Source organism: Aliidiomarina sp. (assembly GCF_022565475.1).
In the GTDB taxonomy this organism is placed as follows: domain Bacteria; phylum Pseudomonadota; class Gammaproteobacteria; order Enterobacterales; family Alteromonadaceae; genus Aliidiomarina.
Window position 1 is genome coordinate 1 of sequence record NZ_JAIUMR010000015.1, and the last position, 55,394, is coordinate 55,394.

Below are 55,394 nucleotides of genomic sequence, written 5' to 3' on the forward strand. Positions count from 1 at the left end.
CTGGCTTTACCACAGATGCCAATGGAGTTCCTATCCCCGGTGTTCGTATTGAAACGACGAACTCCGGGTATGGTAATGAAATCGACGGTGTTCAAGAGCATTGGTGGTTATCTCACACTGAGAATAGCGTGATTTCCGATGCAAGCGGATTTTACTCCATGTGGCTCTTCACACAGTATGACGATGGTTACAGCCCAAGCTATGTGTTAACTATACTGCCCCCAGAAAAAAGTGGTTTTTCTATCACACCGATCAGTAACTACGAGGTTATACTTGGTCAACAGCTCGGCATCATCATGCCTTTCAACGACACCACAGCACCGGTATTTATTGGCGGACCATTTGTCTCAGATATCTCATCAACTTCTGCAGTAGTCAGTTGGGAAATGGACAAACCGGTGATCGGCAGCGTCAGTTGGAATAGCTCCGTTCTCGAGAGTCCAACGCCAAGCCGGACGCACACAATGTTTCTTGAGGGTCTAACCCCAGATACAGAATACTCAGTGTGGGTAAATACAACCGATCAAGCTGGGAATCAGTCTGAGCCTCGTCTGCTTAACTTCAAGACAAGCGCTGAGTCAAACGAACGTGAACCAGTTATTATTGCTGGGCCAATCGTGACAGCGATTACTCACAACTCCGCAATTGTGCAATGGGAAACTGACAAAGCAGCAACTTCACGCTTGTCTGGTGATATCTCGGTTGCAATTAATGAGTTCACCACCTTACACCAAATAGAACTTACTGGTTTGAACAGCGATACTCTCTATCAATTATGGGTCTATTCTGAGGACAACGCTACTCGCCGTTCTGAAGAACGTAGCCTTGAATTTCGCACACGGATGGCACCGGACACGACAGCACCTGTCATCACTGAGGGTCCTTGGTTTACCGATATAACCGCAACCGGCGCAACCGTGATGTGGCGAACTGATGAACCAGCCACCAGCGGCGTCTCCTACAACGACGGCGAAGCGCATGGTGTCTTAACCGATGATACTCTGCGAATGGATCATAGTATCCGGATGTCGAACTTAACGCCTGATAGAACTTATTTTGTCACTGTGTCATCGACGGATGCTGTCGGCAATGGTCCCACATTATCGGAAACCATCGAACTCGTAACGTTGCCAGCGTTTGATTCTGACGCTCCCCCTGCCTTCACTCAAGCTCCTGATGTGTGCAATGTGAATCATCAATTGATTCAAATTTGCTTCCGCAGTGAACGTCCAGTGAGTGCCGTAATTAAGTACGGTGTTGCTCCGGAGCAGCTTGAACACCAGGTCGTGCGCTCACAGTCGATTCGTAATCACACCATTCCGATTACTGGGCTGAACGCCGACACCACTTACTATTTCAGTGTCACTGTGCAAGATCACCAAGGGCAGCAAACTGAAAGTGACCTAATTAGTGCGACAACGTCGGCAAATGCGACAAGCTCACCTTTGCTATTCGTTCGCCAACCTGAAATCAGTTATCAAGGTCATGACCGTGCCGTCGTCTCTTTCATGACCAACCTACCGACTGACATCATTGTTGAGTATGGGATTAACGATTATGCCGAACGCGTCGTGATGACGGAACGCAAGCGCAACCAATCCTTGGTGTTAAGTAACCTCGAGCGCGGACAAAGCTATCAATTCCGTTTAGTCGCGAGCGATATCAACGGCAACACCATCGAGTTTGGTTTCGACAGTCGTGACGAAAGCAATGGCATACTAGCACTATCCAGTTCTGCATTGACCTCCGGCACACGTTTTACAACTCGTCCAGAAGCCGACGAGCAAGCACCACTGTTCATTGCAACACCATCCATCAATCTCGATTTGGATCGTGCTGTTATTCATTGGCAAACCAATAAAATTGCCGACTCCCGTGTACGACTGGGGCGCAATGCTAATGAACTTCGCCGTGCATTCGGAGACATAAGCCACACAGCCGAGCATACCGTGGTTCTAACCAATATCGAGCCAGACCAAACCTATTACTTTCAAGTTATCTCGCGTGATCCTGTAGGTAATGAATTGGTTGGCGAAATACAAAGCTTCAGTACTGCTAACATAGTGACACATACAGTCTCACTCGTTAAACAAGGTGGCGGCGCCGGTTTAGTTCGCGGTTCTGGCTTTGATTGTGGTGAAATCTGCACGCTTGATGTTGCCTCTGGGAGCTCGATCACCTTAAGCGGATTTGCAAACTCCGACTCCAAATTCACTGGTTGGGGAAATCCAGCCTGTGACGATGAGTCAACGAGCTGTACATTGAGTATTGATACCCATACAACACTTTCACCAGAGTTTTCGCTGCTCGAAAATGAACCAACAACTTATACCGTGACCTTCTATGACTGGGATAATCGGATATTATCAACCCAATCCGTAATCGCTGGTGAAAGTGCAATAGCGCCAGAAAACCCAAATCGTGAGGGGCACACTTTCGTAGGTTGGGATGTTCATTTTGAGACGGTATCTGCCCATTTAGATGTAACCGCACAGTACGAGATCAATACTTTCACGGTTCGATTTTTGGATTGGGATAGCACCGTCATTACAACTCAATCCGTGAATTGGAACGAATCAGCAACTGCACCAGCGGATCCTGAACGTGAAGGCTATACGTTCAGTGGTTGGGACGTTAACTTTGATGGCATTACCAGAGATCTAGATGTTAATGCACAATATGAAATCCAAACATTTGTGGTTTCTGCCATAGTTATCCAAGCCAACGACTCAGGCACAGTTACACCGATAGCTCAACACGTTGTATATGGTGGTAACGCGACCTTTGCAGCCATAACGACTACTCGATTAGGGCTTAAGCCTGTGACGACCAACTGTGGTAGCGAGGTGTTCCAAGAGGGTAATTTGTACCGGGTGGAAAACATTACCGCCGACTGTCAGGTACTCTTTGAGTTTACCCAACAACGACGTCGTAAAAGTATAATTCTGCTCTTGATCAATGTATTAGAAGAGTTAGAGCAACCGTAATTGACCCACCATCAAAGAGGCCTTCGGGCCTCTTTACCTATTTCAAATTGATAGAAATCCGCAATCAACCGTGAATTTCCTCACTTAATCTCATAACACTAGCCAAAGTCACCAGATTCAGGTTTGATGGGGGTTTGTATCACACCTCAGGGAGACCTTAACATGGCACGACTGATCAGTGCAGTTGCACTTTTGTGCTTGCTCGTGAGCAGTGTCGCTGTTGCCAATCCGGTGCATACCGGCTATCAACAGCCTGCTCAAGAAATTATTGATATCGTTGACGCAGCACCAGCGCCGGGCGCAAGCATTAGCCCGAATGGCGATGTGTTATTAATTCTCGATTATCCAGCCCTACCAACTTTGGTAGACCTCGCCGCCAATGAATACCGCCTTGCCGGCATGCGGATTAATCCAGACAACCAAACCATGAGCCAAAGCCGCTATGTTTCCAGCTTCCGCTTATTGAACATTGCCGACGGTAGCAGTCGCGACATTCGTGGTTTACCCACCAATATGCGTGCAACCGGGATGAGCTGGTCACCTGACGGTAAAACCATTGCGTTCCTCAACATGGAAGAAAACGGCACCTATCTATGGCGTATCGATGTTGAACGTGGGCGCGCGAGTCAGTGGACTAAATCAGCCGTCAATGCGGTTTGGGGTTCTCAGCTCGAATGGAGCCACGATTCTCAGTCGCTTTACACTCTCCTTGTCGACAGTAAGCGTGGCGCCGCGCCGCAACGCTCGCGCGTGCCTGCAGCACCGGTCGTGACTGAGTCACGTGGTCGCTCAGCACCAGCACGGACCTACCAAGATCTTTTGGCCGACAGTCATGACGTCGCTTTGTTTGACTACTACTTTGCTAGCCAAGTTGCGCGCATTGATCAGCGTGGCCGTGTCCATAATCTTGGCAACGTTGGCGTCATCAACAACATCAGTTTGTCACCAAACAGCGAATATTTGTTAGTGACCGAACTGCAAAAGCCGTATTCGTATGCAGTTCCACACTTCCGCTTTGCCCGCAACACCGTTGTTTGGGATAAAGCCGGTAAACCGGTCTATACCGTTGTTGAACAAGATGTTGCCGACAACTTACCGATTGGTTTCGACGTCGTCGTCCCCGATCGCCGCAGCATTAGCTGGCGCAATGACGCCGACGCAACCCTAGTTTGGGCGGTTGCCGGTGACGGTGGTAATTCACGTGCACCTGCGGACGTGCGTGACCGCGTGTACCAATTGCCTGCACCATTCAGCGCTGAACCAAAGTTGCTGGTCGAGCTGGAAACCCGTTATGCGCGTCTATTAGCAGCCGATGGCGAGACCGCGCTCGTGTGGGAACGTTGGTGGGCTGAACGCCAAGAGCGTTTATGGCGGATTAGTCCAGACGGCGACGCAGAACCTGTTCTGGTATGGGAGCGTGCCTATGACGACAGCTACAACGATCCGGGTCAACCCTTAACGACCACCTTAGAAAACGGTCGCCGGGTTCTTTTGGTCGATGACGGCCATTTATTACTCACTGGCACAGGTGCTTCTGACGAAGGCGATCGTCCGTTTATCGACCGTCGCAATCTTATCAGTGGTGAAACAGAACGCCTATGGCGCTCTGAGGCGCCTTATTATGAGCGTCCATGGTCATTAGTTGATTTAGAAAATAAAGTCTTCTTGACCCAACGTGAAGGTGTCGACACGCCGCCTGACTTCTACCTTCGCAACTTAAGCGATGATAGTCTCACCGCGCTGACGCAAACGCCGCACCCAATGCCGCACACGCTCGAGATTACCCGTGAACTGGTGAACTATGAACGTGCCGATGGGTTGGCAATGTCAGCCAACTTGTTCTTGCCCGCCGGTTACGATCAAGAGCGCGACGGACCACTGCCAACGATTGTTTGGGCCTACCCACGTGAATATCGCAGCGCTGCAGCTGCGGCACAGGTGAGTGGATCACCCTATCGCTTTATCCGCATTAGCTATTGGAATCCGCAGTTCTTAGCAACACAAGGCTACGCGGTATTCGATGCGGCCACTATGCCGATTGTCGGTGAAGGCGACGAGTTGCCCAACGATACCTTTATTGAACAGCTCATCATGAACTCAGAAGCAGTGATCAACTATGGTGTTGAGCGTGGTGTCAGTGATCGTAACCGGTTTGCCCTTGGTGGCCACTCGTACGGCGCATTCATGACCGCCAACGTACTTGCCCATTCAGATTTGTTCCGTGCCGGTATCGCACGCAGTGGCGCCTATAACCGCTCGTTAACACCATTTGGTTTCCAACGCGAAGAACGCACGATTTGGGATGACCCAGCCCTGTATCAGCGGATGTCTCCTTTCTTTGCTGCGCATCAGTTGAAAACACCTTTGTTGTTAATTCATGGTACCGATGACAACAACTCGGGTACCTTCCCGATGCAAAGTGAGCGTTTGTATCAAGCAGTAAAAGGCAATGGTGGTACGGTTCGCTTAGTCATGTTGCCACTTGAATCACACGGCTATCGTGCCCGTGAATCTGTGCTGCACATGCTGTGGGAAACGGTTGAGTGGCTTGACGAGTTTGTCAAAAACGCTGAATAACGACAGTGCCGTTTCAGTTCTACAACAACCAGCGCTTCGGCGCTGGTTTTTTTATTGTCGATCCAAACGTTGGCGCATGAGATACAAATAGACGTCGGGCAGCACACCAATCTCATGTTGTTGCCAAAGCGTTACGTAGCCGACCGGTCGCCAAGCATAGAAATCCGTGCCTTCGCAGGTGGCCACCGGATGTAAGCCAATTTGCAAGGGGTCGCGAGAGCCTAAACGCCAACGATCGTCCGCAAGCTTTTCAGCGATCGGCTGTTGTAACCTGTGCTGCCAAGGTAATGACTGCGTTAGCTCCACAAGCGTCTTCGAATCAACAATCGTCGATTCAGTGATAACCAAGTTCAGGGCTGAAAAGTTAAATTCACCGGCACAGAATCGTGACGCCAAATCCTCACTCATTGCGTATTCATCAGCGATACCTAACGTATGTCCCAATTCATGAGCCAGCACGCGTGGGCGTGCATTACGATCGACAAACACTAAGCCGTTGCGGGTATTGGCAATACCATCGTCGGTGAGCACAACATCGACTTGCTGGGCGGCATTCCACGGTGGCTGCTGCCAAACCAAATCATAAGCGCTCGGATCCGCTAATTGACAGGACGACCGCCCTTGGTTTGATTCACATTCGTCTTGCCACACCGAGGTAATCAGACGACCACAAAATTGAATCGTGTCGTGCTGCGATTGATAAAGACTTTGGGTTTGTTCAAGCCATTCTTGGCTGCGTTGTAGATCCGACAAACGACCATAAACATTCAGTAAAACATCACAGCCCGCGTCAACCGGTAATGCAAGAGGCGCTTGTTTAATCGCTGCTATCGTCAGCTCTGTTGGCGGACTAGCCAGGGACTCTGCCTCTGAGTAGCCCCCCCACCAAGCAGCAAAGGCTGCCGTTCCAAGCGCAGCCCCAAGTAGCGGCCAGCCGATACTAATCCTCGAGTCGTTGGCGGAGCTTTTGAATTTCGGTGCGGGCATAGCGATGCTCTAAATAGCTATAAGCATTCGTAGCTAATGAAAGTTTAAAATAATTAATCGCGCTGTATGATTGACCGCGGGCAGCCGCGACTTTCCCCATGTAGAAATAGGCCTCACACAAGTTATGGTTAAGCCCTTCTTGATCATAGCTGCGCTCGAACGCACTGCGAATCAATTCGTCTTCCGTTAATTCGCCAAGAATATAAGCAATAATGTCCTGTCCCCACTCGTTTCCTGTCGCATTTGGCCACTGTGAGCGCAATAATTCCTCAGCCCGCCCACTGTCGAGTTGACGGCCGGCAAAGTAATACCAAATTGAGCGAAAGGGGTCTGCTGTATCTTGAAAATAAAAGTCGGCAAAGTCAGTATGGGCTAAATGATATTGCCCATTGTAATAAGCCGCAAGACCTCGATTTAAATACACATAATCATGATCAGGTGCGAGTTCAATGGTGCTGTCAAAGGCTTCAAACGCAGCTTGATACTCACCCATGGCCGTGAGGTAGATTCCCATCACATGATAGGCATCGACGAGATCTGGCTTTAATTCGAGTGCTTGATTAATATCCACCATCGCCAATGTACGCAAGCCGACACGATCATAAGTGACCGCCCGACGGTGCAAAATCTGCGCCCGCTGATCGTCGGTCATGTCAATCGTTTGCAACACTTCATTGAGTTGCAACAACTCAATTTCTAAGCTTTGATTAATGGGTAATGGCTCGACCAAATAGAGATTCGGCTCATAATATTCAGCATCAACTGTCGCGGGCGCAGAGGATTCCTCAGCACTACTTAACCCATTGCTGCTAGCACATCCTGAGAGCATTACAACCAGCGCTATTGCACCCAAATCACGCAGTTTTTTCACGTTCTTCTCCAGTTCTCGAACACTTCACTCATTAAATCACATCCGACCGACAGCGACTAGCGAGTACTGATAAATTAATCGAAAGCCGTCACCCGAACTTGATCAAAGTAGGCGCAATCAAGTTTATACTCACCCGCTTCATCGCGCGGAGCCCACTCTGGTGAACTACCGCCATGAAACGTGCTAAATAGAAATTGCTGAATTTGACTCGCATCACTCATCTGACTACGAAAACGAAGAGCTTGATGGTCAATCAGTTGTTGATCATCCACAAAAACCTGCATTGAACCATCGGCCAAGTCAGCGGCCGAGTTTAAAGTCACCCGGATTTTGACCTGATAATACTCCCCCGGTTGGAATTGAAAGTCAGGCGCTGTTTTAGTGTCGCCGTAGCGCCCAGGCTGATCCTGGTGATAAACATAAGTCTGAAGTGTACCATTCGCACGCCACATTAAGCGCGCACTCCAGCGCTCAGGCTCGACCGGATTACCGCCAGCAACGGGCTGTCGCGGGCCTAAACCATGCAACTTACCACCGCGCGCGAAATCAAAACCATCACAAAACTGCACGGCAAACTCGAGCTCGGCTTGTTCACTGGCACCTGCAAGCGCTACGTTTCTAACCACGCGCGCACTCCCGCGTTCATTGCCTTGATAAGAAACTCGAATACCACCACTTCCATCAACACCTTGCTCAGGTACAAAATCGACATAGCGATGGGCGATTAATCGTGCTGCTGCAGGCTGACCCGGTTGCTCAAACTCTTCTTCCAAAAGCAGACGCGAGGCTGGCAACCCGGATGGTTGGGCATCAGCGTGAAAAACGTCGACATCGCTGGCTGGGAGCGCAACTAGCTCACTTACATCGTAATCGCTATAGCGAATTTGCAGGGTGATACCGAGTATGGGAAACACCACTCCGAGCAGAATAAACTTACGCATTTACGTCCTCATTTCTTCGTTAGCAAAAGAAAAACGCCATGAACAAGACTGCTCATGGCGTTTTATCTTAACAAGTTTTAACGCAAACTGTTACTCAGCGTCTTGCTCAGCTGGAGCTTCAGAAGACTCTTGCGCTTCTTTCATGCTCAAACGAACACGGCCTTGGCGATCGATTTCAAGAACCTTCACCTTCACCACTTCGCCGACTTTCAAGTAGTCATTCACGTCTTCAACGCGCTTGTCGCTAATTTGTGAAATGTGTACTAAGCCGTCTTTGCCTGGCAATACTGTTACAAACGCACCGAAATCAACGATACGTGCCACTTTACCTTCGTAAATGCGGCCGACTTCAACTTCTGCGGTCAAGGCTTCGATACGTTTAACGGCGGCTTGTGCTGAAGCATCGTCAGTCGCTGCAATTTTGATCGTACCGTCGTCATCAATTTCAATGGTCGTGCCGGTCGACTCAGTCAACTCACGAATAACCGCGCCACCTTTACCAATCACATCACGGATCTTCTCAGGGTTGATCTTCATGATGTGGAAGCGTGGTGCGAAGTCAGAGACGTCTTCACGAGCAGAGCTAATGGCTTGGTCCATGACTGACAAAATGTGCAAACGGGCCGCTTTCGCTTGTGCCAACGCTTTTTCCATAATGTCTTTGGTAATGCCTTCGATTTTGATGTCCATCTGCAATGCAGTCACACCATCAACACTACCCGCTACTTTAAAGTCCATGTCACCTAAGTGATCTTCATCACCTAAGATGTCAGATAGAACAACGAAATCGTCGCCTTCCTTAACGAGACCCATTGCGATACCAGCCACTGACGCTTTAATCGGTACACCAGCGTCCATCAACGCCAAAGACGTACCACACACAGAAGCCATTGAACTCGAACCGTTAGATTCAGTGATTTCCGAAACTACACGAATGGTGTACGGGAATTCTTCTGGGCTTGGCATAACGGCTAAGACACCGCGCTTCGCTAAACGACCGTGACCGATCTCGCGACGCTTCGGTGAACCAACCATACCCGTCTCACCCACACAGTACGGAGGGAAGTTATAATGCAGCATGAAGCGATCGGTGCGTGCGCCCATAATCTCGTCAATGTTCTGCGCATCACGCTCAGTACCCAGTGTTGCAGCAACGATAGCTTGGGTTTCACCGCGAGTGAACACAGCAGAACCGTGAACGCGTGGCAATACGCCAGTTGCAACGTCAAGTGCGCGAACCATATCCGGTTCACGACCATCGATACGCGGCTCACCAGCGATAACACGACGACGAACCACTTGTGATTCGAACTCGTGGAAAATATCACCGACTTCTTTTTCGTTGAGCTCGGCTTCGTCCGCTTTCAGGGCTTCGATCACTTCTTTCAGTGCCACGCCTAATGCGTTTTTACGCTCAACTTTATCGGTAATGCGATACGCTTCACCGATTTTGCTTTCCGCTAGTTCTTTGATCTTAGCAATCAGTGGTTCGTTTTTCGCAGCCGGTGCCCAATCCCATTTCGGGGTGTTCACTTCAGCGGCAAATTCATTGATTGCAGAAACAACCGCTTGCATTTGCTCGTGGCCGTAGACCACCGCACCAAGCATCACTTCTTCGCTCAACAAGTTGGCTTCTGACTCAACCATCAAGACTGCAGCTTCAGTACCTGCGACAACTAAGTCGAGGCTTGAATTTTCAAGTTCTGATTTGGTTGGGTTTAACGCGTACTCGTTGTTGATGACACCAACACGTGCTGCACCGATTGGACCATTGAAAGGAATGCCAGAAATAGTCAATGCCGCAGAAGCACCAATTAAGGCAACAATGTCAGGATTCACTTCAGGGTTCAACGACATGACTGTCGCAACGACCTGCACTTCATTAAAGAAACCTTCAGGGAAAAGAGGACGAATTGGACGGTCGATGAGACGACAGGTCAACGTTTCATTCTCTGATGGGCGGCCTTCACGTTTGAAGAAGCCACCTGGAATTTTACCCGCAGCGTAAGTACGCTCTTGGTAGTTTACGGTCAACGGAAAGAAATCTGCGTCTGGACGCGCTTCTTTTTTGCCAACCACAGTCACTAAAACTGTAGTGTCGTCCATACTTACCATCACTGCTGCTGTCGCTTGACGCGCAATCGCACCAGTTTCTAAAGTGACAGTGTGCTGACCATATTGGAATTGCTTAATAATCGGATTCACGTTTGTTTTTCCTTTACCTACTTAATTTCGCCCATTCTTGTCCCGGGCCCTGTGCTTTTTTCTACTTTCACGCTGCATTATAGCGGAATAAGCAAACCTAAAGAAAGCAAGTGTGCAATCTTTCAGCAAAAACCTATTCACAAACCTAAAATAACAAAGGGGCCCTGAGGCCCCTTTGCATGTATTCTGTTAGCGACGTAATTCAAGACGCTTAATCAGGTCTACATAACGCTCTTCATTTTTGCGCTTTAAGTAGTCCAACAACTTACGACGTTGGCTTACCATGCGCAGCAGACCACGACGTGAGTGGTGATCGTGCTTGTGCTCTTTGAAGTGACCTTGCAAGTGGTTGATTTGCGCAGTTAACAGAGCGACCTGAACTTCAGGTGAACCTGTATCGCCTTCGCCACGCGCGTAGTCGGCTACGATTTGAGCTTTTTGAGCAGCTGTTAGTGACATAATGTTACTCCAGTTTTGATGATGCCCGAGCCGATCACTAATTCAGCCCAAGCGGGAGCGCGAATTATACGCACCTTACGGCGCAATTACAACACCACCACGCGCTTCGGCCAATATAAACCATCGCTTTCGCGACGCTCGCCAACGCCCAAAAATACCGCGTCACTGTCACGCCGGATGCGTAAAAAAGAATCCGTCGAATCCGCTGCGACCGGTTGGCCATGTAAGAAACCACCGGCGGCCTTATCACTTACCCGCACTTCAGCCAGCTGCTGTACCGGTGCATCGACCGGCAAGAGCAACGCATCCATCGCGCGATAATCAAATTCAGCAGGGTCTTCACGGTCCGCAACCATCGCCTGTAATTCAGCCAAGGAATGCATCGCGTCCGCCGGATAGTCGCCAACTCGAGTACGGTGCAAGCTTTTCACATAGGCACCACAGCCAAGTGCTTGGCCGAGATCATCCACCAAAGAACGAATATACGTACCTTTACTACAATGCACATCAAGGGTGACAAATGGCAACTCGATAGCAACGACATCGATCGAATAAATCGTAATCGGACGCGCTTTGCGTTCTATCTCAATGCCGCGGCGCGCATAATCATACAGCGGAGTACCTTCATGCTTCAGCGCCGAAAACATCGACGGCACCTGCAAAATGTCGCCCACAAAAGGCTCAATTGCCGCGCGCACATCGTCAGCGGTTACATCGACAGCACGTTGTTCAACAATTTCACCGTCAGCGTCGCTGGTATTCGTGCGAATACCCAATTCAGCCACCACACGATAGCCTTTGTCGGCATCCAACAAAAACTGAGCAAACTTCGTCGACTCACCCAAACACACCGGCAGCATTCCCGTTGCGAGCGGATCCAACGCGCCCGTGTGTCCAGCTTTTTGCGCATAGAAAGCGCGTTTCACTTGTTGCAGTATTCGATTCGACGACTCACCCGACGGCTTATCCACCAAGATCACACCATCGATCAGTCGCCCTCGCGTCCGTCTTGCCACAGCTTATTCCTGTTCGTCGTCTGGATTCTCTTGCGCGCGCTTTTCGTCACTTTCACGCGCTTCACGTACTAAAGTCGCCATCCGGATACCTTCCATCAAGCTTACATCGTGAACAAAACGCAACTCCGGCGTAACCCGAGCTTTAATACGCTTACCCAACAACGAACGAATATAACCCGCCGCTTCATTGAGTACATCCAGCGCCGCCTTGACCTGCTCCTGATCGTCTTGCAAAAAGGTCACAAAAACCTTGGCATAACCCAAGTCCTTCGACACTTCAACATCATTCACCGTCGGCATCACAACCCGCGGGTCCTTGATCTCCCGCTGCAAGATCATCGCAATCTCACGCTGCATCTGCTGCGAAAACCGATCCGTACGACTAAATTGCTTCTTCATAAATACTCCTCAATCCTGTCTGGTGCCTCGCAGTCGGGCTCTGGGGCGACTTACTTGCGCAATAGCCTGCCTGCGCAGTTGTCGCCCTAGTAGCGCGGTTGTCGCCCTATCAGCCTCTAAGCTCCCGCATTGCTAGGCTACCTGATACTCAACACCGTGCAAATATTAAAAGCCATCAACGCTGAGCGGAGACCGACTCAATAACTAAAAGTGGCATGCGTATAATCAGTCGAACTATAAAGGCTACCGAGCACAGAGAGAGAAGCAGTTTGGCAAAGTGTCCGAGCCATGGATGGCGAGGCCAAGCCCCCATGGATGGGTTTACGGCGTCTTTGCCAAACTGTTTCTCTTGTCGTGCGTAAGTAGCCTAATCCTCGATCTAATTATACGCATGCCACTTTTAAAACGAGAAGCTACGCTCACAGCGTAAGCGTAGCTTCCGTGCTTTACAGTGTGCGCTCGACTTGGATGGTTTCGAAGACCTCGATTTGGTCGCCGACTCGAACGTCGTTGTAGTTCTTGACGCCGATACCACATTCCATGCCGTTACGAACTTCTTGCACGTCGTCTTTGAAGCGACGTAACGATTCAAGCTCACCTTCGTAGATCACCACGTTGTCGCGGAGAACACGGATTGGCGCTGAACGTTTAACGATACCTTCGGTGACCATACAACCAGCAATCGCGCCGATTTTTGGTGATTTGAAGACATCGCGAACTTCTGCAAGACCGATAATCTGCTGTTTGAACTCAGGCGCTAACATACCGGTCATCGCCTGCTTGATCTCATCAATCAAGTCATAGATGACACTGTAGTAGCGAAGCTCAATGCTTTCGTTCTCAGCAGTACGACGTGCAGTTGCGTCAGCACGAACGTTAAAGCCGATGACGATTGCATTCGAAGCGCCTGCCAAGCTCATATCCGTGTCGGTGATACCACCTACGCCGTTACCGATAATATTCACTTTTACTTCATCGGTAGAGAGTTTGGTCAACGACTCGATAATCGCTTCGAGTGAGCCTTGAACGTCTGCTTTGACAACTAAGTTCAGTTCTGACACGTCGCCTTCTTGCATGTTGCTAAACATGTTTTCTAGCTTAGCTTTCTGCTGACGTGCCAATTTCACTTCACGGTACTTGCCTTGACGATAGTTCGAAACTTCGCGTGCTTTGCGCTCGTCTTTAACCACGTTGACTTCATCACCCGCAGCAGGAACACCGGACAAACCGAGAATTTCTACTGGAATTGATGGGCCAGCGGTTTCAACTTCTTGGCCAAGCTCGTTGCGCATCGCACGAATACGACCGTACTCAAGACCACAGAGAACGATATCACCACGATTCAAGGTACCGCTTTGAACCAAGATGGTTGCGACCGGTCCACGACCTTTGTCCAAGCGTGATTCAATCACGAGACCTTTCGCCATGCCTTCAAACGATGCTTTCAAATCGAGCATTTCTGATTGCAGTAGTAAGGCCTCAAGCAATCCATCGATATTCTCACCGCTTTTCGCCGAAACGTGAACGAACTGAACGTCACCGCCCCACTCTTCAGACAATACGTCGTGCTGAGCAAGCTCAGATTTAACGCGATCTGGATCCGCTTCAGGCTTATCGATCTTATTGACGGCAACAACCAATGGAACGCCTGCCGCTTTCGCGTGCTGAATGGCTTCCACGGTTTGTGGCATCACGCCATCATCCGCAGCGACAACCAAGATAACGATATCCGTCGCACTGGCACCACGAGCACGCATTGACGTAAACGCCGCGTGACCCGGAGTATCCAAGAAGGTAATCATGCCGTGACCGGTGTCAACGTGATAAGCACCAATGTGCTGGGTAATACCACCGGCTTCACCCGCTGCAACTTTCGCCTTTCGGATGTAATCGAGTAACGACGTTTTACCGTGGTCAACGTGACCCATAACAGTAACAACCGGTGCGCGTGACTTCAGTTCACCTTCATCACTGCGGTCGAGAAGAACAGACTGCTCAAGCTCATTGTCGTTGACGAGAACAAACTTGTGACCTAACTCTTCAACCACCAGCGATGCGGTTTCTTGATCGAGCACCTGATTAATCGTGACCATCTCGCCCATTTTCATCATGGCTTTGATGACTTCAGTGGCTTTAATCGCCAACCGGTTCGCTAAATCAGCGACGGTAATGGTTTCCGGGATGCGAACTTCACGTTCCACCGGTGCTGCTGGCTTGTTAAAGCCGTGCTGCATGCTGCTCGGTGAACGCTTACTGCCTTTACGGCGACGCTCACGACGAGGACTATCGTCTTTCTCGTCATCCTTTCCACGACGCTTGGTCTTCTTCGCAGTGCGGCGGCCACGACGTTCTTCTTCGGTGTCCTGTTGCTCTTCAGCAAATTTAGCGGTCACCGAAGTGGTAAAGTGAACGTCTTCTTCTTCCATCTTCTTCCGACGAGCTTCTTCTTCTTCCCATCGTGCTTGGTTTTCTTCAGCTAAACGACGAGCTTCTTCGGCTTGACGCTTCGCTTCTTCTTCCGCTTTTTTCGCAGCTTCTGCTTCTTGCACTTGACGAATACGCTCAGCTTCAGCACGCGCAGCTTCGGCTTTCGCCTTTTCTTCTGGTGACTTCTCTGGCTGAGGTTTAGCTTTTTCTTTTGCTTTCGCGGCTTCCGCTTTCGCAGCGGCTTCTGCTTTTGCCTTCGCTTCCGCTTTCGCAGCAGCCTCTGCCTTCGCTTTGGCCTCAGCTTCAGCTTTCGCTTTTGCTTCAGCAGCAGCTTTCGCTTCCGCTTCCGCTTGTTCAGCGGCTAAACGCTCTTCTTCTAAACGCTGTTCTTCTTCTGCAGAGCGTTTCACATAAGTGCGTTTTTTCCGCACCTCAACTTGTACGGCCTTGGCTTTACCCGGACCGGCGTTGATGCTTAACGTGCTGCGAGTCTTCCGCTTCAGTGTCATCCGACTCGGAGCAGCGTTACCATCGCCACCATGAGCCTTGTTCAAATGCGCCAGTAACTGCGCCTTTTCATCTTCAGAAACTGTATCGCTTGCGCCAGATTTTTTAATTCCAGCTTCACTTAATTGCGTGAGCAAGCGATCAACGGAGGTTCCGATATCACTGGCAAGTTTTTCGACTTTGACTTCTGCCATCTAATTCATCCCTCACTTGTACCGATTATTCTTCGTTGCTGAACCAGCAAATATTACGAGCTTTCATGATCAGCTCACCAGCCATTTCTGGCGTTAATGACTCGATTTCTTCGAGATCATCAATGCCCTGCTCGGCTAAGTCTTCTAAGGTTCGTACACCTTTGGCGGCTAGTTCGTACGCCAGGTGACGATCTAAACCTTCAAGCTCTAACAAGGTTGAATCTGGCTCTGCGCCTTCAAGCGATTCTTCCGTTGCTAACGCTTTGGTTGTTAAATAGTCGCGTGCGCGGTTGCGCAATTCTTCGACGATATCCTCGTCCATGCCTTCAACTGACAACAGCTCAGAAACAGGAACATAGGCAATTTCTTCCAGCGATGAAAACCCTTCATCAATCAGAACGGCAGCGAAATCTTCGTCGATTTCGAGGCCTTCCATGAACAATGAGGTCAAACGCTCAGACTCAGCTTCGTTGCGCGCATTAAAGTCATCAACGGTCATCACGTTTAGTTCCCAGCCCGTTAACTGGCTCGCCAAACGAACGTTCTGGCCATTACGACCAATCGCTTGTGCTAAGTTTGCTGCATCGACAGCGATATCCATAGTGTGTGTTTCTTCGTCCATGACGATCGAAACAACTTCCGCCGGTGCCATCGCATTAATCACATATTGTGCCGGATTATCATCCCACAACACGATATCGACACGCTCGCCACCGAGTTCACCAGAAACCGCTTGAACACGCGCACCACGCATGCCCACACAAGCACCCACTGGATCAATACGGCGGTCATTGCTTTTCACGGCAATTTTCGCGCGTGAACCCGGATCCCGTGCAGCACCTTTAACTTCAATCATTTCTTCGCCAATTTCCGGCACTTCAATGCGGAATAGCTCAATCAGGAAGTCTGGGTGAGAACGACTGACAAACAATTGGGCACCGCGCGCTTCTGGGCGCACTGCAAATAACAAGCCACGAACGCGGTCACCTGGACGAACGCTTTCACGCGGTAACATATCGTCACGGAAAATAACCGCTTCAGCATTATTACCTAGGTCAAGAATGACATTGTCGCGTGTCGCCTTTTTGACAATCCCGCTAATTAAAGTGCCTACTTGGTCTTCATACTGCTCAACCACTTGTGCCCGCTCAGCTTCGCGAACCTTTTGCACAATGACTTGCTTTGCAGTTTGGGTGGTAATACGGTCAAAGACAATCGAATCGATTTGTTCTTCAATGTATTCACCGACCTGAATTTCCGGATCATCGATCTGTGCTGCTGATAACGAAATTTCCGCGTACGGATTCTCTAATACCGTGTCAGGATCAGCCACGACTTGCCAGCGACGGAACGTCTCAAATTCACCTGTCTGGCGATCGATAGCGACACGCACTTCAATATCACCGTCATATTTTTTCCGAGTTGCTGTTGCAATGGCTGATTCTAACGCTTCGAAAATTTTCTCGCGTGGTACCGCTTTTTCGTTCGATACTGCCTCTGCAACCAGCAAAATTTCTTTATTCATGCTCTTGCCTCGTCAACGCTAAATTTAGTCAAACTTAGGTACCAGATTCGCTTTCTTAATTGCGTTGACTGGTACAGTTAAGGATTCATCGCCAATCGCGAATGTCACTTTTTCGCCATCGACTGCGGCTATCTGTGCTTTAAAGTTACGGCGATTCATCACCGCAGCTGTTAACTGCACAGATACTTCTTCACCTAAGAAGCGCTCGTAATGCGCGGCATTAAACAGGGGCCGCTCGAGTCCGGGTGAAGATACTTCTAGGTTATATTCAGTATTGATCGGATCTTCGACATCTAGAACAGCGCTGACTTGATAACTCACGTCCGCACAGTCATCGACTGAGATGCCTTCTTCATGATCAATAAAAACGCGCAAGGTCGAATGCTTACCTGCACGCACAAATTCAATGCCAACCAACTCAAAACCGGCAGCAGCAACTGCGGGTTCAAGCATATTTGTCAGTCGTTCAACCAAAGTTGCCAACTCAACCTCCAGAAACAAAAAAAGGGCATAACGCCCAGTTCTTCGGTGTCAAAACTAATGTCAGTCAGGCTAGATAGCAAAAAGCCCCGGACTAAGTCGGGGCTTATAAACCTGGCGCGCCTTTCGACCTGAGTCTAACGGCTCACTACAATCTGAATACCATTAAACTCGAACTGGTTGCGGGGGCAGGATTTGAACCTACGACCTTCGGGTTATGAGCCCGACGAGCTACCAGACTGCTCCACCCCGCGTCCGAATGGATATCATTATACTCTGTTCTCACTTGTTTTCAACCGAAAAGCTCACTTTATATTGCTTCTGGTGTTTTCGAAAACAATTGAATTAACAAGAAGATAACAATAATTTGGTGCCGAAGACGAGACTCGAACTCGTACGCTCAGAAGAGCACCACCCCCTCAAGATGGCGTGTCTACCAATTCCACCACTTCGGCAAATCTATTCCCAAAAAATTAAGCTAAAACTCAGTTTCCTGGCGGTAAATCATTTTGTGGCAACTGCTGCGTTGTTGGCACGCTTAAGTCTAGGAAGTCGTCTTCTGCTGGTGAACGTTCACTGGCAACGATACCACCTAAAATCAAGCTCAACAAAAAGAAGCTTACGGCCACAATTGCAGTCATTCGTGTCAAGAAGTTGCCCGCACCTGCAGAACCGAAAACGGTATTTGAGGCACCTGAACCAAATGACGCGCCCATGTCTGCGCCTTTACCTTGCTGAATCATAATCAAAGCAATCAAAGCGATTGCGACTAATAAATACAGCACTAATAATGTTTCGTACATAAAATTATTTGTCCTTTGCTGCCTGGCAAATGGCATCAAATTGCTGCGTATCCAGACTTGCCCCACCAATTAGGCCACCATCAATATCGGCCTGTGAAAACAACTCTGCGGCATTTTCTGCTTTTACGCTGCCACCATACAAAATTTGTATTTTCTGCGCTGTTTCGGGTGCTTGTTTAGCAACCCAATCACGAATCATCCGATGCACCTCTTGTGCTTGTTCGGGACTCGCTGTTTTCCCGGTGCCGATCGCCCATACAGGCTCGTATGCGATCACCAAGTTTTCAAAATCAATTTCTTTACAAGCACTACTAAGCTGTTGCGCGATGACGTGCTCAAGCTCGCCCGCTTCCCGTTGTTCCAGCGTTTCTCCGATACACAATACCGGGGTTAAACCAGCAGCCTGTGCTTGTTGGACCTTGCCGGCCATCACTGCATCGCTTTCTGCGAATAACGAGCGCCGTTCCGAGTGCCCTATTAAAACATAGTTGCAGCCACAATCAGCAAGCATTTTCGCGCTTATCTCGCCGGTGTAGGCTCCATGCTCAAACTCACTGCAGTTTTGTCCGCCGATGGCAATACCGATGGCATTGAGTAACACATCTGCGGTCTTTAAATACACTGCCGGAGGACAGACAACAACGCTCACATGCTGCTGAATTTCACTCTGGTGAAAATGCTCTGCCATCTGCTTCAGCAGCTCGGCATCACCATTTAACTTCCAGTTTGCGATGACTAGTGATGTTCTCACAAGACGCTCCTGTCCAGTTCGTTGAGCGGCGCAGATAGTACCCGACATCGACGTCTGATACAAGCACCGCAGGAGAAAAATTTGTTAACTGCTCATGCTTTAAGCAATTATATGAAGTCTTAGCTAACCGCCTCAACTTCACTGGCGATTTGTTGAGCAAATGCTCTGACCTTTTGCTCATTTTTGCCTTCTACCATGACCCGAATCAACGGTTCTGTCCCTGATTTACGCAGCAAGACTCGCCCTTTACCGGCCAATGCTGATTCCACCTCAGCAATCGCCGAAACGACATTCTCTGCGGTCAGCGGATCGGTTCCAGTGGCATAACGCACGTTGATCAGTACTTGCGGCAGCTTTTGCATACCGGCAATCATCTCTCGCGCCGAAACGCCTTCTCGCACCATACCCGACAAAAACTGAATCGCGGCAAGAATACCGTCGCCGGTGCTGTGATATTTTAAGTTAATCACATGTCCCGAACCTTCACCGCCGAGGCACCAGCGATTTTCCCGCAATGCTTCCATCACGAAGCGGTCGCCCACTTTGGCACGCACGAACGGGACATTCAAGTCTGCGAGCGCTAATTCCATGCCCATATTGCTCATCAGGGTGCCGACCACGCCACCTTCTAAATTACCGTCTTTAATCGCTTGACGGACAAGCGCATAAACAATCTCATCACCGTCAATGGTCTGACCGTCAGCGTCAACCATCATAATGCGATCACCGTCACCATCCAATGCCAAACCAATATCTGCCTTTTCTTGTTGCACACGCGCTTGCAACGCAGCAAGGTCGGTCGCCCCACAACCCGCATTGATGTTCAAACCATCCGGTGTGGTACCCATTTCGACAACTTTAGCGCCGAGCTCACGGAAAACATTTGGGGCGATATGATAGGTTGCACCATGTGCGCAATCGACCACAATTTTCATCCCGACCAATGACAAGGACGACGGGAACGCGCTTTTACAAAACTCAATATAGCGCCCTGCCGCATCTTCAATGCGGTAAGCACGACCAAGTTGCTCGGACTCAACACAATCCATGTCTTGCTCTAGATACCCTTCAATGCGTGCCTCGACCTCATCCGACAGTTTGTGACCCGTGTCAGAAAAAAACTTAATACCATTGTCATAATACGGATTATGGGACGCACTGATCACAACACCGGCAGCAGCTCTGAATGTGCGTGTCAGGTAAGCAACCGCCGGTGTTGGCATTGGCCCCAAAAACTCAACACTAACGCCCGCAGCAGAAAAACCTGCTTCGAGCGCAGACTCCAGCATATAGCCCGAAACACGGGTATCTTTACCAATTAAGACTTTGGTGTTGCCTTGCGCTGCCAATGCTTTACCAGCTGCCCAGCCCAACTTCAAAACAAAATCTGGTGTAATCGGGCAAACACCCACACGTCCACGAATACCGTCCGTTCCAAAATATTTAGCCATCCTAGTTAAACTCTCCTGCTCGTGTTGCCTGCACAACTTTCATCGCGTCAACGGTTGCAGCAACATCGTGTACTCGAATAATTTGACCACCGTGCAGCATTGCTATCGTTGCTGCACTAATACTTGCTGCTAAACGCTCATTGGTTTCGCGACCTGTGGCTGCGCCTAACATGGATTTACGTGAGACACCGATTAATAATGGTGCGCCTAAACTGTGGAATTGGTTAAGATTCGCCAACAACTGATAATTATGTTCAACTGTCTTGCCAAAACCAAACCCCGGATCTAACCACAGGCGATTTGCCGCAATTCCAGCGTCGAGACAAGCCTGCATACGCTGCTGCAAAAACATTTTCACGTCGCTGACGACGTTCTCATAGCTTGGCGCTGCTTGCATGGTTCGCGGTTGTCCAGCCATATGCATTAAGCAAACGTCTGCCGACGTTGCCGCCGCAGCAGCCAACGCGCCAGGCTCACGTAATGCACGCACGTCATTAATCATGTCGGCGCCGGCCGCGACCGCCGCGCTCATGACGGCTGCTTTACTGGTATCGACCGAAACGTTAACATCAAATCGTTGTTTTAGCGCGGCAATGACCGGTACAACGCGATCTAATTCTTCCGAAACAGTCACGTCCTCAGCACCCGGACGAGTCGATTCACCACCGACATCAATCCATGTAGCACCTTCACCGAGCATTTGCTCTGCTCGAGATAAAGCCGCATCGAGTGCACGGAATTGCCCACCATCAGAAAAAGAATCTGGCGTTACATTCAAAATGCCCATAACGGCAATTGAGTTATTTGGCGTGCCCAAAGCAACCCTCACTTCATCCTTCATCAATGCGCGCTATCATAACAAAAATGATTCTAGCGTGGGAAAAAATAAACCCCACGAAGCAAGGCTTTGTGGGGTTTCGTTCGATCTGTTAACGACTATTTAGCGGGTGGGCTATCTGGCGCGTCAATATCCAAACGCTCATTACCGTCGTCTTTTTTCTTCTTGGTCTTTGGAGCTTTTGCCTCAACGGCTTGACCTGAAGACTTGTCGCCATCATTCTTGTCATGCCAATTCGACGGTTCGCGTACATCGCGACGCTCCATCAAATCTTCAATCTGGCCTGCGTCCAAGGTTTCGTACTTCATCAACGCATCTTTCATGGCGTGCAGAATATCAACATTCTCTTCGAGAATTTTCTTCGCACGGTCGTAGTTGCGATCGATAACTTCACGGATTTCCGCGTCAATGGCACGCATGGTGTCATCGGACATTTGCTTGTTCTGGGCAACTGAACGGCCGAGGAATACCTGACCTTCGTCTTCAGCATACAATAGCGGCCCCATTTTGCTCGACAAGCCCCACTGCGTCACCATTTTGCGCGCGATAGCCGTCGCTCGTTCGATGTCATTTGACGCACCTGTGGTCACATGCTCATCGCCGTAAATGATTTGTTCCGCAATTCGACCACCATACAAGCTCGACAACATGCTTTCCAAATGTTGCTTACTGTGGCTAACACGGTCTTGCTCTGGCAAATACATCGTCACACCGAGGGCGCGACCACGCGGAATAATCGACACTTTGTAGACTGGGTCGTGATCGGGCACCAAGCGGCCAACAATCGCATGGCCGGCTTCGTGATAAGCGGTCATAGCCTTTTCTTCTTCGGTCATGACCATCGACTTGCGCTCACTACCCATCAGGATCTTGTCTTTGGCTTTTTCAAATTCAGCCATCGACACCATGCGACGGTTTTCGCGCGCCGCAAATAGTGCTGCCTCGTTAACCAAGTTGGCTAAATCTGCACCAGAGAAACCTGGGGTACCACGAGCAATCACTGCTGGCTCAACATCGTCAGCAATCGGTACTTTGCGCATGTGCACTTTCAGAATTTGTTCACGGCCACGGACATCCGGCAAGCCAACGGTCACTTGACGGTCGAAACGACCAGGACGCAATAACGCAGGGTCTAACACGTCAGGACGGTTCGTCGCAGCAATCACGATAATGCCTTCATTGCCTTCAAAACCATCCATTTCAACCAACATCTGGTTCAGTGTTTGCTCACGCTCATCGTGACCACCACCTAAACCGGCGCCACGTTGGCGACCCACGGCATCGATTTCGTCAATGAAAATAATACATGGCGCAGCTTTTTTCGCTTGTTCAAACATGTCACGAACGCGTGAAGCACCAACACCAACGAACATTTCAACGAAGTCTGAACCAGAAATCGTAAAGAACGGTACTTTCGCTTCACCAGCAACCGCCTTAGCGAGCAAGGTTTTACCGGTACCCGGAGGGCCAACCATCAGCACACCTTTCGGAATGCGGCCACCAAGGCGTTGGAATTTACTTGGGTCACGAAGAAAGTCGACCAATTCGGCAACTTCTTCTTTCGCTTCTTCACAGCCAGCGACGTCAGCCAATGTAGTTTTAACTTGATCTTCACCCATTAGGCGCGCTTTGCTTTTGCCAAAGGACATGGCTCCACGACCACCACCGCCTTGCATCTGGCGCATAAAGAAAATCCAGACCGCAATCAGCAGTAACATGGGGAACCAAGAAATAAAGATCGTCCCCAACAAACTGCGCGACTCTGGCTCTTCGTAACGAATCGTGACATTGCTCTGATTTAATAATTCATTGAGCAAGTCTGGGTCTTGCGCAGGCATGACCGTACGGAACTGCTCCCCTCCGGAACGAACACCCGTAATCGAGCGCTTTGATTCATTAATCGTAACTTCACGGATCGATCCACGGTTAACATCTCGAACAAACTCCGAGTATGCGTACGTGCGCTGGTCGCTTGTGCCTGGATTCATGCCTTGGAAGACACTCATCAATACTACGGCAATAACGAGCCAGAGAATGAGATTTTTTGCCATGTCGCTCAACGCTATTTCCTCTCAACTGCTGTGCAGAAACTTGTTTGTCGAAAATTGCTGGCTGTAAAGCCGCTTCAATTCTTTCGACCTATTCAAAACAGGGTACTATATTTTGTAACCGGTCGCCACCAGATAGACCTCGCGCGACCTTGCCCGAGATGAGTCAGGCTTGCGTACTTTAACGCTCGTAAAGGCTTGGCGAACGTCTTTTAAAAACACGTCTGAACCTTCGCCTTGAAATACTTTGACGACAAAAGCGCCGCCGGGTTTCAAAACCGACCGACACATTTCTAAGGCCAACTCGACTAAATACATTGATCGCGGCTGGTCTACTGCATCTGTACCACTAAAATTTGGTGCCATGTCCGACAACAGCACATCGACATTCGCGCCGCCAATGCGCTCTAACAAAGCATTCAAGACTGCTTCTTCGCGAAAATCTCCTTGCAAAAAGTCAACACCAGCGATCGGATCCATGTCCAAAATATCACAGGCGATGATTTCGCCCTGACCATCTTGAAGGTCAGCCACGTATTGAGACCAACCTCCCGGTGCTGCACCTAAATCTACTACGACTTGACCGGGCCGAAGGATCTTATCGCGCTTTTGAATTTCGTCGAGTTTAAACACGGCCCGCGAACGTAAACCTTGTTTTTGCGCTTTTTGTACGTAATGATCGTCAAAATGTTCTTTAAGCCATCGGCTGCTGCTGGCTGAACGCTTCTTTTTCGCCATGTTTCCTCTTCTTTTGCTAACTCGGGCTGGCTCCATATATCAGATGGCGTTAGAATACAGCAAATTCAAGTCTTTCGCTCGCCAACTGCGGCAGAAATCGTTCGATTGCGCTGTTCGGCAGAATCGAAACACAATTTTATAATCGAATTAACCACAGGCAAAGCTTATGCAACTCAGTAATAAACAGAAACAATTCTTGAAAGGCCTCGCGCATCCGCTTAAGCCTGTTGTGCTTTTAGGCGCAAACGGTTTAACCGAAGGCGTGGTTGCTGAAATTGACGGTGCTTTAGAGCATCATGAATTGATTAAAGTGAAAGTACCGGAAGAAGATCGTGAGCTTCGCGTCGCCATTTATGAAGCCATCGTCCGTGAAACCGCGGCAACTCAAGTGCAAGTGATCGGCAAAACTTTAGTGCTTTACCGTCCGGCAAGAGAACCCAAGCTGCGTTTACCAAAGGGTTAATACGAACCGATGTAATCGTAAAAACGCTGCAAGTGCAGCGTTTTTTTAGTGTTGCCGACTTGCCAAACTCGCCGCTAAAGCTTCCATCACTTGGGTACGTAATTCACTCGCCACCGGAAACGCCTGATAGACAGCCCACATTAAATCAATATGCTCTTCGCTAGCTAAGGCTTGATGGCGAGCAAGCAGCGCATGGAAATAACTCACCACTTTCGCCAAACTTTCTCGATCATGGGCAGACTGACCCACACCATAGCGCGCGGTTTCAGCAAATTGCAGCGCGTTTTCGTCAGTATTTCCGTTGTCACGATAAACCGGTATCCCGAGCCCACCTTGCGGCCGAAAAAACCAATCGAGTGATAAGTTGCGTCCGAGTAATGCCGGAACTAAGGTCGTCAATGGTACGTGCCCACGTTGTCGACAGTTATTGATTGTCGAGCGGCTAAAGCCAAACCATTTTAAAATCTCGATCGTGTCGTCGAGTCCCGATGCTTGGCGTCCCTTATCGACGAAATCGTCGAGACTAACAACCACAGCTTGATCCTTTTCCTTGCTATTCATTATGGCCTGTGTTTTATTTATTGAATATAAATCAAATGAGTGCATATTGAACTCATTTGAGTTCAAACGGAATTCATAACCACAGGTATGTAAAACCAATTATGGATAAAAATCAAATTAAAAAGGCGCTCGCCGAAAAAGGTTACGACTTTTCTATTGTTGCCCATGCAATAGAACGCAGTCCGTCGTTGATTTCAAAAGTGGTTGCACGTCAAGCGCGCTCGCGCATTGTGGCAATCGCTGTCGCGAAGGCCATCGGCAAACCGATACAAGAAGTTTTCCCAGACATTGAGGACTACCACAGCCCAATGCCAACCAATAGCACCGGACGCGAACGCAAAGCCGCTGAACTTGCTAAGCTTCTGAGCGAGTAAGTAATTCCTATTCCCGAGCACAATGGCTGCTAAACAAGACAACAAAAAGCCCTAGTTCACTTTGCAGCAAACTAGGGCTGAACTTTACTCAGGGAACCTTTCAGGAAACCCTTCGGGAAATCCTAAACATATTCCACGCTAACGATTTCGTATTCCACTTCTCCGCTAGGTGTTGTCACCACCGCAACGTCATCAACTTCCTTTCCAATCAGTGCCCGGGCCAGTGGTGAATTCACAGAAATTAAGTTCTGCTTAATATCTGACTCGTCATCACCAACAATCCGATAGGTCACTTCTTCGTCAGTTTTCGTGTTAAAAACGGTGACCGTTGCGCCAAATACGACTTTGCCGTTGTTTTGCAACTTGGTCACGTCAATGATCTGCGCATTAGACAGCTTCGCTTCAATTTCTTGAATACGGCCTTCGCAAAAGCTCTGTTGTTCGCGTGCGGCATGATACTCAGCGTTTTCTTTTAGGTCACCGTGCTCGCGAGCGTCGGCAATGGCTTGGATAATCCGCGGCCGATCTTCACTTTTTAAACGCTTCAACTCGTTGCGCAGTGCCTCCGCACCTGCAACTGTCATGGGAATGTTTGTCATTGATTCAAAATCCTCTTGTGCAGTTCTTGCACCGAGCTTACCCGCGCTCGGTCATTCACCGTATGTGCTTTGACAGCAGCAAAACCTGCGTTCAATGTGGTGGTATAGCTGACGTTATTCAATAGCGCCTCGCGACGAATATAGACTGAGTCTTCAATCGCCTGGCGTCCTTCCACCGTATTAATGATGTAGCTGTACTCACCGTTTTTCACAGCATCGACAATGTTCGGTCGACCTTCTTGCAACTTATTCACTACGCTACATTGAATTCCTTGCGCCTGCAAGGCTGCAGCGGTACCACGCGTTGCTTCAACACTAAAACCAAGCGCCGTGAGGCCACGAGCGAGGTCAATCACGCGCTTTTTATCACCTTCACGCACGGACAGCAAGGCTTTGCCTTTTAATGGCAGAGCTTGACCCGCCCCCAAGTTGGCCTTGGCATAAGCTTCTTCAAAGCTTTCACCGACGCCCATGACTTCACCCGTTGAGCGCATTTCTGGGCCACGAATTGGGTCAACGCCTTGAAACTTCGCAAACGGCACTACGACTTCTTTCACCGAATAGTAAGGTGGAATCACTTCGTCCAAACAATTCTGTTCTTTCAAAGACTTGCCGGCCATTACTCGCGCAGCAACCTTGGCTAATTGGATTCCAGTCGCTTTCGACACAAAAGGCACCGTGCGTGCCGCCCGTGGATTAACTTCAATCAGGTATATTTCGTTGTTCTGAATGGCGAACTGGGTATTCATTAAACCACGTACGTTCAATTCGAACGCAAGCTTACGCACTTGTTCACGCAGCTCCGCTTGGGTGATGTCGCTCAACGAGTACGGTGGCAATGAACAAGCCGAGTCACCTGAATGCACGCCCGCTTGCTCGATATGCTGCATAATTCCGCCAATGAACACGTCTTCACCGTCACAAATTGCATCAATATCAACTTCAATCGCGTTGTCGAGGAAACGATCCAACAACACCGGTGCCGAGTTCGATACTTTCACCGCTTCATTCAAATATCGACGCAAATCCGCTTGGTCATAAACGATTTCCATTGCCCGTCCGCCTAACACATACGATGGACGTACAACTAACGGGAAACCAATCCGCTCTGACTCAATCATCGCTTGCTCGACCGTCGTTACCGTTGAGTTTTCCGGCTGTTTCAGACCTAATCGAGTCACTGCAGTCTGGAAGCGCTCACGATCTTCAGCGCGGTCGATGGCGTCAGGCGACGTACCAATAATCGGCACACCGTTGGCTTCGAGGTCGCGCGCAAGTTTCAATGGCGTTTGACCGCCGTACTGGACGATGACACCTTTTGGTTTTTCAATACGGACAATTTCGAGCACGTCTTCCAGTGTAATCGGTTCGAAATACAAGCGGTCAGACGTGTCATAGTCGGTCGAAACCGTTTCTGGGTTACAGTTGACCATAATCGTCTCGTAACCATCTTCCCGCATGGCCAGTGCAGCGTGAACACAGCAGTAATCAAACTCGATACCTTGACCAATGCGGTTTGGACCACCACCGATGACCATGATCTTCTCACGGTCGCTTGGGCGCGCTTCGCACTCTTCGTCGTAGGTCGAATACATATACGCTGTTTCGGAAGCGAATTCAGCAGCACAGGTATCAACGCGCTTATAGACTGGGAAAATACCGAACTCTTCACGACGTTTGCGGACTTCGCTTTCATGCACGTCGAGAATTGCGGCTAAACGAGCATCCGCGAAACCTTTACGTTTCAGGTAGCGCAAGCTATCGGCGTCCATACCTGCTAAGCCGAGTTGCTCAACTTCGCGCTCTAAGGCGATAATTTCTTCGAGCTGAATCAGAAACCAGCGGTCGATTTTGGTCAAGTTAAAGACCTCGTCCAAACTCATCCCCATGCGGAATGCATCACCGATATACCAAATACGCTCGGCACCCGGTTCTTTTAGTTCGCGAATAATCTTCGTCCGTGCTTCATCTGGCTCACTGAGATCAACAATTGGGTCTAACCCGTTCATACCAAGCTCAAGGCCACGTAAAGCCTTCTGCATGGATTCTTGTTGGTTACGACCAATCGCCATCACCTCACCCACCGACTTCATTTGCGTGGTTAAGCGATCGTTCGCGCCAGCGAATTTTTCAAAGTTAAAGCGTGGAATCTTAGTCACCACGTAGTCGATCGCTGGCTCAAAGGATGCTGGCGTAACACCGCCGGTAATGTCGTTAGCCAGTTCGTCAAGGGTGTAGCCGACGGCAAGTTTCGCCGCAACTTTGGCGATCGGGAAACCGGTCGCTTTTGACGCCAACGCGGAGGAGCGGCTCACTCGCGGGTTCATTTCAATAATGACCATACGGCCAGTGTCTGGACAAATACCAAATTGAACGTTCGAACCACCGGTTTCAACACCAATCTCACGCAGAACTGCCATCGAGGCATCACGCATAATCTGGTATTCTTTGTCGCTCAACGTTTGCGCTGGCGCGACCGTAATTGAATCGCCAGTGTGCACGCCCATGGGGTCAAAATTTTCAATCGCGCAGACAATAATGCAGTTGTCGTTCTTGTCGCGGACGACTTCCATCTCATACTCTTTCCAGCCGATCAACGACTCGTCAATGAGAAGCTCTTTCGTTCGTGACAATGCTAGACCACGTTTACAAATCTCTTCGAATTCGTCGCGGTTATAGGCGATACCGCCGCCGCTGCCACCCATAGTGAATGACGGACGAATGATACAAGGGAAACCGATGCGCTCCAGGATATCGAAGGCTTCGTCCATACCGTGGGCGATTTCCGCACGCGGCGTTTCCAAACCAATCTTTTTCATGGCTTTGTCGAAACGATCGCGATCTTCGGCTTTGTCGATGGCATCAGCCGTCGCACCAATCATTTCAACGTTGTATTTTTCCAACACGCCTTGAGCGTCGAGCTCAAGTGCACAGTTCAGTGCGGTTTGCCCGCCCATGGTCGGTAAAATCGCGTCTGGACGTTCACGCTCAATGATTTTTTCCACCACTTCCCAGTGAATCGGCTCAATATAGGTTGCATCGGCCATTTCTGGGTCAGTCATAATCGTGGCGGGGTTCGAGTTCACCAAAATAACCCGGTAACCTTCTTCACGCAGCGCTTTACACGCTTGCGCACCAGAGTAGTCGAACTCACACGCTTGGCCGATAACAATTGGACCCGCGCCGATAATTAAAATACTTTTTATGTCTGTACGTTTTGGCATCGTGGCATCCCGTCTTTATTGCTTCGCAGCTTCAAGCAGTTCAATGAAATGATCGAACAGTGGCGCAGCATCATGCGGCCCTGGACTCGCTTCTGGGTGACCTTGAAAACTAAATGCTGGTAGTTCAGTATGGTGAATGCCTTGCAGCGTGCCATCAAACAGAGACTTGTGAGTCGCTTTTAAGTGCGCTGGCAAGGACGCTTCTTCCACAGCGAAACCATGGTTCTGGCTGGTAATCATTACCCGACCTGTTGCAATGTCTTGCACCGGGTGGTTGGCGCCATGATGGCCATGTTTCATTTTTACGGTCGTCGCACCTGTGGCCAACGCCAAAAGTTGGTGGCCTAAACAAATACCGAAAACAGGCAATTGCTTTTCAAGGAATACTTTAATCGCTGCAATGGCGTAATCACAGGGTGCTGGATCACCTGGCCCATTGGAGAGAAAAACACCATCTGGGTTTAAGGCCAACACTTCGTCTGCGGACGTTTGTGCTGGCACCACAGTAATGCGGCAACCTCGATCGGCAAGCATGCGGAGGATATTTAACTTTGCTCCGAAGTCATAAGCAACGACATGAAACTTGGTTTCGCCTTGTTGCTGATGTCCTTGGCCAAGCTTCCACGTACCTTCAGTCCACGGATAAGCAGCATCACAGCTCGCGACTTTCGCTAAGTCCATACCGGCTAAGCCGGGGAATGCTTTGGCAGCTTCGAGAGCGGCGCTAACCGGTGCTTCTTCACCAGCATTATAGGTCATGATACAGCCATCTTGTGCGCCCGTTTCACGCAAACGATTCGTCAAGCGACGCGTGTCAATATCGGCAATACCGAGAATATTTTGAGATTTCAAATAATCACTCAGCGACTGAGTGCTGCGGAAATTACTGGCGATGGGCGACAAGTCGCGGATGACTAACCCTTTGGCCCAAATGCGATCAGACTCAGTGTCTTCAGGGTTGGTGCCGTAATTACCAATATGTGGGTAAGTGAGGGTAACTATTTGTTCTGCGTATGAGGGGTCGGTTAAAATTTCTTGATAGCCGGTCATCGCCGTATTGAAAACAACTTCACCAACAGCCTGCCCTTCCGCACCAATTGCTGTGCCGTAGAAAACAGAGCCGTCAGCAAGAACCAAAATGGCCCTACGCGTGGACTTACTCGCCGAAATACTCAAGGGTACCTCCGAACATAAAAAAACGGGCAAGTTTGCTTTCACTTCCCCGCTTTACACCGAATCATGCACAGCCAGACCCACTTCAGTTTCGCTATTTTTTCACTCTAATTCCGTCCTAAACACAGCTTGTGCTGAGTCGAAAGAAGCGCGTTAAGCGTTCCTTTGCACATTCCTGTGGCACGAATAAAGTGAAAAAGTAAGCGGCGAACGGATGGCTGCACCTGTGCTTGCCGGCGTTCGGCAAATTGTTCGTATTCTACGAAAAATCGGCTTTCTAGTCTAGTCCGAGGACGTCTTTCATCGCATAAATCTGCGCTTTTTTTTCTGACTGCAACCATGCAGCAGCACGCAGAGCGCCGTCAGCAAAGGTACTGCGGTTGGCTACGCGGTGAGTTAATTCGATACGTTCGCCACCCACCACCAAATAGACGGTGTGTTCACCGACAATGTCGCCAGCCCGTATGGTTGCAAAACCAATGCTGCCCTTTTGGTAGGTGTGATCATCCGCATTCCGGTTCAGCTCGGCAACGTCGTCAAGCACTTGGCCACGGCCACGGGCTGCCGCCTCACCTAAGAATAAAGCGGTGCCAGAAGGTGCATCGACCTTACGCGTATGGTGAGCTTCGAGTACTTCAATATCAGCGTCACAGCCAAACACGGCACTCGCCTGTTCCGTCAATGCAGCTAGTAAATTCACACCAACACTGGTATTTGCAGCATACACAATTGGCACTGACGTAGCTGCAAGCGCCAAAGCATCGCGACCTGCCCCACTGAGCCCAGTCACACAAATCACGGCAGGTTTGGACAACTCAGCATAAACCTCAGCACGTCCTTCGAGGCCATCGGGCAAGGCAAAGTCGATAACCACATCGGCATCAGCAATAGCGTAGAGATCGTCTGTGAGCGCAACGCCATTGGCTTGACCAGAGGCTAACACGCCACTATCAACGCCGATACTATCAGACCCCACGCGTCCAATTGCTGCAGCAAGTGTGAAGCCATCATGGTTGCCCACCGCACGAATTACTTCACGTCCCATACGGCCGCTGGCTCCAACGACTGCTAACTTAATTTGTGTGGTTGTTTGTGCAGACATGCGTTCCCTTGTTTTACTTGTGTTTAACCCTGCTTCTGACTTGATGCCGATGACGAATGCAGGCTCTCATCGTTGCCACCACGTTGGCGTGCCAACTCTGCATTCAGTATGTCTTCATCGATCATCTGCTCTGAACGTGCCACGGTCGCCGACACCGCCATATCACCGGTGACATTGGTTGCTGTGCGCATCATATCAATAATTCGGTCAATTGCAGCAATAAATGCAATACCTTCAAGTGGTAAACCGACTGCAGACAAGGTGACCGTTAACATCACCATGGCCGAACCAGGAACACCCGCGGTGCCAATCGATGCCAAGGTTGCTGTGACCATAATAATGGCATATTCGGTGAAACCGAGCGGTATGCCGTACAAATGGGCGATAAAAATAGCAGCAATCGCTGGATAAATGCCGCCACAACCATCCATATTTATGGTTGCGCCAAGCGGCAGCGAGAAACTGGCGTATTCTTTTTTAACGCCCAAGCGTTCGGTTGTGGTTTTCAACGTTGACGGCAAGGTACCAAAACTACTGGACGTCGAATAGGCAATGACTTGCGTTGGAAAAATAGCACGGAAAAATTGCATCGGTTTAATTTTTGCGCCCCAACGTACCAAGCTACCATAGACAAAAATAATGTGAATTAAGCAGGCAAGATAAATCGCGACAATGAATTTACCCAGCGGTAGAAGCATTTCTAAGCCATAGGTACCGACCACCCAAGCCATTAAACCAAAAACACCGATGGGGGTCAGTTCCAACACATAGCGAGTGATTTGATACATGACTTCTGCGCCAGCATTAAAGAAATCACGCACCGGTGCGGCTTTCTCTTTCAAAGCATTCAGTGCAATCGCTAACAACACGGCAAAGAAAATAATTTGCAGCACGCGTCCTTCCGCTAACGCCGCAAATGGGTTAGTTGGAATCACACTCAACAAGACTTGCGAAACGGGCGGAATGTCACGCTCAACCACCTCACCTGCCGTTAGTTCAACCGTTGGCGTGAGATCCATGAAGGTACCCACCGCTAATCCAATGGCACTGGCAATGAACGCGGTAAGTAGAAATAAACCAACGGTTTTCGACGCTAAGCGACCGAGGTTGTTGTGACTTTGCATGCTCGTAATGCTGCTCACAATCGCAAACAGAATGAGTGGCGCAACCAACATTTGAATCGAGCGCACAAACAATTGCCCAAGTGGCTGCATCGCAGCCCCAATCTCAGGGAGACCAAAACCAAGTAAGGCGCCAAGCACAAACGCGCCGAGCACCCGCTGCCAAAATGGAATCGCAAACCAAGCTTTAAACATACTTATCCCGTTGAATTGGACTGTTCTCACCGACGGTTCAGCGCCGACAAAGAAGCAGACAAGAGGAAGCAGACTCTCACCACCGCAACCTCAAGCCTAAAACAAAAAACCGTTCTGATCAGAGACTGTACTGTTCAGAACGGTTTTTCGGAAAGAATAGATTCATCTTACTTAGATCAATTTTTTATGCTTCCTCTTCGTGCATTTGATCTAATTTGGCCGGGCGTGGACAGCGGGTTAATCGTCCCTGGCGCGCTCGCTCTTCATAATAGGGCATGACTTGCGGAATTTGGTTGGTTAAATCACGAATCCGACTATCCGGTGAAGGGTGCGTCGACAGTAATTCTGGCGTACCACCGCCCCCAGCTTGAGCCATAAGCTCCCAGAGGCGCGGTGCTTGATCTGGTTGAAAACCGGCGCGCGCCATTAAATCCAAGCCGATCTCGTCTGCTTCTGATTCATGACGACGACTGTAGGGTAATGCCACTGCCAATTGGCTGGTGATACCAAGACCTGCCATAATCATCGCGCGTTGGCCGGCAGAACGATCCGACGTGGCGATGTCCGCCGCTAACAAGCCCGCACTGATGAGTAAATTCGTCGATAAACGTTCACTACTATGATCAGCCATGACGTGACCGATTTCATGCCCCATCACGGCCGCTACCTGATGCTCGTTCTCCGCCAGCTTCAAAATGCCGGTATAAAAGCCGATAAATCCACCTGGCAAAGCAAAAGCGTTAATCGTCGCCGACTCAAACACGACAACTTCCCATTCAATATGGCTATATTCTTGCGGTAATACCTCAATAATTGCGTCAGCAATACACTGGGCATATTGATTTAACTCAGGATCACTGGAAACCTTTTCTTCTTGCTTAATTTGTGCAAACGCCTCAGCCCCCATGGAGTTTAGCGCGCTACCAGAAAAGAAATTCAACTGCTTACGTCCAGTGGGAGACGTCGTACAGGCAGCAATCACAATGACGGTCACCATAACGGTCAGTAACTTCATGAATGGCTTCATCAGGCTCTCCTTATTGAGTGATATCAAATCACTAGTCAGCTCAAAGTATAGAGTTGACCCCGTTAGAATACAAAACCTTATCGCTCATATTAAACAAACTCTTACAAACAGCGCCTTACCAATTCTTGTAGAACACAATGCGCAAAAACCAAAAAAATGCCAACCCATCGCTGGATTGGCATTTCTATTTCATCAAGCCTTGACCGAGTACTTAGTTGCCAGTGAGGTCGTCGAAGAACTTCTTCACACCGTCGAAGAAGCCTCGTTCTTTCGGCCGGTAGCGCGCAGCTTCGTCGCCCACTCCCATCGAATCTTCTAACTCTTTCAGCATAGCCTTCTGTTTCGCCGATAAGTTCACTGGCGTTTCAATCACAGCTTTACACACCAAGTCGCCGACGGCGCCGGAGCGCACTGACTTCACGCCTTTGCCACGTAAACGGAACATTTTACCAGTCTGTGTTTCTGCTGGAATTTTTAACTTCACGCGGCCATCTAAGGTTGGCACTTCGACTTCGCCACCGAGCGCTGCGTGGGTAAAGCTAATCGGCACTTCACAATAGAGATTATTGCCATCACGTTTGAAGATTTTGTGTTCGCGCACATGCACTTGCACGTACAAATCACCGCTCGGAGCGCCGTGCTCACCTGCTTCACCTTCACCACTCAAGCGAACGCGATCACCGGTGTCTACGCCACCCGGAATCTTCACATTCAGGGTCTTTGTTTTTTCCACACGACCATGACCATGGCAGCTACGGCATGGGTTCTTCACAATCGTGCCGCGACCATGACACTGTGGACAGGTCTGTTGCACCGCAAAGAAGCCCTGACGCACTTGAATCTGGCCAGCGCCATGACAGTAATCACAGGTTGCTGGTGTGCCACCGTCAGCGGAACCAGTTCCGTCACAGTCATCACAGTGGCTCATGCGCGGAATACGAATTTCCACTTCTTTGCCGCGTACCGCTTCTTCAAGCGTTAATTCAATGTCATAGCGTAAATCTGCGCCACGTTGCGCGCGACGACCGCCACCACGGCGACCACCGCCGAAAATATCGCCAAACACGTCACCGAAAATGTCCGAGAAGTCAGCACCACCGCCACCAAAGCCACCAGGGCCTCCGCGCGATTGATCAAACGCGTCATGACCATACTGATCGTACATCCGACGCTTTTCCGGATCGTTCAGAATTTCGTACGCTTCTTTGACGTCCTTAAACTTAGCTTCAAGTTCTTTATCGCCCTTTGTACGGTCTGGGTGATATTTCATAGCCAGCTTTTTGTACGCTTTTTTGATTTCGCGTTCGCCGGCATCTTTTGCCACGCCAAGGACTTGGTAATAATCAGGTTTAGCCATAAATTCTCGCCACAATTTACTTGGGTTTTAAGCGCCTGTTACAGACACACACACGGGCGTCTCCGAAGGAAACGCCCGTGCTACTTAGTCATGAATCACGCGAGCGTCTTACTTTTTCTCGTCGTCTTTCACTTCTTCAAACTCAGCGTCGACCACATCGTCGGCTGCATCGCTCGCCGCGCTGCTATCCGCACCGCTTGCTTGCTGTTGCTGAGCTTTCTGCTGGGCAATTTCCATCAACTTCGCAGACTTCTCCATCAGCGCTTGTGACTTCGCCTCAATCGCTTCTTTGTCACTTGCTTTAATCGCGTCTTCTAGCTCGCTGATGGCGCCTTCAATTGCAGATTTGTCATCTGCAGGTAGATCGTCGCCAGCTTCTTCAACTTGCTTCTTGGTAGCGTGGACCAAAGCATCTGCTTGGTTCCGCGCTTGCACCATTTCTTCAAATTTCTTGTCTTCTTCAGCGTGCGCTTCCGCGTCACGAACCATTTTCTCGACTTCGTCATCGCTCAGACCAGAAGACGCTTTAATAGTGATCTTCTGCTCTTTGCCGGTGTCTTTGTCTTTCGCCGACACATGCAAGATACCGTCTGCGTCAATATCGAAGGTGACTTCGATTTGCGGCACACCGCGCGCCGCTGGACGAATACCTTCAAGGTTAAACTGACCTAATGACTTGTTGTCACTTGAACGCTTACGCTCACCCTGCAACACATGAATCGTTACTGCAGACTGGTTGTCATCCGCTGTTGAGAAGGTTTGCGATTTCTTCGTTGGAATCGTCGTATTCTTCTCAATCAAGGTGGTCATGACACCACCCATGGTTTCAATACCAAGTGATAACGGACACACGTCAAGCAAGAGTACGTCTTTCACGTCACCTTGAAGTACACCAGCTTGCACTGCTGCACCCACGGCAACTGCTTCGTCTGGGTTCACGTCTTTACGTGCTTCTTTACCAAAGAAGTCGGCAACAACTTGCTGGACTTTCGGCATCCGCGTCTGACCACCAACCAAAATAATATCGTTGATGTCACCCACTTTCAGACCTGCATCGGCAAGTGCTTGCTTCACTGGTTCCAGGGTTTTCTGCACCATGTCTTCAACTAACGACTCAAGCTTCGAGCGCGTTAATTTGATTGCCATGTGCTTCGGACCAGTTGCATCGGCAGTAATATAAGGCAAGTTCACTTCAGTTTGTTGCGCTGAAGACAACTCGATCTTGGCCTTCTCACCAGCTTCTTTCAGACGCTGCATCGCTAACGGATCTTTCCGTAAGTCGATACCTTGGTCCTTCTGGAACTGTTCAACTAGGTAGTTGATGACACGGTTATCAAAGTCTTCACCACCTAAGTGTGTATCACCATTGGTCGCGAGTACTTCAAAGGTATGTTCGCCATCAACTTCGTCAATTTCGATGATAGAGATATCAAACGTACCGCCACCTAAGTCATACACAGCAACCGTGCGGTCACCTGACTTTTTGTCCATACCGTAGGCTAATGCAGCAGCAGTTGGCTCGTTAATAATCCGCTTCACTTCAAGACCGGCAATGCGGCCTGCGTCTTTGGTGGCTTGACGTTGAGCGTCGTTAAAGTAAGCCGGAACGGTGATGACCGCTTCGGTAACTTTCTCGCCAAGGTAGTCTTCCGCTGTTTTCTTCATTTTCTTCAGAACTTCAGCAGAAATTTGTGGTGGCGCTTTTTTCTCGCCTTTCACTTCGACCCACGCGTCGCCATTATCGGCTTTGGCGATACCAAACGGCATAATGCCGATGTCGCGCTGTACTTCTTCGTCTTCGAAGCGACGACCGATTAAACGCTTAATCGCAAATAAAGTATTTTTCGGGTTGGTGACTGCTTGGCGTTTTGCCGGCGCACCGACTAACACTTCACCGTCATCGGCAAAAGCGACCACTGACGGAGTTGTACGATCGCCTTCCGCGTTTTCAATAACGCGAGCTTTGTCACCATCCATAATGGCCACACACGAGTTGGTGGTGCCTAAATCGATACCAATGATTTTACCCATAACTATCTCCACACTTTCAAATTGATTCCGGGATGTCTTCTATTTGGGGACGACCCGTAAAGATTTCAATACATTTACTAAGGTTTTTTACGACCAGTTACTCTGGCGCTTTCGAAACCATCACCATGGCTGGGCGCAACAAGCGGCCATTCAGGGTGTAACCTTTTTGCATCACATACAGCACAGTGTTGGCTGGTAGCTCTGCGTGTTCTTGCATGCCCATTGCTTCGTGCATTTGCGGGTTAAATGGTTGACCTTGCGGGTCGACCACTTCCATGCCAAATTTTTCAATGGTGTGCACAAAGCCTTTGTGCGTCATGTCGATACCTTCAGCAACCTGTGCTTGGGCCTCGTCTTCACGGTCAATGCTCTGCAATGCCCGCTCTAAATTATCAATCACGGTTAATAACTCACCGGCAAATTTTTCTAGGGCAAAGTTACGCGCCTTTTCGACTTCGAGTGATGCCCGGCGACGAACGTTTTCGGCTTCGGCGGCAACGCGCAACGCCTTATCCCGCTCGTTTTGTAACTCTTGACGCAAGTTCTGCACCTGTTGCTCAAGCTCCGCTTCGCGCTCGCTTAAAACTTCGGCCTGCTCATTTGCTTCCTCAGTCGATACGGTCTCCGCCGCGTCGCTAACTTGTTCAGCACCTTCTTCCACCTGAGTGGCGTCATTGTGCTTCTGATCTTCTGGTTGGCCCTGCGTACTCATGCCATTCTCCGTCACTGAAACTTAAACCCATGCGGCGCCTTATTAACCGCACCAAAACTCTAGCTTGCATCGGATATGGGGTCAGGGAATTTTATTTCAAGCATTTATTTTTCATTTCTGCGGGAAATTTAACGTCAATTCTGCCGGCCTTGGATATTGATCTGCGCAAACAAAGTCCGTAGCTTATGGAAGATTGATTGAATGAGGAGTTCGAATGGCCGTGAACCGCACTGACAGCGACATTCACCCACCGTTTCAGGTAGTGGGGTTATTGAGCAAAAATGAATCAACAACAGCGCAAGAAACCTTGCTACAAGTTGCTGCTCTGTTAATTGCTGAAGGTTATACCGTACTCGCCGATGAAGATGGCCCGGTGCATATTCTGCCAAAAGAAATTGAACGTTGCTCGATTGCTGATATCGGTCAGCGCGCTGAATTAGCCATTGTTATTGGCGGCGACGGCAAAATGCTCGGTGCCGCACGAGCGCTGAGTTTGTACGATATTGCGGTCATTGGTGTGAACCGCGGTAACTTAGGTTTTCTTACCGACTTATCGCCTGATGAAGCGGCAGCACAACTGCGCGAGGTTCTCAAAGGAAAATACCACACCGAACATCGTTTTTTGCTCGATGCCCGAGTGGAGTTAAACGGTGTCGTGAGCCAGCGCAATAACGCCATGAATGAGGTCGTATTACACTCCGACCAGGTCGCTCACATGGTTGAATTCGAAGTGCAAGTCGACGGCCAATTTGTTTTTAGCCAGCGTTCTGACGGTTTGATTGTCGCAACCCCGACCGGTTCAACCGCCTATTCCCTCTCCGCCGGTGGCCCGATTTTAACGCCAGGGTTAAACGCCATGACCCTAGTACCGATGTTCCCGCATACGCTGAGCAGTCGGCCGATTGTCGTCAGCGGCGACAGCGTGGTTAAAATTCTAGTCGCACCCGACGACCAGCCTTTGCACATCAGCTGCGACGGGCACATGAAGTTACCTGTTAGCGCTGGTGCGGAAATTATTATTCAACGTCAGCAGAAACCATTAAGGCTAATCCATCCGCTGAACTACAACTATTACCACGTGCTGCGTAATAAATTGAACTGGGGCAGTCGCCTATTCTGAATATTTTTTCAACAGCCTCTTGCACTACTGGATAACTACTGTATATTTACTGTATATAACAACAGTATCCGTAAATGCTATCGCGAGGCCCAGCCATGCTCACTCATTTGCATATTCGACAATTTGCTATCGTTGATGAACTCACCATTGACTTTCAATCCGGTATGACCGCAATTACCGGCGAAACCGGCGCCGGCAAATCCATTGCTTTGGATGCGTTAAGTCTATGTTTAGGCGCACGAGCAGAATCAGGTATGGTTCGGAATGGCAGTGACAAAGCCGAAATCACCGCGTGTTTTCAAATTCAAGGCCTGCCCCACGTGCAAGCTTGGCTCGACGAACATGAGCTGGGCATCGACGTAGATGAAGAGTGCATTGTTCGCCGCGTGATCACTAGTGAAGGTCGCTCTAAAGGATTTATTAACGGCGCCCCAGTACCGATGAATCTGCTCAAGGATCTCGGCAGTCATTTGGTCAGTATTCACGGTCAACATGACCATCACCTGCTCATGAAGCCAGAGTATCAATTACAGTTGCTTGATCAGTATGCAGGCCATGCATCGCTGTTAAATTCAACCAGCACCGCCTACCGCGAATGGCGTCGACTAGTGCGCGAGAAACAGCGTCTACAAAGTCAGCAGGATGCGCAAGAAGCGCGCCAGCAACTCCTTGATTATCAGGTTAAAGAATTACAAGAAGCAGCACTTAGCGCTGACGCCTACGCAGAGCTTGAAAGCGATCACAAACGCCTCGCTAATGCTTCGGAGTTACTTGCTGACAGTCAGTTTGCCCTTAACTCCTTGTACGACGGTGAACACAATAATGTTTACAACCTCATTCAAGGGGTCATCGAGCGCCTACAAAATAGTGTGGCACTCGATGCACAGCTACAACCGGTCGTGGCCTTGTTAAGCGAAGCGAGTGTTCAGGTAGAAGAAGCAGCACGCGAACTCCGCCATTATCAAGATCACGTTGAACTTGATCCGGAGTCACTTGCCGATTGCGAAAAGCGCATGAGTGCTGCCTTACAACTTGCACGGAAGCATCAGGTAGCGCCAGAACAGCTCGGCGATTTGCTCGCCAATATCAGTGCTGAGCTTGCTGAATTGAATGCGGCTGAAACACGTCTGGCGGATTTGGACCCTGAAATTAAAACGGCGCAAGTGCAGTTCATTGATCATGCCAAACAATTAACCCTAAGCCGCCAAAAAGCAGCTGACGATCTCGCCGTCAAAGTGACGGATAGCATGCACAAGCTGAATATCCCTGACGGCGAGTTTAAAGTAAAAATCACGAGCCATGCTGACGATTTCGCCTCGGCTCAAGGTATTGACCAAGTGATCTTTACCGTCAGCGCTAATGCTGGCCAGCCACTGCAACCGATTGCGAAAGTCGCCTCCGGTGGTGAGCTGTCACGAATTAGCCTCGCCATTCAGGTTCTGACTGCAGGCCAAGGCGCGCTGCCGACACTCATTTTTGACGAAGTTGATGTTGGTGTAAGCGGCCCGACGGCAACAACCGTTGGCAAGTTGTTGCAAGCGTTAGGGGCAAATAATCAAGTCATCTGCGTTACCCATTTGCCACAAGTTGCCGCGCGTGCCCATCAGCACTTATTTGTCAGTAAAGAAGCACATAACGGCCAAACCCTAACGTCAATGCAATCCTTACAACAGGATGATCGTGTGCATGCGCTCGCACGCCTCCTTGCTGGCGACGTTGTCACCGATCATTCACTCGCCAATGCGCGCGAGTTATTAGCCAGTTAAACCGATAAATTTCCCGTCAGCCCTTTGGTTGACGGGAACTTCTGCGCAAAACAACAGACCAATACACGCACGAAAAAAATTAACCGTGGTTTGCCTCTGGTACAACGGGCGGTTTTTGCGATAAGATTTGTTCCTACATTAGAGAAATCGGAAGAATTATGAGATTACCACTTGCTATTGCAGCAACGCTGCTGCTGACTCACTGCGCAGTGATCGACCCTTTGGTCTACAAAATTGACATTCCTCAGGGCAACTATATCGAGCAACGTGATGTTGATAACTTGCGAGTCGGTATGACCCAAGAGCAAGTGCGCTTCGTATTAGGAGCACCCGTTGCTGACAATGCTTTTGCCAGCGATGAATGGCATTACATCTTCCGTCTCAAGCCAGGTCGCGGCGACGTTCAGTTGCGGCAAATGACGCTCAGCTTTGAAGACGGTCGCTTAACCTCAGTTACCGGTGACTACGAGCCTCACGCCGACTTTTACACACCGCTCGAACAATAGTTTTTGCTGTGCTGAAGCGGTATTGCAGCACCTCCGAGATCCGAAGCACTGGAAAGGAAATACCGCATGCACATGACGCACAACGCGTTTATACCAGAGTCCAGCCCTCATGATCCGCACGCTTATCGGTGGATATGGCTGGACAATGGATTGCCGGTATTACTTGCCCACAATTCGGACTTGACTCAATCAGCAGCATCTTTTGCGGTCAATGCCGGACACTTTCAAGATCCTGAAGACGCAACTGGCGTTGCACACTTTCTTGAGCATATGCTGTTCTTGGGCTGTCGCTCGTTTCCCGCCCCCGAATCCTTTGCCGAGGCCGTACAGGCCGCTAACGGCCACTATAATGCATGGACGGCCACCGAACATACCAACTATTACTTAACGGTCCGTCCAGACGCATTTAGTGCGATTCTCGAGCATTTTCGCTGCCTGTTTACCGAACCTCTATTCGCCGAAGAATGGGTTGACAAGGAACGGCTGTCGATTGAGGCGGAGTACCAACTCAAGCGTCAGGACGAACTACGTCGATTATATGAAGTTCACAAGCTAACCGCGAATCCGCATCATCCTTTTGCTAAATTTTCGGTCGGCAATGCACAGACTTTGGCTGATCATCCGAATTTACCGATGCATCAGCGCCTGCGCGAGTACTGGCAAACCTATTACACAGCCGCAAACGCTGCGTTGGTACTTATCGGCCCGCAGTCGATGGACGAGCTCGAGGCACTCGCCGAGCAATTCAACGCCTTGCCCAGCAGTCGGTTACCGGAAGCCTTGCCGGAAACACCAATCTATTTGCCGGAACAACTGGGTAGCATGATCTACGTGCGGCCGCTGAAAGAATCGAGCCGCTTGATCGTGACCTTCTCGTTTCCAGAAATTAACAGTGATTATTTGCACAAAACCACCTCATTTATTGCCCACCTTCTCGGTGATGAAGGCCCAGGGAGCTTATGTAGTGAATTACGTGCCAAACATTGGATTAGTGAGCTCTCTGCTGGCGGCGGTATGAGTGGCTACAACTTCAAAGACTTTAATCTGAATATATTGCTCACAGACGACGGGCTCGAGCACATCGACGAGATTTTGCAGGCTTGCTATTACGCCATTCGGGAAATCGCTGCCCACGGTTTACGCGATGACCTTTATGCTGAACGCCAGCAAATGCAAGAATTGAATTACCGTTTCCCCGAATCACAACGGCCTATCGATCTCGCCGCTCAGCTGTCAATTAATATGCTGCATTATCAGCCCCAACATGTGATCAGTGGTGATTATCGCATGGATGGTTTGCGCCATCAGTTCGCACAGCGCTTACTGGCAGAAATGACCCCTGAACGAAGTCGAATCACGCTCATTCACCGGGATGTCGAGACCGACCAAGTTGGACATTATTATGGTGCAGAATATCGTATTGAAGCGCTAAGCGAAGTGCAAAAGCAGCGCTTCAAGCAAACGCCCAAAGGCTTTGCAGCGCTGCAGTCACCCAGCGCGAACCCGTATATTCCCAAACGAATTGAAGCGTTACCGCTTGCCGAGAACATGCCGGCGAGCGCCACCGACGAGCGCAATGGTTACTGGCCGCAAGTGGTGCAAGCCCCCGCTGGCATCACGCTTTGGCATTTACAGGATGCAACCTTTCGAGAGCCCCAAGCACACATTTATTTGTCACTGCGACTGCCCATGACCACGGCCAACGCGCGCAATAATTCGATTAGCCGAATTTGGTGCGAGCTCGCTCTCGAAGATCTCAATGAACAGTTTTATGCAGCCGAAGTGGCGGGCATGCACTTTAACTTATTTCCGCAGCAGTCCGGTGTCACATTGCACATCGCTGGTTTTTCCGATCGACAACCTGAGCTATTCAAAGCGCTCATGCGCAGCCTTGCTGAGCATCGTAGTAGTGAGCAACAATTCCAAACCGTACGCAAACAGCTGCAACGTGAATGGCAGGCGATGAATCAAAACAAACCGATTAATCATCTGTTTGCGCTGCTCCATCACCAGCTCCAATACGGCGCTTACACCGCGCAAGAATTGGCCGCGAGCATTGATGATTTGGACTTTGAACTCTACTGTAATCTGCTGCCAGGAATGCTCCGTGACGCACAAGTCATCCTCTTGACCCACGGTGACATCGACACCGCCACCGCGCAAGACTTGGCCAGCTGGGTAAAACAATCATTGCCCATTGTCAGCCAGCCGCAGTTACAGGTTCAACGCACCGTGAAACGACTGTCCAGCGGCATGAGTGAAACGCGTTTTCACAGTGAGCATTCTGATCACGCCTGCGCACTGTTTGTGCAAGGCCACACGACCGAATTGCATGAGAAAGCAGGGTTCTTGGTGATCAACCAGCTACTCGGCCCACGCTTCTTTAATCAGCTACGCACCCAGCAGCAGCTCGGCTATTTAGTCGGCAGTAGTTATTTACCCATGCACGGCCTGCCCGGTTTGTTGTGCTACATTCAATCGCCGCATACGTCACCACAAGCATTACAACAGGCCATGGAAGCTTTCTTGGCGGACTTCGCCAGTGAACTCAAAACCCTCGACCCGAATGAGTTTGCCAATGCCCAACAGAGTGTCATTCGACAAATGCAAGAAGCAGCCCCCAGCTTGCGAGTGCGCGCCCAACGCTATTGGGGTGCGATTATCAATAACTTTGCTAATTTTGGCTTGGCCAGCCAGATTTGTGGAGAAGTCGAGGAACTCTCACTCAGCGAGCTGCAAGCGTTTTTTGCCAGTCGCTTTAACACCGATCGGTGTGCAATGAGCTTGCAGTCCTGCAGCGACAACGAAACAAAATGACACCATTCATTTTAATTAATCATTTTTAATCAGTTAAATGTTATCTAATTAAATATGATAGATAACGAGTATACTCACCCAGCAACGCCAATAAAAAACCCGCGCAGTGCGCGGGTTTTAGCCTAAAGATAAATCAATTATTTTGTGTAGAAGGACTCACCTGCTGCGGCCATATCAAGCAACAGTTGGCACGGTTGAAAACGCTCGCCTTCCGTTTCAGCATAATGCTGCAAGCGCTCGACGACATGCTTCACGCCTAAACTGTCCATATAACGGAACGGGCCACCACGGAATGGCGGGAAGCCAATACCGAAGATGGCGCCGATATCACCGTCACGTGGTGAGCGGATAATCTCTTCTTGCAGACACCAAGCAGCCTCGTTCAACATCGGCAGCACACAACGCTCAATCATGATCTCTTTATCAAGCTTGGCCGCTGGCGTGATACCAAATAAGCGATACACCGAGCTGTCGACTTCTTTGCCTTTCTTCTTGCTGCCATAGACATAGAAACCTTTGTTGCTCTTGCGACCCTTGCGGCCATCGTCCAGCAACTTACTGAAGGCATCTGGCGCCTTGAAGCGGTCACCCAATTCATCCGACAGAATCGGTGCGACTTTACCCGCAACATCAATCCCAACTTCATCCAATAAAGTAATTGGCCCTACTGGGAAACCAAACTTAACCAAAGTTTGGTCGAGCACTTCAATGGGCTCACCGGCCAACAGCAGCCGTGCCGCTTCGTTCATATAGGGCGCAAGAATACGGTTGACATAAAAGCCCGCGCCGTCACGCACCACGATCGGTGTTTTCCCTTGGCGCTTGGCAAACTCCACCGTGGTGGCAATGGTCTGCTGCGACGTCCCTGCATGGGTAATAATTTCCGCGAGCGGCATTTTCTCGACCGGAGAAAAGTAATGCAAACCAATCACTTGCTCTGGACGCTCAGCTTTAGCTGCAATTTTCGTAATCGGCAGCGACGACGTGTTGGTCGCAAAAATCGTATGCTTGGCGGCATTCGCCTCGATATCTGCAACCATTTGCTGTTTCAGGCCAAGATCTTCAAACACAGCTTCAACGACGATATCGGTGTCTTTAAAACCTGAGTAGTCGACTGTGCCCGTCAACATCAACAACTCTTGTTGCAGTTGTGACTGACGCATGATTTTGCGCGTCACTTTCGGCAGCAATAGCTTGTGATGATAGGCTAAAGCATTCTTGATACCTTCTTGATTAATATCCTTCAAGCGCACCGGCACTTTCGCTTTGTTAATACTCACATGAGCAATACCGCCGCCCATCAAACCACCACCAAGAACACCGGCTTTCTTCACCTTGTCCGGTTGCACGCCTTCAGCACCGGTTTCTTTCTTGATTTCGGTAGTCGCAAAAAAGATATTGCGTAACTGGTACGACACTTCGGTCATTGCGAGTTCACCGAATTGCTTCGCTTCATATTCTAAACCAGCCTGCATGCCCTTACTCATGCCATGCATGACCGTGTCGATGATCTTGTCAATCGCTGGATAGTTGCCGAGTGCTTTTTTCTGCGCTTGTTCACGCGCTTTTTTATACAGCACAGAGCTCATCGGGCCCTCTAATACTTTACCCATAAGGTTCAGTTGCGGCTTTTTCTTCTTCGGTTTACCTTTCAGCGCCAGCTTAATGGCAGCTTCAAGTAGGATGCTTTGCGGCACAATTTCGTCCACCAAGCCCATTTTCAGGGCTTGTTTCGGTCGTAATTGTTTACCGGTTAGCATTAAGGTCAGTGCATTCTGCACCCCGACCAAACGTGGTAAGCGCTGTGTCCCGCCCGAGCCGGGCAATAGACCAAGCTGGACTTCCGGCACACCCAGCACCGTTTTCGGCGAATCACTGACGACACGTGCATGACAGGCGAGCGCAAGCTCTAAGCCACCGCCTAACGCTGGACCGTGAATCGCGGCAATCACTGGAATCTTCATTGCCTCTAAGCGATCAAACAACGCTTGTCCTTGCCGCGCCAAGCTCTCTGCATCTGCTGCAGTTTCGCATTCGTTAATCATGCGAATATCCGCACCAGCGACAAACGAACTCGGCTTGCCACTGATAAAGACCAAACCTTTCAAACCGCTCTCGCGCTCGATCCGTGCCATTAAATCCGCAACTTCATCGGCGAACGTTGCTTTCAGCGTATTCATACTTTCGCCGGGTACATCGATGGTGATTACACCAATACCGTTGTCACGAATATCCAGTTGGAAGGCGCTTTTTGTCTCTGCATTAGCCATTATTCTGTCTCCAAGATTACTGCTGCACCTAAGCCGCCTGCCGCACACGCAGTCGTTAATGCCGTTCCACCACCGCGTCGATGCAGTTCATTCAAGGCTTGCGTCATCATCCGCGCACCGGTTGCGGCAAACGGGTGACCATAGGCAAGTGAACTACCCATGACATTAAACTTCGCTTCGTCAATCTCACCAATCGCAGTGCTGCGACCGAGTTTCTCGGCAGCGAATTTTTGACTCGCGAACGCTTTTACGTTGGCCAAGGTTTGTGCCGCAAAAGCCTCATGCATATCAATCAAGGTTAAATCATTCAGCGTCATGCCAGCGCGATCTAATGCAATCGGGGTCGCATACGACGGCCCCATCAACATATCTTCCCAGACGTCGATAGCACTAAATGCATAGCTACGAATGTATCCCAGTGGCGTATAGCCAAGCTCTTTGGCACGACTTTCAGTCATCATCAGCACCGCCGATGCGCCATCGGTGAGCGGCGTTGAGTTCGCTGCAGTGACCGTACCGTGTTTTTTATCAAAAACCGGGCGCAATTTTGCGTAGCCGGCTAAATCCGAGTTCGCACGAATATTATTATCGCGGCTCATGTAGTCCTTATACGGCGGCACATGTGCAGTCATCACCTCATCGGCCAATTTCCCAGCCTCCCAGGCTTCATGAGCGAGTTGATGCGAGCGGTGGGCAAGTTTGTCTTGATCTTCACGGCTAATGCCATGACTCTTGGCCATTTGCTCAGCGGTCTGCCCCATGCTCAAACCGGTTGAATACTCAGCCACAGCCGGTGGTACCGGCATTAAATCTTTAAGGCCTAAGCTCTTCAAAATACTGAGGCGTTGACCAAGGCTTCGTGCCTTGTTTAAATCCACCAAAGCGCGCGCCAATTTTTTCGAAACGCCAATCGGCAGAACGGACGACGAATCAGCTCCACCGGCAATCGCCACGCTAATGGTGCCCGCCGCCATGGCTTCAGCAACACTGACCGCGGACTGGAAACTTGTCGCGCAGGCGCGGCTAACGCTAAACGCGTCGCAGGTGACCGGTAAGCTTGTCGCCAAAACGATTTCTCGCGCAATATTTGGCGCTTCAGGCATTTGCACGACCTGACCAAAGACTAATTGTTCTACCAATGCTGGGTCTAAATTGGTACGCTGAATCAGTTCCTGTACCACCATCGATCCCATATCGACTGCTGGTACACCGTGAAAGTAAGTGGCTTGCTTGGCAAACGGCGTCCGTAAACCAGCGACAATCGCAATGCGGTCGCCCTTAGCCGTGCGCAAGCGCTGTCCTGAGACAGACGGTTCTGAAGCTGACATAAATTACCCCTGTTGTATTAGTGGTCAGACCACAATTTATCTTTCGATTCTATACACAATTGTAGAAAATTAAAACCATAGCCGTAAGATGTGCAATTTGAACGACAAAAATGAAGAGGACGCTATGAGCGCAGTCAACGCTTTTCACCAGTTACACGCCTATCTCGACAGTCAGGTGCTCGGCCAACCGAGTCTGACTGAGCATCTTTTGATTGCAATTTTAGCGGATGGCCATCTCTTGGTGGAAGGCCCCCCTGGCTTAGCAAAAACCCGTGCAGTGCAAGCGTTAGCTAGCGGCATCGAGGGTGACTTTCAACGCATTCAGTTCACACCCGATTTATTACCCGCCGATCTAACTGGCACCGATATTTATCGTCCGGAAACTGGCGAATTTCTGTTTCAACAAGGGCCTCTCTTTCATAATTTGATTCTCGCTGACGAAATAAACCGGGCGCCAGCGAAAGTGCAGTCGGCATTGCTGGAAGCGATGTCAGAACGACAAATCAGCGTGGGTCGTAACACCTACAAATTACCCGCGCTGTACACCGTGATGGCGACCCAGAATCCGCTCGAACAAGAAGGCACCTATCCACTTCCTGAAGCACAGCTTGACCGTTTTCTCATGCACCTAAGCTTAGACTATCCTGACGCGTCCACCGAACATAAAATTTTGCAGTTGACCCGTAGTGAAACGATTCAGGGCCATGTAACCATGGCCGAGCCTTTATCGCAGAGTACAATTTTCGAAGCCCGCAAGGCACTCATTGACTTGCACATGGCGAACGAGGTTGAAGCGTATCTCGTCGCTTTGATTATGGCGTCACGGCAGCCGGCAGCGTATTGCGAAACCTTAGCCAGTTGGTTAGCAATTGGTGCGAGCCCGCGAGCGACCATCGCCCTTGACCGTTGTGCTCGTGCCAAAGCTTGGTTGGCTGGTCGCGACTTTGTTACGCCAGACGACATTGCCAGCTTGTTACACAATATCTTGCGCCACCGAATTATTTTAAGTTACGGTGCCGAAGCAGACGGTATTAGTGCGGATCAAGTCATTGATCGAATTCTCGAACTCGTCCCTGCACCCTAATTGAAGTCGCCTATAATAAGAGTTGTATCGTCATTATGAAGTCGTCGGCTTTTACATCTGCTAGCGCAGCGCAGTGGTTACAGGATGCGCATAGTAACGGCAGCGAATTGAATCTGACCGAGTTGTTGGCCTATCGCCAGCAGCCATTGCGTATGCCCGTTCCTCGTCGTGCCGGTATCACGGTTCAAAGTGGCCAGCGCCTGAGTAAAACGCGTGGGCGTGGGATGGAGTTTGACGAAGTGCGCCATTATCAGGCGGGCGATGACATTCGCGCCATTGACTGGCGCGTCACCGCGCGTACGGGTAAAACCCACACCAAGCTGTATCGTGAGGAAAAAGAGCGGCCGGTCTACCTCTGTGTCGATATCGGTGCAAGCATGAACTTCGGTTCCACCTTGTTGTTAAAGTCAGTTCAAGCTGCCCATATCGCCGCTGGTTTGACGTGGCACACGGTCCAACGAGGCGACCGCATTGGCGGACTCATTTACAACGATAGTCAGCATCATGAAATTAAACCACAAGGCCGTCAGCATGGTGCGTTGTTGCTCCTCAAACAACTGGTTGCGCTGCAAACCCAAGCCGTAACAGCCGCGCCGCCAACGCAAAATTTAGCCAGCCAACTGCAACGTTTACAGCAAATCTGCCGTCCGGGTACCGACATTGTCTTGATCAGTGACTTTTACCAATGTGGCGACGACGAATTGCATTTAATGCGCGGACTTCGCCGCCACCACAACGTCACCGCGGTGCAAGTGTTTGACCCCCTTGAGCGACAACTACCGGCCAACTTTCGTCAAGACATCGACGTCATGAGCCCATCGAGCTTAGGTGAAAATACTCGCGGTCAACTGCCAGCAAGCCAAAACATTACGCACAAAAACTGGCAGCAACACGCAAGTAAGCGCCAGCAGAAATTAACAGACCAGCTCCGACGCCATGGCATTGCCCACATTGCCATTTCAGCAGCTCTACCGGTACAGCAACAATGGTTTATCGGGAGGCCGCAATAATGGCCGTGAAATGGATTGCCCTCGTCGCCTCGCCGCTTGATCAACTGCATGATATTCAAGTCACCGAGCCGGTGACGTTTTTGCCGATGAACTGGGGCTGGTGGGTAGTCCTGATCGTCCTCGTTGTTATCCTGATGCAAGTCTTAAAAATACGGCGAAAACGACGTCAACGCCAACAGCTGATCAAGCTCGCGGAGGCCGAGATCACTGCAGCATCAAGTCTACTTGAAGTGCATACTGCGATCCGGCGCGCCTGCTTTATTGTTTGGCCGCGCGAACGCATTGCTCAGTTACACGGGCAAGCATGGTTAGATTTTTGGACAGCGACATGGCCAACCGCAATGCAAGAAGACGTCGCCAAGGACATGGCTGAAATTCAGGCGCAACTCTACATCGCCGCACCAGCGCCCGAATTGACCCAACGCTATCGGGCACTCGCCATGCAATGGTTGCAGAACAGCTGGGCCACTCGCATTCATGGCCGGGGGATGCGCTCATGATCACATTTGCTGCGCCTTGGTTTCTATTGCTACTGCCGTTGCCTTTACTCGTTCGCTGGCTACTACCGAAACGATTGCGACAAACACCCGCACTGTGGTTGCCACAGCAGCAATATGTCTTACCCGAAAAAGTCAGTCGGCGCGCGCGACGTGGGCGTTGGATTCTGCCTTTGTGTATTTGGACCACTCTAGTGGCCACCGTCGCCCAGCCACGTTGGCTTGACGAACCCATCCCGATTAATCCTGAAGCGCGCGAAATCATGATTGCGCTGGATTTATCCGGCAGTATGGAAATGGACGACATGGTTCTGAACGGCCGCCGAGCCTCACGGTTAGAGGCCGCGCACAAAATTCTTGCCGACTTTATTCGCCGCCGCAGTGGCGATCGCATCGGTCTTATTGTCTATGCAGATCATGCCTATGTTTATGTACCGATCACCAGCGACTTGACCACTGTTGCAACCATGGCCGAAGAAGCCACCATAGGTCTAGCCGGCCAGCGCACCGCGCTCGGTGATGCAATTGGACTTGCAATCAAATACTTTGAAGAGCGCCCGAGCGACAATCAAGTGGTTTTGATGCTGACCGATGGCATGATCAACACCGGCGTCATTAATGCTGAACAAGCGATACAATTAGCCGCTAATCATGATGTAAAGATTCACACCATCGGTATTGGATCTGACGAAATGACCGTGCAAGGCCTGTTTGGCGAACGCCGTATCAATCCGAGCGCTGATCTCGACGAACGCTTTTTAACGACCATTGCGGAAGTCTCCGGAGGGCGCTACTTTCGTGGCCGCAGTACGGAAGAAATGGAAGAGATTTACCAAATTATTGATGAGCTCGAGCCGATTGCGGCTGCCGAACAGTATTTCCGTCCGTTCATTAGTTTAGCCGCTTATCCGCTTGCACTGGCATTTATTCTCAGCCTCTTGCTGTTATTGTCCGGTCTGCACCTGCCGCGACGTCAAGCCACTGAGACATCAGAAAGTCAGGAGGCTAGCCAATGATCGAGTTTATCTGGCTGCGTCCGCAAGCTTTGTGGTTATTGCTGATTTGGCTCGTCGGGATAGTTCCGATTATCATCTGGCGTTCGCGTCAGCAGCAAGGTCCAGAGCAGGTGATTGCACCCCACTTGCGTGCACGTATGATTATTGGCAAAAGTGCACGCCAAACACGCTGGACAAGCATTGGCACAGCAATATTTTTTCTCATTGCAATCCTCGCGTTAGCCGGCCCCGCATGGCAAAAAGTCGAGTTGCCCGTGTTTAATCAAGATCGCGGCGCGGTGCTCCTGTTGGATACCAGTGTGCAAACCCGTGCCCAAGACATCGCCCCAGATCGGTTTAGCCAACTGCGCTTTAAAGCGATTGATTTGGTCGAACAATTCCGTGAAGGCCAACTTGGTTTTGTGGCCTATGCCGGTGATGCGTTCGTCGTCAATCCGCTGACCCGTGACGGCGCAACGATTCTCCAAAATCTGCGCGTGATCACCCCGGAAATCATGCCCATTCGCGGCCATGATCCCGTTTTGGCAATGCGCGCCGCTATTGATTTGTTGATCGATGGCGGCTATCGCGAAGGTGATATTTATTGGCTGACCAGTGGTATTGACCAACGCGATATGCAAGAGCTACGAACCTTGCTACAACCGCACAGTTTCCGTGTTTCGGTTCTCGCCGTTGGCACCAGTGAAGGCGCGCCGGTGCGCGATGCGCAAGGCGATTTCGTTCGCGACGGCCAAGGGCGCGTACTACTTCCGCGCTTAGTACCGGATTACTTGCAGCGTATCACTCGAGAAACCGGCGGTCTTTATGTCGCCGCGCAAACGGATGATAGTGACATTACCCTACTCTACGAACAAAGTTTGCGTGTTGGTGATTTTAGCGAAAGTGAAATCACCGGTGAACTCTGGCTCGATGGCGCCCCTTGGCTCGCTCTGCTGCTCTTGCCATGGTTATTACCACTCGCCCGTCGCGGTCAGCTCTGGTTGATACCATTAACCACAGTTGCGCTCGTCAGCTTTTTGCCAAGCGCCCCGGTCTCGGCCGCAACCGATGGTGTTAGCGAAAACGCCGCTCGACCGCAGCAAGTCGCATGGTGGCAACGCCCTTTCTTGACTCGAGACCAACAAGCACAGCAACTATTTAACCAAGGTGCCTACGATGCTGCAGCGAGCAAATTCACGCAGCCCGAGCACCAGGGTGACGCTTGGTATCGAGCGGGCGACTACGCCAATGCCGTGGCAGCCTACAGCCAAGCGGAAAGTCCCGAAGCCGCTTACAATCGCGGCAACGCCCTTGCCCACCTTGGCGAGTTAGACGCTGCCATTGCCGCTTACGACGAAGCCTTAGCACAGCGTCCCAATTGGACTGAAGCTGCGGAAAATAGGGCGCTATTAGAACAATTGCGCGACCAACAGCAGCAAGACAGCGAAGGCGATGGCGAACAAGAGCAAGACAGCAGCGAAAGTGACACGACCGACGAAGGTCAGCAAGATCCACAGCAACAAGACCAGGATCAACAACAAGAAAGCGAGCAAGACAGTTCACCCGAGCAGCAAGATGAAGGCGGGCAGGAAGATGACGCCGAGACTGCCCAACAAGAACAAGAGCCCGAACCTACGCCAGCCGAAGGTGAGGAAGCAGAAGCTCGCCCAGAAGCGCTTGATGTCGATGATCTCAGTGCTGAAGAGCGTGAGGAGTTAGAACAAATCTTACGTCGCTTGCAAGACGATCCGACCTTGCTTTTACAAAACCGCTTGCGTCGAGAAGCTGAGCGTCGACGCCAACAATTACCACCACGGGGATTTTAGAATGCGCACGGTGAAGTTCATATTCATCTCTTGGTTGATTTTCCTTTGCTCGATGTCGTCGACTGCGTTCATCAATAACGCCCTTGCTGAATCGCTCAGTGTTAGCGCGAACGTGGACAAAAACCCCGTCATTGCTGGCGAATCACTCACGTTAGTTATTCGTGCCAACGAGCGGCTGCCGCGCAATGCCTTGACGATACCCAGCGACCTTGGCCGCCTAGTCCTGCGTAATACCGGCTATCAGCAGTCATCTAGTACCATCAATGGTCAGACGCAAAACACCACCGAGTGGCGGTTAACGCTACTTGCTCGCGAGCCAGGAAGTACGGAGATTCCCGCATTTGACGTCGCTGGTATGCGCACTCAGCCAATCCGTCTGGAGGTGCTGACGCCGGTCGACACCGGCGAAGCACCGGACTATTTCATGACCTTCGAGCTCGATACCCAGAGCCCTTATGTCCAACAGCAAGTTCGCGCGCAGGTGAAATTGCATTTTGCGATGAACCCAGAAGGCGGCAGCGTCAACTTCCCTGCCGTCGAGCACTTACAGATCGAACAGATTGGCCAAGACCAGCAAACCCAAGAATTAATCGATGGTAAACGCTACCTTGTGATTACCCGTAATTACGCGATTACACCGCGACGTAGTGGTGAATTGACCATCCCCGCCATCTATTTTGATGGCCAAATCCGGCGCATGCCAACCACAGGTTTCAGCGCGCTTGGGCGAATCGAGCCGGTAAGTATGGGGACCACCGCACAAACGCTGAATGTTCGCCCCCGTCCGGCGGAGTTCACTGGCACCTGGCTGCCCACCCCGAGATTAAGCTTAGAAGAAGCGTGGGAGCCTGATACGCAGCGTTTTACGGTTGGTGAACCCATTACCCGTCGGATCACCGTAACTGCTGCTGGCGTGCGTCCTGAGCAGCTTCCTGAACTTGAAATTGACTATCCGCAAGGCCTCCGCGTCTACCCGGATCGCGGCCAAAGCGAACAGATTACTGCCCGTGGCACAAATCTAGCCCGTACGGTCTTTGCCACAGCCATTGTCCCTGCTAGTGCCGGCACCTATGAATTACCGGAAGTTCGTATCCCATGGTGGAACACAGACACTGATCAAGCCGAAGTCGCTGTTTTACCAGCGCGAACCATCGAAGTGATCAATCCTCCCGGGGGATTACAAATTCCGGGGAGCATCCAGGCAGAGCCCGCAGCTTTACCAACCGCTGATCCTGCTGTCAGTACATTGCCGACCACAATGGAAACCGTCATTGTCTATCGTTACGGCGTATGGCCATGGGTGAGCCTTGTCTTCGCACTTTTATGGGTTTCGACACTTGTATTTTTCTTTCTAAAACGGCAGCAACAACCATCAACGCCAAACAAAATTCCGCCTGCCGCGCGGAAACCACTGCAAGCACTTAAAACCGCCTGCATGAAAAACGATCCGCGTGCTGCGCGCTTAGCCTTATTAAGTTGGCATAAGGCACGTACCGGTCAGGTTGCGCGTGGCGTCCATGATGTTGCGCAGCAACTTCACTCCGACGCACTGCAAGCCTCGGTAGAAGACCTTGAACGCGCACTCTATCGCGCCGACCAGAGCCCATGGCAAGGCGGCAAATCACTCTGGCAGATCATCCAGTCGATGCACAAAAACCAAGCCCACAACGGTCAGGATGATGTAACACTACCACCACTGTATCACACCTAATTACGACCTCTTTGAATGCCGAAGGTAGCTAGTAGAAATAAAAAAACCGCTCTTTCAAGGAGCGGTTTTTTATTCGGTTGCGATGAAACACTTAGTGATTAACCACCAAATGTTACGGTGACCGTTGACGTTGTCGTTCCAGTTATCGTTGGAACTGTAACTGTGGTCGTTGGTGGAGGCGTAGTAACTGTAACAGTACCGCCATCATCATCGTCGTCATCATCGACGTCATCATCCTCCTCAACATCGACATAATCATCCAGCAAACAAGCACAGAACCACCCAATCAAGTCAGCAACAGCAACTAGAGCACCCGCTCGA

At 50.2% G+C, this 55,394-nt stretch carries 43 protein-coding genes and 2 tRNA genes; 14 read left to right on the forward strand and 31 right to left on the reverse strand.

All coding sequences use genetic code 11. The features are described from left to right. Together LAT77_RS11320 and LAT77_RS11325 are read left to right on the forward strand one after the other, a co-directional pair. Positions 1 to 2,987: InlB B-repeat-containing protein (locus LAT77_RS11320; RefSeq protein WP_290564677.1), on the forward strand; the 2,987-nt coding region annotated here is incomplete at its 5' end. Positions 2,988 to 3,149: 162 nt separating this feature from the next. After that, entirely contained in the window at positions 3,150 to 5,564 is a 2,415-nt protein-coding gene (locus LAT77_RS11325) for a prolyl oligopeptidase family serine peptidase (RefSeq protein ID WP_290564678.1), read from the forward strand. 51 nt (positions 5,565 to 5,615) lie between these two features. Here the strand turns inward: LAT77_RS11325 and LAT77_RS11330 are convergent, their stop codons facing one another. The 18 genes from LAT77_RS11330 to rlmE all read right to left on the reverse strand — a co-directional run bounded on the left by LAT77_RS11330 (position 5,616) and on the right by rlmE (position 24,204). After that, complete coding sequence (locus LAT77_RS11330) at positions 5,616 to 6,551, reverse strand: hypothetical protein (protein ID WP_290564679.1); 936 nt, start codon at positions 6,549 to 6,551, stop codon at positions 5,616 to 5,618. Further along, entirely contained in the window at positions 6,505 to 7,422 is a 918-nt protein-coding gene (nlpI, locus tag LAT77_RS11335) for a lipoprotein NlpI (RefSeq protein WP_290564680.1), read from the reverse strand. Before nlpI ends, LAT77_RS11330 begins: the two co-directional genes overlap by 47 nt. Positions 7,423 to 7,496: 74 nt before the next feature. Beyond that, positions 7,497 to 8,363 (reverse strand): polysaccharide lyase, encoded by an 867-nt coding sequence (locus tag LAT77_RS11340; RefSeq protein WP_290564681.1) that lies wholly within the window; start codon positions 8,361 to 8,363, stop codon positions 7,497 to 7,499. Positions 8,364 to 8,453: 90 nt separating this feature from the next. Beyond that, positions 8,454 to 10,568, reverse strand: coding sequence for a polyribonucleotide nucleotidyltransferase (gene pnp / locus LAT77_RS11345; RefSeq protein WP_290564682.1), 2,115 nt, complete (start codon positions 10,566 to 10,568; stop codon positions 8,454 to 8,456). Positions 10,569 to 10,757: 189 nt separating this feature from the next. Next, positions 10,758 to 11,027, reverse strand: coding sequence for a 30S ribosomal protein S15 (rpsO, locus tag LAT77_RS11350; RefSeq protein ID WP_126791365.1), 270 nt, complete (start codon positions 11,025 to 11,027; stop codon positions 10,758 to 10,760). 86 nt (positions 11,028 to 11,113) lie between these two features. Further along, positions 11,114 to 12,043: a tRNA pseudouridine(55) synthase TruB gene (gene truB / locus LAT77_RS11355; protein ID WP_290564683.1), complete on the reverse strand. Its 930-nt coding sequence runs from the start codon at positions 12,041 to 12,043 to the stop codon at positions 11,114 to 11,116. Positions 12,044 to 12,046: 3 nt separating this feature from the next. Next, entirely contained in the window at positions 12,047 to 12,442 is a 396-nt protein-coding gene (gene rbfA, locus LAT77_RS11360; protein ID WP_290564684.1) for a 30S ribosome-binding factor RbfA, read from the reverse strand. 446 nt (positions 12,443 to 12,888) lie between these two features. Further along, positions 12,889 to 15,570: a translation initiation factor IF-2 gene (infB, locus tag LAT77_RS11365; RefSeq protein WP_290564685.1), complete on the reverse strand. Its 2,682-nt coding sequence runs from the start codon at positions 15,568 to 15,570 to the stop codon at positions 12,889 to 12,891. Between the two features lie 25 nt (positions 15,571 to 15,595). Then, positions 15,596 to 17,095, reverse strand: a complete 1,500-nt coding sequence (gene nusA, locus LAT77_RS11370) for a transcription termination factor NusA (RefSeq protein ID WP_290564686.1) — start codon at positions 17,093 to 17,095, stop codon at positions 15,596 to 15,598. 24 nt (positions 17,096 to 17,119) lie between these two features. Further along, on the reverse strand, positions 17,120 to 17,578 hold the full coding sequence (gene rimP, locus LAT77_RS11375; protein WP_290564687.1) for a ribosome maturation factor RimP: 459 nt from the start codon (positions 17,576 to 17,578) through the stop codon (positions 17,120 to 17,122). A gap of 174 nt (positions 17,579 to 17,752) precedes the next feature. Continuing rightward, positions 17,753 to 17,829, reverse strand: a tRNA-Met gene (locus LAT77_RS11380). A gap of 114 nt (positions 17,830 to 17,943) precedes the next feature. After that, a tRNA-Leu gene (locus tag LAT77_RS11385) sits at positions 17,944 to 18,030 on the reverse strand. A 30-nt stretch (positions 18,031 to 18,060) separates the two neighbouring features. Then, positions 18,061 to 18,378 (reverse strand): preprotein translocase subunit SecG, encoded by a 318-nt coding sequence (gene secG / locus LAT77_RS11390; protein ID WP_290564688.1) that lies wholly within the window; start codon positions 18,376 to 18,378, stop codon positions 18,061 to 18,063. 4 nt (positions 18,379 to 18,382) lie between these two features. Further along, a complete protein-coding gene (tpiA, locus tag LAT77_RS11395) occupies positions 18,383 to 19,177 on the reverse strand; it encodes a triose-phosphate isomerase (RefSeq protein WP_290564689.1) in 795 nt (264 codons plus the stop codon). A gap of 71 nt (positions 19,178 to 19,248) precedes the next feature. After that, complete coding sequence (gene glmM, locus LAT77_RS11400) at positions 19,249 to 20,580, reverse strand: phosphoglucosamine mutase (protein ID WP_290564690.1); 1,332 nt, start codon at positions 20,578 to 20,580, stop codon at positions 19,249 to 19,251. Between the two features lies 1 nt (position 20,581). Beyond that, the gene (gene folP, locus LAT77_RS11405) at positions 20,582 to 21,421 is read right to left on the reverse strand and encodes a dihydropteroate synthase (RefSeq protein ID WP_290564691.1); all 840 of its coding nucleotides are present in this window, start codon (positions 21,419 to 21,421) and stop codon (positions 20,582 to 20,584) included. Positions 21,422 to 21,516: 95 nt separating this feature from the next. Continuing rightward, positions 21,517 to 23,478: an ATP-dependent zinc metalloprotease FtsH gene (gene ftsH, locus LAT77_RS11410; protein ID WP_290564692.1), complete on the reverse strand. Its 1,962-nt coding sequence runs from the start codon at positions 23,476 to 23,478 to the stop codon at positions 21,517 to 21,519. Between the two features lie 96 nt (positions 23,479 to 23,574). After that, the gene (rlmE, locus tag LAT77_RS11415; protein WP_290564693.1) at positions 23,575 to 24,204 is read right to left on the reverse strand and encodes a 23S rRNA (uridine(2552)-2'-O)-methyltransferase RlmE; all 630 of its coding nucleotides are present in this window, start codon (positions 24,202 to 24,204) and stop codon (positions 23,575 to 23,577) included. A 166-nt stretch (positions 24,205 to 24,370) separates the two neighbouring features. On the opposite strand from rlmE, the gene yhbY reads away from it, so the two are divergent. After that, positions 24,371 to 24,667, forward strand: coding sequence for a ribosome assembly RNA-binding protein YhbY (gene yhbY, locus LAT77_RS11420; protein ID WP_290564694.1), 297 nt, complete (start codon positions 24,371 to 24,373; stop codon positions 24,665 to 24,667). Between the two features lie 45 nt (positions 24,668 to 24,712). Here the strand turns inward: yhbY and LAT77_RS11425 are convergent, their stop codons facing one another. Continuing rightward, positions 24,713 to 25,201: a hypothetical protein gene (locus tag LAT77_RS11425; protein WP_290564695.1), complete on the reverse strand. Its 489-nt coding sequence runs from the start codon at positions 25,199 to 25,201 to the stop codon at positions 24,713 to 24,715. 128 nt (positions 25,202 to 25,329) lie between these two features. Here LAT77_RS11425 and LAT77_RS11430 point away from each other — a divergent pair, with 128 nt between their 5' ends. Then, on the forward strand, positions 25,330 to 25,602 hold the full coding sequence (locus tag LAT77_RS11430; RefSeq protein ID WP_290564696.1) for an XRE family transcriptional regulator: 273 nt from the start codon (positions 25,330 to 25,332) through the stop codon (positions 25,600 to 25,602). A 122-nt stretch (positions 25,603 to 25,724) separates the two neighbouring features. Here the strand turns inward: LAT77_RS11430 and greA are convergent, their stop codons facing one another. The 9 genes from greA to grpE all read right to left on the reverse strand — a co-directional run bounded on the left by greA (position 25,725) and on the right by grpE (position 38,143). After that, positions 25,725 to 26,201 carry a transcription elongation factor GreA gene (greA, locus tag LAT77_RS11435; protein ID WP_290564697.1) on the reverse strand — a complete coding sequence of 159 codons (477 nt, stop codon included), beginning with the start codon at positions 26,199 to 26,201 and terminating at the stop codon, positions 25,725 to 25,727. Further along, on the reverse strand, positions 26,198 to 29,425 hold the full coding sequence (carB, locus tag LAT77_RS11440) for a carbamoyl-phosphate synthase large subunit (RefSeq protein ID WP_290564698.1): 3,228 nt from the start codon (positions 29,423 to 29,425) through the stop codon (positions 26,198 to 26,200). The genes greA and carB overlap by 4 nt, the downstream gene beginning before the upstream one ends. Positions 29,426 to 29,440: 15 nt before the next feature. Then, positions 29,441 to 30,601: a glutamine-hydrolyzing carbamoyl-phosphate synthase small subunit gene (gene carA, locus LAT77_RS11445; RefSeq protein ID WP_290564699.1), complete on the reverse strand. Its 1,161-nt coding sequence runs from the start codon at positions 30,599 to 30,601 to the stop codon at positions 29,441 to 29,443. 274 nt (positions 30,602 to 30,875) lie between these two features. Beyond that, positions 30,876 to 31,700, reverse strand: coding sequence for a 4-hydroxy-tetrahydrodipicolinate reductase (gene dapB / locus LAT77_RS11450; protein ID WP_290564700.1), 825 nt, complete (start codon positions 31,698 to 31,700; stop codon positions 30,876 to 30,878). 23 nt (positions 31,701 to 31,723) lie between these two features. Then, positions 31,724 to 33,016, reverse strand: coding sequence for a dicarboxylate/amino acid:cation symporter (locus LAT77_RS11455; protein WP_290564701.1), 1,293 nt, complete (start codon positions 33,014 to 33,016; stop codon positions 31,724 to 31,726). Positions 33,017 to 33,200: 184 nt separating this feature from the next. Beyond that, on the reverse strand, positions 33,201 to 34,043 hold the full coding sequence (locus tag LAT77_RS11460) for a M48 family metallopeptidase (RefSeq protein ID WP_290564702.1): 843 nt from the start codon (positions 34,041 to 34,043) through the stop codon (positions 33,201 to 33,203). Between the two features lie 211 nt (positions 34,044 to 34,254). Then, positions 34,255 to 35,400: a molecular chaperone DnaJ gene (gene dnaJ / locus LAT77_RS11465; protein ID WP_290564703.1), complete on the reverse strand. Its 1,146-nt coding sequence runs from the start codon at positions 35,398 to 35,400 to the stop codon at positions 34,255 to 34,257. 108 nt (positions 35,401 to 35,508) lie between these two features. After that, the gene (dnaK, locus tag LAT77_RS11470) at positions 35,509 to 37,431 is read right to left on the reverse strand and encodes a molecular chaperone DnaK (RefSeq protein ID WP_290564704.1); all 1,923 of its coding nucleotides are present in this window, start codon (positions 37,429 to 37,431) and stop codon (positions 35,509 to 35,511) included. 97 nt (positions 37,432 to 37,528) lie between these two features. Next, positions 37,529 to 38,143, reverse strand: a complete 615-nt coding sequence (grpE, locus tag LAT77_RS11475) for a nucleotide exchange factor GrpE (protein WP_290564705.1) — start codon at positions 38,141 to 38,143, stop codon at positions 37,529 to 37,531. A 214-nt stretch (positions 38,144 to 38,357) separates the two neighbouring features. Between grpE and nadK the strand changes: the two genes are divergently transcribed. The 4 genes from nadK (at position 38,358) to LAT77_RS11495 (ending at position 44,352) form a co-directional block, all read left to right on the forward strand. Beyond that, a complete protein-coding gene (nadK, locus tag LAT77_RS11480) occupies positions 38,358 to 39,263 on the forward strand; it encodes an NAD(+) kinase (protein ID WP_290564706.1) in 906 nt (301 codons plus the stop codon). 95 nt (positions 39,264 to 39,358) lie between these two features. Next, positions 39,359 to 41,029: a DNA repair protein RecN gene (gene recN / locus LAT77_RS11485; RefSeq protein ID WP_290564707.1), complete on the forward strand. Its 1,671-nt coding sequence runs from the start codon at positions 39,359 to 39,361 to the stop codon at positions 41,027 to 41,029. A gap of 158 nt (positions 41,030 to 41,187) precedes the next feature. Then, positions 41,188 to 41,535: an outer membrane protein assembly factor BamE gene (locus LAT77_RS11490; RefSeq protein ID WP_290564708.1), complete on the forward strand. Its 348-nt coding sequence runs from the start codon at positions 41,188 to 41,190 to the stop codon at positions 41,533 to 41,535. Positions 41,536 to 41,601: 66 nt separating this feature from the next. Continuing rightward, on the forward strand, positions 41,602 to 44,352 hold the full coding sequence (locus LAT77_RS11495) for an insulinase family protein (protein WP_290564709.1): 2,751 nt from the start codon (positions 41,602 to 41,604) through the stop codon (positions 44,350 to 44,352). Between the two features lie 137 nt (positions 44,353 to 44,489). Here the strand turns inward: LAT77_RS11495 and fadJ are convergent, their stop codons facing one another. Beyond that, a complete protein-coding gene (gene fadJ, locus LAT77_RS11500) occupies positions 44,490 to 46,622 on the reverse strand; it encodes a fatty acid oxidation complex subunit alpha FadJ (protein WP_290564710.1) in 2,133 nt (710 codons plus the stop codon). After that, the gene (gene fadI, locus LAT77_RS11505; protein WP_290564711.1) at positions 46,622 to 47,950 is read right to left on the reverse strand and encodes an acetyl-CoA C-acyltransferase FadI; all 1,329 of its coding nucleotides are present in this window, start codon (positions 47,948 to 47,950) and stop codon (positions 46,622 to 46,624) included. Before fadI ends, fadJ begins: the two co-directional genes overlap by 1 nt. A gap of 124 nt (positions 47,951 to 48,074) precedes the next feature. On the opposite strand from fadI, the gene LAT77_RS11510 reads away from it, so the two are divergent. From LAT77_RS11510 to LAT77_RS11535, 6 genes are read left to right on the forward strand one after another with little or no spacing between them, the layout of a single operon-like run. Beyond that, positions 48,075 to 49,034 carry a MoxR family ATPase gene (locus tag LAT77_RS11510; protein WP_290564712.1) on the forward strand — a complete coding sequence of 320 codons (960 nt, stop codon included), beginning with the start codon at positions 48,075 to 48,077 and terminating at the stop codon, positions 49,032 to 49,034. Positions 49,035 to 49,069: 35 nt separating this feature from the next. Further along, complete coding sequence (locus tag LAT77_RS11515) at positions 49,070 to 50,044, forward strand: DUF58 domain-containing protein (protein WP_290564713.1); 975 nt, start codon at positions 49,070 to 49,072, stop codon at positions 50,042 to 50,044. Then, positions 50,044 to 50,544 carry a DUF4381 domain-containing protein gene (locus LAT77_RS11520; RefSeq protein ID WP_290564714.1) on the forward strand — a complete coding sequence of 167 codons (501 nt, stop codon included), beginning with the start codon at positions 50,044 to 50,046 and terminating at the stop codon, positions 50,542 to 50,544. Before LAT77_RS11515 ends, LAT77_RS11520 begins: the two co-directional genes overlap by 1 nt. After that, positions 50,541 to 51,557: a VWA domain-containing protein gene (locus tag LAT77_RS11525; RefSeq protein ID WP_290564715.1), complete on the forward strand. Its 1,017-nt coding sequence runs from the start codon at positions 50,541 to 50,543 to the stop codon at positions 51,555 to 51,557. The genes LAT77_RS11520 and LAT77_RS11525 overlap by 4 nt, the downstream gene beginning before the upstream one ends. Then, positions 51,554 to 53,362 (forward strand): tetratricopeptide repeat protein, encoded by a 1,809-nt coding sequence (locus tag LAT77_RS11530; RefSeq protein ID WP_290564716.1) that lies wholly within the window; start codon positions 51,554 to 51,556, stop codon positions 53,360 to 53,362. Before LAT77_RS11525 ends, LAT77_RS11530 begins: the two co-directional genes overlap by 4 nt. 1 nt (position 53,363) lies before the next feature. Beyond that, entirely contained in the window at positions 53,364 to 55,073 is a 1,710-nt protein-coding gene (locus tag LAT77_RS11535) for a BatD family protein (protein WP_290564717.1), read from the forward strand. 98 nt (positions 55,074 to 55,171) lie between these two features. On the opposite strand, the gene LAT77_RS11540 is transcribed toward LAT77_RS11535, so the two are convergent. Beyond that, positions 55,172 to 55,394: hypothetical protein (locus LAT77_RS11540; RefSeq protein WP_290564718.1), on the reverse strand; the 223-nt coding region annotated here is incomplete at its 5' end.

What these genes read in the sequence shown, in the direction of transcription:
- LAT77_RS11495 (WP_290564709.1), top strand. Translation starts at nt 41,602, where the DNA reads ATGCACATGACGCACAACGCGTTTATACCAGAGTCCAGCCCTCATGAT.
- LAT77_RS11525 (WP_290564715.1), top strand. Translation starts at nt 50,541, where the DNA reads ATGATCACATTTGCTGCGCCTTGGTTTCTATTGCTACTGCCGTTGCCT.
- LAT77_RS11535 (WP_290564717.1), top strand. Translation starts at nt 53,364, where the DNA reads ATGCGCACGGTGAAGTTCATATTCATCTCTTGGTTGATTTTCCTTTGC.
- LAT77_RS11455 (WP_290564701.1), bottom strand. Translation starts at nt 33,016, where the DNA reads ATGTTTAAAGCTTGGTTTGCGATTCCATTTTGGCAGCGGGTGCTCGGC.
- LAT77_RS11520 (WP_290564714.1), top strand. Translation starts at nt 50,044, where the DNA reads ATGGCCGTGAAATGGATTGCCCTCGTCGCCTCGCCGCTTGATCAACTG.
- fadJ (WP_290564710.1), bottom strand. Translation starts at nt 46,622, where the DNA reads ATGGCTAATGCAGAGACAAAAAGCGCCTTCCAACTGGATATTCGTGAC.
- fadI (WP_290564711.1), bottom strand. Translation starts at nt 47,950, where the DNA reads ATGTCAGCTTCAGAACCGTCTGTCTCAGGACAGCGCTTGCGCACGGCT.
- infB (WP_290564685.1), bottom strand. Translation starts at nt 15,570, where the DNA reads ATGGCAGAAGTCAAAGTCGAAAAACTTGCCAGTGATATCGGAACCTCC.
- rpsO (WP_126791365.1), bottom strand. Translation starts at nt 11,027, where the DNA reads ATGTCACTAACAGCTGCTCAAAAAGCTCAAATCGTAGCCGACTACGCG.
- grpE (WP_290564705.1), bottom strand. Translation starts at nt 38,143, where the DNA reads ATGAGTACGCAGGGCCAACCAGAAGATCAGAAGCACAATGACGCCACT.
- nadK (WP_290564706.1), top strand. Translation starts at nt 38,358, where the DNA reads ATGGCCGTGAACCGCACTGACAGCGACATTCACCCACCGTTTCAGGTA.
- nusA (WP_290564686.1), bottom strand. Translation starts at nt 17,095, where the DNA reads ATGAATAAAGAAATTTTGCTGGTTGCAGAGGCAGTATCGAACGAAAAA.
- glmM (WP_290564690.1), bottom strand. Translation starts at nt 20,580, where the DNA reads ATGGCTAAATATTTTGGAACGGACGGTATTCGTGGACGTGTGGGTGTT.
- folP (WP_290564691.1), bottom strand. Translation starts at nt 21,421, where the DNA reads ATGAAGGATGAAGTGAGGGTTGCTTTGGGCACGCCAAATAACTCAATT.
- LAT77_RS11325 (WP_290564678.1), top strand. Translation starts at nt 3,150, where the DNA reads ATGGCACGACTGATCAGTGCAGTTGCACTTTTGTGCTTGCTCGTGAGC.
- yhbY (WP_290564694.1), top strand. Translation starts at nt 24,371, where the DNA reads ATGCAACTCAGTAATAAACAGAAACAATTCTTGAAAGGCCTCGCGCAT.
- rlmE (WP_290564693.1), bottom strand. Translation starts at nt 24,204, where the DNA reads ATGGCGAAAAAGAAGCGTTCAGCCAGCAGCAGCCGATGGCTTAAAGAA.
- recN (WP_290564707.1), top strand. Translation starts at nt 39,359, where the DNA reads ATGCTCACTCATTTGCATATTCGACAATTTGCTATCGTTGATGAACTC.
- LAT77_RS11430 (WP_290564696.1), top strand. Translation starts at nt 25,330, where the DNA reads ATGGATAAAAATCAAATTAAAAAGGCGCTCGCCGAAAAAGGTTACGAC.
- LAT77_RS11515 (WP_290564713.1), top strand. Translation starts at nt 49,070, where the DNA reads ATGAAGTCGTCGGCTTTTACATCTGCTAGCGCAGCGCAGTGGTTACAG.
- carB (WP_290564698.1), bottom strand. Translation starts at nt 29,425, where the DNA reads ATGCCAAAACGTACAGACATAAAAAGTATTTTAATTATCGGCGCGGGT.
- LAT77_RS11530 (WP_290564716.1), top strand. Translation starts at nt 51,554, where the DNA reads ATGATCGAGTTTATCTGGCTGCGTCCGCAAGCTTTGTGGTTATTGCTG.
- LAT77_RS11330 (WP_290564679.1), bottom strand. Translation starts at nt 6,551, where the DNA reads ATGCCCGCACCGAAATTCAAAAGCTCCGCCAACGACTCGAGGATTAGT.
- LAT77_RS11460 (WP_290564702.1), bottom strand. Translation starts at nt 34,043, where the DNA reads ATGAAGCCATTCATGAAGTTACTGACCGTTATGGTGACCGTCATTGTG.
- greA (WP_290564697.1), bottom strand. Translation starts at nt 26,201, where the DNA reads ATGACAAACATTCCCATGACAGTTGCAGGTGCGGAGGCACTGCGCAAC.
- LAT77_RS11510 (WP_290564712.1), top strand. Translation starts at nt 48,075, where the DNA reads ATGAGCGCAGTCAACGCTTTTCACCAGTTACACGCCTATCTCGACAGT.
- dnaK (WP_290564704.1), bottom strand. Translation starts at nt 37,431, where the DNA reads ATGGGTAAAATCATTGGTATCGATTTAGGCACCACCAACTCGTGTGTG.
- LAT77_RS11490 (WP_290564708.1), top strand. Translation starts at nt 41,188, where the DNA reads ATGAGATTACCACTTGCTATTGCAGCAACGCTGCTGCTGACTCACTGC.
- dnaJ (WP_290564703.1), bottom strand. Translation starts at nt 35,400, where the DNA reads ATGGCTAAACCTGATTATTACCAAGTCCTTGGCGTGGCAAAAGATGCC.
- LAT77_RS11340 (WP_290564681.1), bottom strand. Translation starts at nt 8,363, where the DNA reads ATGCGTAAGTTTATTCTGCTCGGAGTGGTGTTTCCCATACTCGGTATC.
- dapB (WP_290564700.1), bottom strand. Translation starts at nt 31,700, where the DNA reads ATGTCTGCACAAACAACCACACAAATTAAGTTAGCAGTCGTTGGAGCC.
- secG (WP_290564688.1), bottom strand. Translation starts at nt 18,378, where the DNA reads ATGTACGAAACATTATTAGTGCTGTATTTATTAGTCGCAATCGCTTTG.
- rbfA (WP_290564684.1), bottom strand. Translation starts at nt 12,442, where the DNA reads ATGAAGAAGCAATTTAGTCGTACGGATCGGTTTTCGCAGCAGATGCAG.
- tpiA (WP_290564689.1), bottom strand. Translation starts at nt 19,177, where the DNA reads ATGTCGGGTACTATCTGCGCCGCTCAACGAACTGGACAGGAGCGTCTT.